43 protein-coding genes and 1 tRNA gene (1 of these 44 cut by a window edge) are annotated in these 46447 nt (G+C 63.7%); 14 read left to right on the top strand and 30 right to left on the bottom strand.

The features are described from left to right. Nucleotides 1-468: the 3' portion of a Stk1 family PASTA domain-containing Ser/Thr kinase gene (gene pknB / locus PQ627_RS03105; protein WP_274258340.1), read on the top strand. It extends 1572 nt beyond the left edge of the window; 468 of the gene's 2040 nt are visible here — the last part of the coding sequence; the start codon falls outside the window, past its left edge; its stop codon occupies nt 466-468. 84 nt (nt 469-552) lie between these two features. Here the strand turns inward: pknB and PQ627_RS03110 are convergent, their stop codons facing one another. Further along, entirely contained in the window at nt 553-1956 is a 1404-nt protein-coding gene (locus tag PQ627_RS03110) for a class II 3-deoxy-7-phosphoheptulonate synthase (RefSeq protein ID WP_144662588.1), read from the bottom strand. A gap of 83 nt (nt 1957-2039) precedes the next feature. Further along, nucleotides 2040-2813, bottom strand: a complete 774-nt coding sequence (locus PQ627_RS03115) for a lysophospholipid acyltransferase family protein (RefSeq protein ID WP_274258342.1) — start codon at nt 2811-2813, stop codon at nt 2040-2042. 110 nt (nt 2814-2923) lie between these two features. Between PQ627_RS03115 and PQ627_RS03120 the strand changes: the two genes are divergently transcribed. Genes PQ627_RS03120 through PQ627_RS03130 form a run of 3 tightly spaced genes read left to right on the top strand, consistent with a single transcriptional unit; the run spans nt 2924 to nt 5008 of the window. Continuing rightward, complete coding sequence (locus PQ627_RS03120; protein WP_274258287.1) at nt 2924-3709, top strand: alpha/beta hydrolase; 786 nt, start codon at nt 2924-2926, stop codon at nt 3707-3709. Beyond that, a complete protein-coding gene (locus tag PQ627_RS03125; RefSeq protein WP_274258288.1) occupies nt 3706-4509 on the top strand; it encodes an alpha/beta hydrolase in 804 nt (267 codons plus the stop codon). Before PQ627_RS03120 ends, PQ627_RS03125 begins: the two co-directional genes overlap by 4 nt. Next, a complete protein-coding gene (locus PQ627_RS03130) occupies nt 4496-5008 on the top strand; it encodes a hypothetical protein (RefSeq protein ID WP_274258289.1) in 513 nt (170 codons plus the stop codon). The genes PQ627_RS03125 and PQ627_RS03130 overlap by 14 nt, the downstream gene beginning before the upstream one ends. Before the next feature lie 30 nt (nt 5009-5038). Here PQ627_RS03130 and PQ627_RS03135 read toward each other — a convergent pair whose 3' ends face one another. Beyond that, complete coding sequence (locus tag PQ627_RS03135; protein WP_274258290.1) at nt 5039-6097, bottom strand: ROK family protein; 1059 nt, start codon at nt 6095-6097, stop codon at nt 5039-5041. A gap of 187 nt (nt 6098-6284) precedes the next feature. Between PQ627_RS03135 and PQ627_RS03140 the strand changes: the two genes are divergently transcribed. Continuing rightward, nucleotides 6285-8099 carry an AMP-dependent synthetase/ligase gene (locus PQ627_RS03140; protein ID WP_274258291.1) on the top strand — a complete coding sequence of 605 codons (1815 nt, stop codon included), beginning with the start codon at nt 6285-6287 and terminating at the stop codon, nt 8097-8099. An 87-nt stretch (nt 8100-8186) separates the two neighbouring features. On the opposite strand, the gene PQ627_RS03145 is transcribed toward PQ627_RS03140, so the two are convergent. Next, nucleotides 8187-11582 (bottom strand): pyruvate carboxylase, encoded by a 3396-nt coding sequence (locus PQ627_RS03145; RefSeq protein ID WP_274258292.1) that lies wholly within the window; start codon nt 11580-11582, stop codon nt 8187-8189. A gap of 301 nt (nt 11583-11883) precedes the next feature. Between PQ627_RS03145 and PQ627_RS03150 the strand changes: the two genes are divergently transcribed. After that, nucleotides 11884-12693, top strand: a complete 810-nt coding sequence (locus PQ627_RS03150; RefSeq protein WP_144662595.1) for a ParA family protein — start codon at nt 11884-11886, stop codon at nt 12691-12693. An 85-nt stretch (nt 12694-12778) separates the two neighbouring features. On the opposite strand, the gene PQ627_RS03155 is transcribed toward PQ627_RS03150, so the two are convergent. From PQ627_RS03155 to PQ627_RS03180, 6 genes are all read right to left on the bottom strand, one after another. Next, nucleotides 12779-13372 (bottom strand): MerR family transcriptional regulator, encoded by a 594-nt coding sequence (locus tag PQ627_RS03155; RefSeq protein WP_011774391.1) that lies wholly within the window; start codon nt 13370-13372, stop codon nt 12779-12781. A gap of 234 nt (nt 13373-13606) precedes the next feature. Next, nucleotides 13607-14110 carry a bifunctional nuclease family protein gene (locus tag PQ627_RS03160; protein ID WP_144662596.1) on the bottom strand — a complete coding sequence of 168 codons (504 nt, stop codon included), beginning with the start codon at nt 14108-14110 and terminating at the stop codon, nt 13607-13609. Further along, the gene (ftsR, locus tag PQ627_RS03165) at nt 14110-14826 is read right to left on the bottom strand and encodes a transcriptional regulator FtsR (protein WP_274258344.1); all 717 of its coding nucleotides are present in this window, start codon (nt 14824-14826) and stop codon (nt 14110-14112) included. The genes PQ627_RS03160 and ftsR overlap by 1 nt, the downstream gene beginning before the upstream one ends. Before the next feature lie 20 nt (nt 14827-14846). Further along, the gene (locus PQ627_RS03170) at nt 14847-15323 is read right to left on the bottom strand and encodes an FHA domain-containing protein (protein ID WP_144662597.1); all 477 of its coding nucleotides are present in this window, start codon (nt 15321-15323) and stop codon (nt 14847-14849) included. Nucleotides 15324-15461: 138 nt separating this feature from the next. After that, the gene (gene gcvH, locus PQ627_RS03175) at nt 15462-15848 is read right to left on the bottom strand and encodes a glycine cleavage system protein GcvH (protein WP_144662598.1); all 387 of its coding nucleotides are present in this window, start codon (nt 15846-15848) and stop codon (nt 15462-15464) included. A 207-nt stretch (nt 15849-16055) separates the two neighbouring features. Then, nucleotides 16056-17264, bottom strand: a complete 1209-nt coding sequence (locus tag PQ627_RS03180) for an MFS transporter (RefSeq protein WP_144662599.1) — start codon at nt 17262-17264, stop codon at nt 16056-16058. Nucleotides 17265-17436: 172 nt separating this feature from the next. On the opposite strand from PQ627_RS03180, the gene PQ627_RS03185 reads away from it, so the two are divergent. Continuing rightward, nucleotides 17437-17883: a MarR family winged helix-turn-helix transcriptional regulator gene (locus tag PQ627_RS03185; protein WP_274258293.1), complete on the top strand. Its 447-nt coding sequence runs from the start codon at nt 17437-17439 to the stop codon at nt 17881-17883. A gap of 113 nt (nt 17884-17996) precedes the next feature. Here the strand turns inward: PQ627_RS03185 and PQ627_RS03190 are convergent. The 10 genes from PQ627_RS03190 to PQ627_RS03235 all read right to left on the bottom strand — a co-directional run bounded on the left by PQ627_RS03190 (nt 17997) and on the right by PQ627_RS03235 (nt 27718). Continuing rightward, nucleotides 17997-18073, bottom strand: a tRNA-Pro gene (locus tag PQ627_RS03190). Nucleotides 18074-18214: 141 nt separating this feature from the next. Beyond that, nucleotides 18215-19765 (bottom strand): ribosome biogenesis GTPase Der, encoded by a 1551-nt coding sequence (der, locus tag PQ627_RS03195; protein ID WP_144662600.1) that lies wholly within the window; start codon nt 19763-19765, stop codon nt 18215-18217. Nucleotides 19766-19775: 10 nt separating this feature from the next. Next, nucleotides 19776-20510, bottom strand: a complete 735-nt coding sequence (locus PQ627_RS03200; protein WP_274258294.1) for a lysophospholipid acyltransferase family protein — start codon at nt 20508-20510, stop codon at nt 19776-19778. Beyond that, the gene (gene cmk / locus PQ627_RS03205) at nt 20500-21213 is read right to left on the bottom strand and encodes a (d)CMP kinase (RefSeq protein ID WP_144662601.1); all 714 of its coding nucleotides are present in this window, start codon (nt 21211-21213) and stop codon (nt 20500-20502) included. The genes PQ627_RS03200 and cmk overlap by 11 nt, the downstream gene beginning before the upstream one ends. Beyond that, nucleotides 21213-22319, bottom strand: a complete 1107-nt coding sequence (locus PQ627_RS03210) for a prephenate dehydrogenase (protein ID WP_274258295.1) — start codon at nt 22317-22319, stop codon at nt 21213-21215. The genes cmk and PQ627_RS03210 overlap by 1 nt, the downstream gene beginning before the upstream one ends. Nucleotides 22320-22322: 3 nt before the next feature. After that, entirely contained in the window at nt 22323-23528 is a 1206-nt protein-coding gene (locus PQ627_RS03215) for a pseudouridine synthase (protein WP_274258296.1), read from the bottom strand. Between the two features lie 150 nt (nt 23529-23678). Beyond that, complete coding sequence (scpB, locus tag PQ627_RS03220; RefSeq protein ID WP_274258297.1) at nt 23679-24335, bottom strand: SMC-Scp complex subunit ScpB; 657 nt, start codon at nt 24333-24335, stop codon at nt 23679-23681. Further along, nucleotides 24328-25212, bottom strand: coding sequence for a segregation and condensation protein A (locus tag PQ627_RS03225; protein ID WP_274258298.1), 885 nt, complete (start codon nt 25210-25212; stop codon nt 24328-24330). Before PQ627_RS03225 ends, scpB begins: the two co-directional genes overlap by 8 nt. A gap of 6 nt (nt 25213-25218) precedes the next feature. Next, nucleotides 25219-26118 (bottom strand): ParA family protein, encoded by a 900-nt coding sequence (locus tag PQ627_RS03230; RefSeq protein WP_144662635.1) that lies wholly within the window; start codon nt 26116-26118, stop codon nt 25219-25221. 253 nt (nt 26119-26371) lie between these two features. Then, nucleotides 26372-27718 carry a cation:dicarboxylate symporter family transporter gene (locus PQ627_RS03235; protein WP_144662606.1) on the bottom strand — a complete coding sequence of 449 codons (1347 nt, stop codon included), beginning with the start codon at nt 27716-27718 and terminating at the stop codon, nt 26372-26374. A 138-nt stretch (nt 27719-27856) separates the two neighbouring features. Here PQ627_RS03235 and PQ627_RS03240 point away from each other — a divergent pair, with 138 nt between their 5' ends. The 6 genes from PQ627_RS03240 to PQ627_RS03265 all read left to right on the top strand — a co-directional run bounded on the left by PQ627_RS03240 (nt 27857) and on the right by PQ627_RS03265 (nt 34581). Beyond that, the gene (locus PQ627_RS03240) at nt 27857-29503 is read left to right on the top strand and encodes a sensor histidine kinase (RefSeq protein ID WP_274258348.1); all 1647 of its coding nucleotides are present in this window, start codon (nt 27857-27859) and stop codon (nt 29501-29503) included. Then, a complete protein-coding gene (locus PQ627_RS03245; RefSeq protein ID WP_274258299.1) occupies nt 29500-30213 on the top strand; it encodes a response regulator in 714 nt (237 codons plus the stop codon). The genes PQ627_RS03240 and PQ627_RS03245 overlap by 4 nt, the downstream gene beginning before the upstream one ends. 75 nt (nt 30214-30288) lie before the next feature. After that, complete coding sequence (locus tag PQ627_RS03250) at nt 30289-30927, top strand: GntR family transcriptional regulator (RefSeq protein WP_274258300.1); 639 nt, start codon at nt 30289-30291, stop codon at nt 30925-30927. A 10-nt stretch (nt 30928-30937) separates the two neighbouring features. Beyond that, nucleotides 30938-32458 carry an MmgE/PrpD family protein gene (locus PQ627_RS03255; protein WP_274258301.1) on the top strand — a complete coding sequence of 507 codons (1521 nt, stop codon included), beginning with the start codon at nt 30938-30940 and terminating at the stop codon, nt 32456-32458. Next, nucleotides 32459-33364 (top strand): methylisocitrate lyase, encoded by a 906-nt coding sequence (gene prpB, locus PQ627_RS03260; RefSeq protein WP_274258302.1) that lies wholly within the window; start codon nt 32459-32461, stop codon nt 33362-33364. Between the two features lie 77 nt (nt 33365-33441). Beyond that, the gene (locus PQ627_RS03265; RefSeq protein ID WP_274258303.1) at nt 33442-34581 is read left to right on the top strand and encodes a bifunctional 2-methylcitrate synthase/citrate synthase; all 1140 of its coding nucleotides are present in this window, start codon (nt 33442-33444) and stop codon (nt 34579-34581) included. A 69-nt stretch (nt 34582-34650) separates the two neighbouring features. On the opposite strand, the gene PQ627_RS03270 is transcribed toward PQ627_RS03265, so the two are convergent. Next, entirely contained in the window at nt 34651-35148 is a 498-nt protein-coding gene (locus PQ627_RS03270; RefSeq protein ID WP_274258304.1) for an 8-oxo-dGTP diphosphatase, read from the bottom strand. A 57-nt stretch (nt 35149-35205) separates the two neighbouring features. Here PQ627_RS03270 and PQ627_RS03275 point away from each other — a divergent pair, with 57 nt between their 5' ends. Then, complete coding sequence (locus PQ627_RS03275; protein WP_274258305.1) at nt 35206-35910, top strand: hypothetical protein; 705 nt, start codon at nt 35206-35208, stop codon at nt 35908-35910. Between the two features lie 16 nt (nt 35911-35926). On the opposite strand, the gene xerD is transcribed toward PQ627_RS03275, so the two are convergent. The 9 genes from xerD to PQ627_RS03320 all read right to left on the bottom strand — a co-directional run bounded on the left by xerD (nt 35927) and on the right by PQ627_RS03320 (nt 46126). Next, on the bottom strand, nt 35927-36916 hold the full coding sequence (xerD, locus tag PQ627_RS03280; protein ID WP_274258306.1) for a site-specific tyrosine recombinase XerD: 990 nt from the start codon (nt 36914-36916) through the stop codon (nt 35927-35929). Continuing rightward, nucleotides 36889-37551 carry an NUDIX domain-containing protein gene (locus PQ627_RS03285; RefSeq protein ID WP_274258307.1) on the bottom strand — a complete coding sequence of 221 codons (663 nt, stop codon included), beginning with the start codon at nt 37549-37551 and terminating at the stop codon, nt 36889-36891. The genes xerD and PQ627_RS03285 overlap by 28 nt, the downstream gene beginning before the upstream one ends. Before the next feature lie 29 nt (nt 37552-37580). Then, the gene (locus PQ627_RS03290) at nt 37581-39326 is read right to left on the bottom strand and encodes a CTP synthase (protein WP_144662616.1); all 1746 of its coding nucleotides are present in this window, start codon (nt 39324-39326) and stop codon (nt 37581-37583) included. 144 nt (nt 39327-39470) lie between these two features. Further along, a complete protein-coding gene (gene recN, locus PQ627_RS03295) occupies nt 39471-41210 on the bottom strand; it encodes a DNA repair protein RecN (protein WP_274258308.1) in 1740 nt (579 codons plus the stop codon). Between the two features lie 3 nt (nt 41211-41213). Beyond that, nucleotides 41214-42245 (bottom strand): NAD kinase, encoded by a 1032-nt coding sequence (locus tag PQ627_RS03300; RefSeq protein ID WP_144662618.1) that lies wholly within the window; start codon nt 42243-42245, stop codon nt 41214-41216. 13 nt (nt 42246-42258) lie between these two features. Continuing rightward, a complete protein-coding gene (locus PQ627_RS03305) occupies nt 42259-43071 on the bottom strand; it encodes a TlyA family RNA methyltransferase (protein WP_274258309.1) in 813 nt (270 codons plus the stop codon). Nucleotides 43072-43074: 3 nt separating this feature from the next. Next, nucleotides 43075-43320 (bottom strand): hypothetical protein, encoded by a 246-nt coding sequence (locus PQ627_RS03310; RefSeq protein WP_274258310.1) that lies wholly within the window; start codon nt 43318-43320, stop codon nt 43075-43077. Nucleotides 43321-43329: 9 nt separating this feature from the next. Next, the gene (locus tag PQ627_RS03315) at nt 43330-44316 is read right to left on the bottom strand and encodes an HAD-IIA family hydrolase (RefSeq protein WP_274258311.1); all 987 of its coding nucleotides are present in this window, start codon (nt 44314-44316) and stop codon (nt 43330-43332) included. Beyond that, nucleotides 44309-46126, bottom strand: coding sequence for a hypothetical protein (locus PQ627_RS03320; protein ID WP_274258312.1), 1818 nt, complete (start codon nt 46124-46126; stop codon nt 44309-44311). Before PQ627_RS03320 ends, PQ627_RS03315 begins: the two co-directional genes overlap by 8 nt. Nucleotides 46127-46447 lie beyond the last annotated feature (321 nt).

Here is a 46447-nt window from a genome sequence, read left to right on the forward strand (position 1 = left end):
GTCATCGCCCAGGACCCCGCCAAAGGCAAGGAAGTCCGCCACGGAACACCCGTTGCCTTGGTGGTTTCCAAGGGGCCCCAGCCCATACCGGTCCCTGATGTGCGTGGGCTGGCGCAGGACGCGGCCGTCAAGGCCATCCAGGATGCCGGGCTGAAGGCTGTCATCGCTCCCGAGACTGTCAACGACAAGAGCGTCCCGAAGGGATCGGTGGTCTCTCAGGCCCCGGCCAACGGCACGCTCATCAAGGGTGAGACGGTGACGTTGACGGTCTCGAAGGGACCAAAGATGGTCAAGGTCCCAAGCTTCATAGGCAAGCAGGCAACGGAAGCCAAGAGAGAGCTTGAGAAGCTGGGGTTCAAGGTAGAGGTCAACAACATTCTTGGAGGGTTCTTCGGCAGCGTCCGGGACCAAAACCCCGCCAACACCGAAGCTCCGGAAGGCTCGGTAGTTACGCTCACCGTGGTGTAGGTCACGAAACACGCAGCAACCATAAGGGCGCGGCCCGGGGAAACCCGGACCGCGCCCTTCATGCTGTGTGTTCGGGCCGAGCACCTACCGCTTGGAAAGGGCTCCGGCTACCAGGAAGGCCATCTCCAGCGACTGCATGTGGTTCAGGCGCGGATCGCACACGGACTCGTAGCGGTCCAGGAATGCGTCCTGGTCGATCGGGTCGGCACCGCCGAGGCATTCCGCGACGTCGTCGCCTGTCATCTCCACGTGCAGGCCGCCCGGGACTGTACCCAGCGAGTGGTGTACTTCGAAGAAGCCACGGACTTCATCAATGACGTCATCGAAGTTACGGGTCTTGTAGCCGTTCGGCGAGGTCACCGTGTTCCCGTGCATGGGGTCCGTCACCCAGAGGACCTGGGCGCCGGAGGCCGTGACGCGCTCGACGACGGCGGGCAGCTTCTCGCGGATGTTCTTCGCGCCCATACGGGTAATGAAGGTCAGGCGGCCGGGTTCGCGGTTCGGATCCAGCTTGTCGATGAGGCGCAAGGCGTCGTCGCCGCTGGTAGTCGGGCCCAGCTTGACGCCGATGGGGTTGCGCACACGGGAGAGGAAGTCGACGTGGGCGTGATCCAACTCGCGCGTCCGCTCGCCGATCCACAGGAAGTGGGCCGAAGTGTCGTAGGGCAAGCCGGTGCGGGAGTCGATACGTGTCAAGGCGCGCTCGTAATCCAGCAGCAACGCTTCGTGGCTGGCAAAGAATTCGACGCGCTTGAGCGCCTCGAAGTCGGCGCCGCAAGAGTCCATGAACTTGATGGCGCGGTCGATGTCCCGGGCCAGGGACTCGTAACGTGCGTGGGCCGGGTTCTCGGTGAAGCCCTTGTTCCACTGGTGGACCAGGCGGAGATCGGCGAAACCACCCTGCGTGAAGGCGCGGATCAGGTTCAAGGTGGAGGCAGAGGTGTGGTACGCCTGCAACATCCGGCCGGCGTCGTGGGCGCGGGATTCAGGGGTGAAGTCGTATCCGTTGACGATGTCGCCGCGGTACGCCGGCAGGGTCACGCCGTCGCGGGTCTCATCATTGGACGAACGCGGCTTGGCGAACTGTCCGGCCATGCGGCCCATCTTGATCACAGGCATGGCGGCGCCGTACGTCAGCACGACTGCCATCTGCAGGATGGTCTTGACGCGGGCACTGATCTTGTCGGCCGTGGCGGCCTCGAAGGTTTCCGCGCAGTCACCACCTTGGAGCAGGAATGCCTTGCCCTGGGCCGCAGCAGCCAGGCGCTCCCTGAGGACATCAACCTCTCCGGCAAAAACCAGCGGCGGAACGATCGAAAGTTCCTTGACCGAGGCCTTGAAAACCTCGGCATCCGACCACGTCGGCTGCTGCGAAATCGGCAGGTCACGCCATGCGTCGAGCCCGGGATAGTTCGCAGCTCCGCTTTGGGCGGTGCTGGCGAGTGGATCTGCGGTGGGAAGTGCGGTGTTTGCGGTAAGCTCAGTCACCCTTCAAGAGTAGTGGCCCGGGGCAGGGTTGAGGCACTGGCGGCGTAACTGATGCTGCCGTTTGCGTCACAGTATCCGTGCACTTACTGGCCGTCGGCGCGGGGCTCGTCCCTGTCCTCCGCGATGTCGTTCGCAGCGTCTTCTTTCCCCTCAAGCTTGTGGAGGGGCTCCGGACCCTTGCCGGCCAACCTGGCCTTGACCACGGCGGCATATTCGTCAACGTATTCCTGGCCGGAGAGACGCATCAGTTCATACATGATTTCGTCCGTAACCGCCCTCTGGACGGCACGGTCCTCTTCCATTCCGTAATAGCGGCTGAAGTCCAGCGGCTGTCCGAAGATGATGCCGATCCGGCGGATGTTAGGGAGCCTTTTGCCGATGGGTTGGACTTTTTCGGTTCCGATCATGGCAACGGGGACCACTGGGACGCGGGTCTGCAGTGCCAGCCTGGCAACGCCCACTTTGCCACGGTAGAGCTTGGCATCCGGGCTCCGCGTGCCCTCGGGGTAGATTCCCAGGAGACCACCGGAGGTGAGCACGTCCTTGCCCGCCTGCAGCGACATCTCTGAGGCCGCCCCTCCGGAACGGTCCATGGGGAGCTGATTGCTCAGCCTGAAGAACAGCGCTGTGAGCCGGCCTTTCAGCCCTTTGCCGGTGAAGTATTCCGACTTGGCCAGGAAAATCACCGGACGACGGACCATCAAGGGAAGAAAAATGGAGTCCGAGAAGGACAGATGATTCGATGCCAGGATTGCCGCCCCATTCTCGGGAACATTGTCCAGGCCTTTGACCCAGGGACGGAACAGGAGCTTGAGGATTGGACCCAGAAAGATCCTCTTCATGACCCAATAGAACACGCTTGTCCTCTCACGGCCGTTGGCTGGCATGCTTCCGGCACCACCGGCCGGCACTCAACTGCAACCCTACTCCAGTGAGAAATATCCGGAACAGTGACACGATGGAACGCATGACGGAACGCAAACCTCCAGCAGCGACCGCTTTCCACTACGCCGGACACGGACCGAACGCCTCAACAGGGGTGGCGATCTGTCACGGCTTCACGGGCAGCCCTTTGAGCATGCTTCCGTGGGCTGAGTATCTGGCCGCGCAGGGTTTTGCTGTGACACTTCCCCTCTTGCCAGGTCACGGCACCAGCTGGCAGGATCTGGCCACAACCCGGTGGCAGGACTGGTACAACGCGTTCGAAGACAGCTACCTGGAACTCGCGGGCACCACGGAAACCTGCTTCGTTGCCGGACTGTCGATGGGCGGAGCCGTGGTCCTCCGGCTGGCGTCCCTTCACGACGTACCCGGTGTGGTGCTGGTCAATCCGGGCCTGAGTTTCTACGACCGGCGCGTGAAGTACGTCGGTGCTTTGAAATACGTCATGCGGACCACCGAGCCCATCGTTGAAGACTCCGCAGCACCGGTGCTGACCGAAGACGGCGACTACTCCAAGACACCCCTCAAAGCCGTGCATGAGCTCAAGAAACTGTTCCGCTCGGCCACCCGGGGACTGCCGCATGTGAAGGCACCGACCCTGGTTTTCAAGTCGACGGTGGATGGCGTAATTCCCCCCAGCTCGGTCGATACCATTCGCAAGCACATTGACTCGACGCGCCTGAAAGTTGTGACGCTTCCGCACAGCGGGCATGTGGCCACCCTGGATGTTGACGCGCCGACCATTTTCGAAGAATCCGCGGCATTTTTCCGCCAACATGCCCATCACAGAGTAGCCTCGGAGTCATCATGAAAATGCTCCCGGATTTCTCACCGTTCCTTAGCAACTGGAGCGGAACTGGTCCCCGCGTTGGTGTGGTCATGTCGCATGGCTTCACCGGAAGCCCCCACAGCGTGAGGCCCTGGGCTGAGCACCTGGCCGCTGCCGGTTACGCCGTGAGGCTTCCGCTGCTGCCCGGGCACGGCACTACTTGGCAGGATATGGCCAAGCGCTCGTGGCAGGAATGGCACCGCGCGGTCGATGACGCCTACCTTGAATTGGCGGCCGAATGCGAGTACGTCTTCGCTGCGGGACTGTCCATGGGCGGCACCTTGGCCTTGCGGATAGCAGCCACGCGGCCGGTTGCGGGAACAATAGTGGTCAATCCCGGACTTGTGCTGGACGATCCACGGGCCGTCATTGTTGCCGCGCTCAAGTACGTGGTGAAGACGACTCCGGCCATCGCAAACGACATCCTCAAACCGGACCAGGACGAAGGCGCCTATGCTCGAACTCCCGTCGCCGCGGCCCACGAGCTCAAGAAGATGTACAAGAACACCGCCATGATCCTGCCGCGCATCACGGCACCAGTGCGGGTCTACAAGTCGACAGTAGACAACGTCATTTCCAACGCCAGCCTGGAATTCCTGCGCTCCCGCGTGCAGGCCCCGGTGGAGATCAACTACCTCCACAACAGCCATCACGTCGCTACGCTGGACAATGACGCGCCTGAAATCTTCTCCGGTACTGTCGACTTCATCCACCAGACCGTAGCGGCATTGGCCGGGCACGGGTCCTCCCCCGATAAGGATGCAGCCCATGAACAGGCCTGATCCCAACTCAGCCGACCAGAGCGCCAACAAGGACGACGACGCCGTGTGGCAGGATCTGGTAGCCCGGCTGGAAGCGACGCAATCCGCTCCCGACAAACCGGAACCGGAATCCGGCCAGCCGAATGCCGGGGTCAGGAAGAGCTTCAGCGACTTCGACCCACTGGGCCTGTCGGCGCCTGCTGCCGCGCCTTCGCCCGATGCCGCCGGTGACGAACAGGGCCGCGCGCTGGGCCCGCGTGACTTTGAGGTGGACGAAGACGAAGAACCGTTCGTCCCCGAGGAGCCGCCGAGCCTTGCCGGTACCGAACCCTTGACGATGTTGGCATGGGTTGGTGCTGTGGGTGGTCCCATAGCCCTGCTCTTCACCGCCATGTTCTGGCGTTCAGCTCCGCTGGCAGCCATCCTCGGGATCGTTGCCGCCTTTGTGGCGTCGGTAGTCTTCCTCATCATGAGGCTTCCGCAGGAGAAGAATGAGGACGACGACGGCGCCCGCATCTAAGCGCCGGCGTCCAGGACGCCTTGGCTGGCCTTAGCTGTGCGTCCTCCCGCTGACACGCGACAGGTCCGCGGCACCAATCATGCCGGCCCGAGGGCCCAAGGCAGCCAGTTCAATCCTTGCCATGGGCCGGAATCCTCGCCCTGTGAGGTTTTTGGCAAAGGAGTCGCGGGCAGGTCCTGCCAACAGTTCTCCTGCATCGCATAGCCCGCCGCCGATCACGAACATGCCCGGGTCCAGGGCAGCGGCGAGGTTGGCAAGGCCCAGGCCCAGCCATTCACCTTGGTCCGCCAGCAGCTCCCGGGACGTGACATCGCCGGCAAGGGCGAGCGCTGTGACAGCAGCCCCCGTAATGCTCTCCGCGGCCCCTCCGGCACGTTCGAGCAAAGCCCGGCCCTCGGGTGAATTGGTCCTGACGAGCTGCCGGGCTTCGCGGCCCAGCGCATTTCCGGAAGCGTACTGTTCCCAGCATCCACGGTTGCCGCATTCACAGCGGTGACCGCCAGGGAAGATGATCTGGTGACCGAATTCGCCGGCCACACCGTAGCGGCCCCGCTCCACCCGGCCATCCATCACCATGGCGCCACCAATGCCGGTACCCAAGGTGATGCACACGAGGCGGCTCTCGCCGTGTCCTGCACCGAAGCGCCACTCCGCCCATGCTGCGGCATCGGCGTCGTTCGTCAGAAGGACCGGACGCCTGAGCAGTTTCTGCAGGCTGGCCCTCAGGGGCTCATTGCGCCAGGCGAGGTGCGGGCTGAACAGCACCGTACCGCCGTCGAGGTCCATCCAACCGGCGGCGCCAATGCCCACCGAAGCGACGCGGTGACCGGCGCTCAGTTCGTCCACAAGCTCCACGATGGTCTGTTCCACGGCCCGCGGATCGGCCCCGGGAGTGGACCTCCGGGCTTCGGCAAGGACCCTGCCCTCGGCATCGACCACGCCGGCCGCCACTTTGGTGCCCCCGATGTCGATCCCTATGGCCAGTCCCCTGCGGCCGAGGTGGCTTCGCCGGGCAGCCCATGGAACGTCCTTCCATGCGGCGGCCGGGGGCCTGGAGTTTACGCGGGTGCTGGAGGGGAATGCGGGCATCCCCTCATCCTATTCCGCCAGCCGCTGCGCCCCGGCATCGAGGGCGCCGGAAGTCCCCGAGTTGCTTGAAATGATGCTGAATCCGTAAAGTTACTCGCGAGTAGGTGAAATAGAACACACCTCTGCGAGCGGGCATACTAGAGTGAAAAGAAGCCCCTCGCGGCCCGTGGATATCAAAGGAGCTACCGTGCGTGAAATCAGTGTTCCTCCCCTCGTGAACATCTCCCCTGAAACCAACATCACGGACTTCGTGCTTCGGGAGGCGGAAAAGGCTTCCAACCCGCCGCTGTTCTCCAAGCTGGACGGCAGCGGCCAGTGGAAGGACATCCGCGCCACCGAGTTTCTCGAGGACGTCAGGGCGCTGGCCAAGGGCCTCATCGCCAGCGGTGTCGGCCAGGGCGACCGGGTGGGCATCATGTCCAGGACCCGCTACGAATGGTCCCTGGTGGACTTCGCGATCTGGTTTGCCGGAGCCGTCTCTGTCCCCATCTACGAAACGTCATCGCCGTCGCAGGTTGCCTGGAACCTTGGAGACTCGGGGGCTGTAGCCGCGTTCGGCGAGTCCGCCCACCATGAGGACATCATCCGCCAGGCCGTGGTCGCCGAAGACATCGCCTCCGTCGCCAACGTGTGGCAGCTCGAAGGCGCCGGCCTCGACGCCCTGCGCGCCGCCGGTGCGGGAGTTCCCGACGACGAACTTGAGTCCCGCCGCTCCGCTGCCGGCCTGCGGGATGTGGCCACCATCATCTACACCTCCGGCACCACGGGCAGGCCGAAGGGTTGCGAGCTGACGCACGGCAACTTCGTGGAGCTGTCCGAGAATGCGCGGGCCTCCCTGCCGGAGATCATCAACGAGTCCGGCAAGACCATCATGTTCCTGCCGCTGGCCCACGTTTTTGCCCGCTTCATCTCCGTCCTGGCTGTGGCCGGGGGTGTCCAGGTGGCCCACACCCCGGATATCAAGAACCTGCTGGGCGACCTCCAGAGCTTCCAGCCCACGTTCATCCTCGCTGTCCCGCGTGTCTTCGAGAAGGTGTACAACTCCGCATTGACGAAGGCCGAAGATGGCGGCAAGGGCGCCATCTTCCACCGGGCCGTGGACACCGCGATCGCGTACTCCAAGGCACGCCAGGACGGACGCCTCGGCCTCGGGTTGAAGATCAAGCACGCTGTGTTCGACAAACTGGTGTACGGAAAGCTTCGGGCGGCCATGGGTGGACATGTCGCCCATGCGGTATCCGGTGGCGGTCCCCTGGGCGAACGCCTGGGCCACTTCTTCCAAGGCATCGGGCTGCAGATCCTTGAGGGCTACGGACTGACCGAAACCACGGCTCCCATTTCCGTCAACACCCCCTCCATGATCAGGATCGGAACCGTAGGGGCTCCCCTGCCGGGGAACTCGGTCAAGATTGCAGACGACGGCGAAATCCTCGCCAAGGGCGTCTGCGTCATGCGCGGCTACTACAAGCGCCCGGACCTCACCGAAGAGACGTTCACGGAGGATGGCTGGTTCCGCACCGGTGACATCGGCGAACTGGACAGCAACGGCTTCCTGAAGATCACCGGCCGCAAGAAGGAAATCATCGTTACGGCCGGCGGCAAGAATGTGGTGCCCGCCCTGCTGGAGGACCAGATCCGCTCCGATGCCCTGGTCTCACAGGTCCTGGTGGTAGGCGACAACCGTCCGTTCATCGGCGCGCTGGTCACCCTGGATGAAGAAGCTTTGCCCGGCTGGCTGGAACGACACGGGCTGCCTTCGAGCACCACCCTGGAAGAAGCCAGCGGGCACGCTGTCGTGAAGGCCGCCGTGCAGGAGCTGATCAGCAAGGCAAACCAGTCGGTGTCCCAGGCCGAGGCCATCAAGTCCTTCCGTGTTGTTCCGGCGGACTTCACCGAGGCCTCCGGACACCTCACACCGTCCCTGAAGGTCAAGCGGGCCCAGGTCATGAAGGACTTTGACGCAGTCATCGAGGAAATGTACTCCGCTCCCCGGGCGTCGTAGCCGGCATCGCCGGAACGAAGGCAGGAAACTAAAAAGGAACCCCTCCCGGACTCAGTCCGGGAGGGGTTCCTTTTGCGGTGCTTGTTGCTAGCTGACGACCAGCAACAAGTCCCCGCCCTGCACCTGCTCCACCGCCGAGATGGCCAGGCGCGAAACCGTCCCGGCCACCGGCGTCGTAATGGAAGCTTCCATCTTCATCGCCTCAATGGTGGCCACGGTGTCGCCGGCCTTGACGGTGTCACCTGCCTTGACGGTGACGGTCACGGCGCCGGCGAACGGTGCGGCGACCTGCCCAGGCTGGGCGGGGTCGGCCTTCTCTGCCGCCTTGACGTTGCTCACGACAGAACGGTCACGGACAACTACCGGGCGTGACTGGCCGTTGAGCGTACACATGACCGTGCGCATGCCCTTCTCGTCGGCTTCTGACACGGCCTCGAGCTGGGCAATGAGGCGAACGCCCTTTTCCAGCTCAATGACGTGCTCTTCACCGTGCTGGAAACCGTAAAGGTAGTCGCGGGTGTCAAGCACCGAGACGTTCCCGTAGGTTTCAACGCTCTTCAGGTAGTCCTTGGTGGGACCGGCAAAGAGGAGGCGGTTCAGCGTCTGCTGCCGCGTCTTCGAATCGCCCTTGAGGGCTTCGCTGTCCTCGGGGCTGATCTCCACATCGCGGACCTTCACACTGCGGCCTTGCAGGGCCTTGGTACGGAAGGGCTCAGGCCAACCACCGGGAGGATCGCCGAGCTCACCGGAAAGGAAGCCGATGACGGAGTCCGGAATGTCATAGTTCTGCGGGTTCTCATTGAAGTCCGCAGGATCCGCGTTGAGGCCTACAAGGTGCAGGGCCAGATCGCCCACCACCTTGGAGGACGGTGTGACCTTCACGAGGCGGCCGAGGATGCGGTCGGCTGCCGTGTACATATCCTCGATGGCCTCGAACTGCTCGCCAAGCCCCAGCGCAATTGCCTGCTGGCGGAGGTTGGACAGCTGGCCACCGGGGATCTCGTGCTGGTAGACGCGGCCCGTGGGACCCGGAAGACCGGATTCAAACGGTGCATAGACGCGTCGGACGGCTTCCCAGTAGGGCTCCATGGCACCGACATTTTCCAGGCTGAGGCCCGTGTCCCGCGGAGTGTTCGCGAGGGCTGCCACCAAAGCGGAAGCCGCAGGCTGACTGGTTGTTCCAGCAAGGGAAGCAGCAGCCACGTCCACGGCGTCAACGCCTGCGTCGACGGCCGCCAAGAGCGTGGCGAGCTGGCCACCGGCGGTGTCGTGCGTGTGGAGGTGCACGGGCAGGTCGAAGCGCTCACGCAGCGCGGTGACCAGTTTGGCCGCAGCGGCCGGGCGCAGGAGGCCGGCCATGTCCTTGATCGCGAGGATGTGTGCACCGGCGTCGACGATCTTCTGGGCCAGGTCCAGGTAGTAGTCCAGCGTGTAGAGGTCCTCGTTGGGATCCAGGAGGTTGCCGGTGTAGCAGAGGGCCACCTCGGCCACGGCCGTTCCCGTTGCCCGCACGGCCCGGATGGCGGGGGCCATCTGGTTGACGTCGTTGAGGGCGTCGAAGATACGGAAGATGTCGATGCCGGTAGCCGCGGCCTCGTTCACGAAGGCTTCGGTCACCTCTTCCGGGTAGGGCGTGTACCCGACGGTGTTCCGGCCGCGCAGGAGCATCTGGATACAGGTGTTCGGCAGGGCCTTGCGCAGCGCTGCCAAACGGTCCCAAGGATCTTCGCCCAGGAAGCGGAGGGCGACGTCGTACGTGGCACCGCCCCAGGCCTCGACGGAAAGCAGCTCGGGAAGCAGCGCCGTCACGGCCGGTCCTGCCGCCACGAGGTCGCGGGTGCGGACACGGGTGGCCAGGAGTGACTGGTGGGCATCGCGGAACGTGGTGTCCGTGACTGCCAGGGCGTTCTGCTCACGCAAGGCCTTGGCAAAGCCCTCCGGACCGAGCTCCTGCAAACGCTGGCGCGAGCCCGAGGTGGGGACGGGCCCGTCGATTACCGGCAGCTTGCTGGCGGGATCCGTGTGGACGGGCAGCTCACCGTTGGGCTTGTTTACCGTCACATCGGCGAGCCAGGTCAGGAGCTTGGTGCCACGGTCTGCGGAGATGTGGGATTTGAGCAGCTCGGGGCGCTTGTCGATGAAGTCCGTGGCGACATTGCCGGCGTTGAAGTCCGGATCTGCAAGAACAGCCTGCAGGAACGGGATGTTGGTGGAGACGCCGCGGATACGGAACTCAGCGAGGCCACGGCGGGCACGGGCAACGGCAGCGGGGTAATCACGGCCGCGGCAGGTCAGCTTCACAAGCATCGAGTCAAAGTGGGGGCTGATCTCGGCACCTGAGTAGACGGTACCGCCGTCGAGCCTTACACCGGCGCCGCCGGCAGAACGGTAACCGGTGATCTTGCCAACGTCCGGGCGGAAGCCGTTCGCGGGGTCCTCGGTGGTGATGCGGCACTGCAGCGCGGCGCCCTTGATGGACACGGTCTCCTGGCTCAATCCCAGATCTGCCAGGGTCTCCCCCGAGGCAATGCGCATCTGGGCCTGCACCAAGTCGACGTCGGTGATTTCCTCGGTCACAGTGTGCTCCACCTGGATACGGGGGTTCATTTCGATGAAGACGTGCTGGCCGGCACGCTCACCTTCAGTGTCGACGAGGAACTCGACCGTTCCGGCATTGACGTAGTTCAGCGCTTTGGCAAATGCTACGGCGTCGCGGTAGAGCGCCTGGCGGATGTTCTCGTCCAGGTTCGGCGCCGGGGCAATTTCCACGACTTTCTGGTGGCGGCGCTGCAGCGAACAGTCACGTTCGAACAGATGCATGACGTTGCCTTCGGCATCGGCAAGGATCTGCACTTCGATGTGGCGGGGGCGAAGCACGGCTTGCTCAAGGAACATCGTGGGGTCGCCAAAGGCGGCGTCCGCTTCGCGCATGGCCGACTGCAGGGCTTCGGGCAGCGCTTCGCGCGTCTCCACGCGGCGCATTCCGCGTCCGCCACCACCGGCTACTGCCTTGGCGAAGATGGGGAAGCCGATTTCTTCCGCCGCCGCGATGAGTTCGTCCAGGTCCTTGGACGGCTTGCTGGACTTCAGGACGGGAACGCCGGCCTTCCGGGCAGCCTCCAGGGCGGCAACCTTGTTACCTGCCAGTTCCAGCACTTCCGCAGGAGGACCCACGAAGGTGATGCCCTCCGCTTTCGCGGCGCGTGCGAGGTCCGGGTTCTCGGACAGGAACCCGTAGCCGGGGTAAATGGCGTCTGCGCCGGCTTCCTTGGCGACGCGGACAACCTCCTCGACGTCCAGGTAGGCACGGACGGGGTGGCCCACCTCGCCGATCAGGTAAGCTTCGTCGGCTTTCTGCCGGTGGATCGAGTTACGGTCCTCATGCGGGAAGACGGCTACGGTCTTGGCGCCCAGTTCATAACCAGCGCGAAACGCCCTGATCGCGATTTCTCCGCGATTGGCCACCAGAATTTTCGAAAACATACTTCTCCTGCATCATTGCGGGTGGATCGGTCGGTGGTCACAGTGTGTAGTGCCGCCAGCATCAAACACAAATCTTTGTGGCAACCATCACAATGGATTCGTCATCTGGACGGTATATGCGTGCGCGCGAAGCGACGCCGTGCTATTACCTCCTCTATTCCCCGGGCCGGGCGCGTAGAAAGCGGGATTCCGCGCCGAAGCACCATATGATGTTGTGGGGGCTTCGGCAAGCCCCGGCTCCTGGGATTCCGGAGCCGAAGGAGCGCGATACGGCAACCGGCGTTAGGTTTTGGGTTTTCAAGTGCAAGTAGTCAGCATCAGCAGCCTCAAAGGTGGAGTGGGAAAGACGTCCGTGACCACCGGTCTGGCGTCCGCGGCCCTCGCAGCCGGCATCCCTACTTTGGTGGTGGACCTTGATCCCCATGCCGACGCCACGACGGCGCTTGGAGTTCAGCCGGGCGGACAGCAGGACATCGGCCGAATGCTGAAAAGCCCCCGGCGCGCCAAGCTCCAGGACAACGTGGCCGGCAGCAGCTGGGTTTCCAACGGCTCCAGCGACGGCACGTTGGATGTCGCCGTAGGATCTGCCTTCACCGGGATCTACGACCGGCCGGACCTTGGCCGCCGCGACCTCCGCAGGCTGTCAGCCGTTCTGGCCGGCGCCACCAACTACGACTTGGTTCTGGTGGACTGCCCTCCTTCGTTGAATGGACTGACGCGCATGGCCTGGAGTGCCAGTGACCGCGTGGTCCTCGTGGCCGAACCGGGTCTTTTCTCCGTGGCGGGTACGGAACGGACAATGAGGGCAATTCAATTGTTCCGCCAGGAATTCGCTCCCAACCTGGCCCCGGCAGGCATCGTCGCCAACCGCGTCCGCAGCGGATCGGCCGAGCACACCTTCCGCTTGGCCGAAATGGAATCCATGTTCGGAGAGCTGTTGTTGAGTCCGCACATCCCCGAACAAGCCAACTGGCAGCAGATCCAGGGTGCGGCCCACTCGGTCCACCACTGGCCCGGAGACTCAGCCAAGAACGCCGCCAAACTTTTCGACGCCCTCCTTGAGAGCCTCCTTGAGGGACAAGGCTCCGTCAGGGACCGCCGCCAACGCTGACCGGCACCGGAATTTCATGCCGCTACAAAAGAAAGCCTCGTCCCGGCAGGGACGAGGCTTTCTTCACGTTTGAGGGGGCGGATGCCTAACCGATACGGCGTGCGACGCGGCGCTTGCTCAACTCGTCGTCGGGAAAGGACTGCTCCGCAGCGTGCTCACTCGGCAGGGCGGCCAGGCTGCCCTCGACTTCGCGCCATACGCGCCCCACGGCTATGCCGAAGACGCCTTGCCCGCCTTGTACGAGGTCAATGACCTCGTCCGCGGACGTACATTCGTAGACGCTGGCGCCATCGCTCATCAAAGTGATCTGCGCAAGGTCTTCGACTCCACGCTCGCGGAGGTGTTCAACCGCGGTTCGAATCTGCTGGAGGGAGACACCGGTATCAAGGAGGCGCTTGACCACTTTCAGGACCAGGATGTCCCGGAATCCGTAAAGCCGTTGCGACCCTGAGCCCGCCGCTCCGCGGACTGCCGGCTCGACGAGACCCGTTCGTGCCCAGTAGTCGAGTTGGCGGTACGTGATACCTGCCGCCTTGCAGGCGGTCGGGCCGCGGTAGCCCGCGTCCTCGTCCAACACGGGAAGATCTTCTGTGAAGAGTAGACCTTGGGCGCCGGATGCGGGCGCAGCAATGCCGGCAGAGGACTGCTTCAGCTCGCCTGCTTCGCCTTTCGGACTCACGTGACCTCCTTGTTGTCAGCTCCCTTGGGGACGGTGCATACCCTGATACAACGACGAAATGCAGCAGTGTAATTCCCGCAAGTCGGCACCTTCCAGTGTGACTTGCGCGGGCAGTGTATGCAACGGGAACTTGATACTTCGACGTTAGGCCCGGGAAGGGCCGAGGTCAAAGACCCCGGCCCCAAAATCCTGTCGTGTCGAAAGTTTCACCCTCAACTTTAGGTTGAGGGTGTCTCAACCTTCAAAATCTTCAGGCTCAACGTCGTCCAGGAACTCGCGGAACCGGCGCATTTCACGCTCTTCCTCCACGGTGGGATCAGGCTCGGAGTCTTCGCCCTCATCATGTTCGGTGATCCGGACGCCTGCCTCTTCCATGACCGCATCCGCGCACCAAATACGGCACTTTGCCCGCAAAGCCAGGGCAAGGGCGTCCGACGCCCTCGAACTGACCACCGTGCCGTCGTCGAACTGGAGCTGCCCGTAAAAGATGTTGTCCTCTACGGCCACAATGTTCACGCTGATGATCGTGTGGCCCAGGGATTCCACGACATCGATCAGGAGATCATGCGTCATGGGCCTCGGCGGGACCACACCCTGCTGGGCAAGGGCGATGGCACTGGCTTCGGGTGTGCCGATCCAGATCGGCACGTGCCGTTCACCGTTGAGCTCCCGCAGAAGCACCAAGGGTTGGTTCGACGGCAGTTCAATCCGTACTCCGACGATTTCGACTTCTATCATCAGCTGTCCATCCGCGAGATTCGGTCGTGGACCAGGGCCCTGTGCAGGGTAAGGCAGAGATCGCTGATCTCGCGCGCAGCCTCGGCAGCCCGGGCCTGCGATGCCGCATCACGCCGGGACGTCAAAGGCGCGACCGCTCTTTCCACCAAGCCGAACTCCCGTTCAGCCGCAGCCTGGAAAGGACGAAGATGCCGGGGCTCCAGGCCGTGCCCTTCCAATTGGACACAGGCCCTGGCCACTTGCAGCGCGTGCTCATCGAACTTGCCACCGACATGGGAGATCAAGCCGAAGCTCAGGAGTGATTCCAGCAGGGGCACGCTGGCGCCGGACTCTGCGCGCAGTTGCTCCTCCGTGAGGGCACGGGCGCGGCCCTGCACTTCTGCCGCCATCTCCGCAGAGACCACCCTCGGCGAGACCGTAACACCCGGCGGGAGGTTTTCCGGCCGTTCGCCACGGTCAATCGCGTCAAGGTAGTCCTTGATCACTTTGAGGGGCAGGTACTGGTCACGCTGGAGGGCAAGCACAAATCGGAGGCGCTCGACATCGCTGTCCGCGTACTGCCTGTAGCCGGCAGGGGTCCTCTTTGGATTGATGAGTCCTTTTTCCTCAAGGAAACGGATTTTGGACGCGGTCATCTCGGGGAAATCATCGCTGAGCTGCGCCAGGACTTCCCCGATGTTCAGGACCTGCGGTCCGCGACGGTCAGGCTGGGCAATAGCCACAGGCAGGTTCCCCGTCAGACTTGGCCTGCAGGGCGGACAGGGCTGATGTAGTAGGTCAACCGGAACTTGCCGATCTGGACCTCGTTGCCGCTCTTGAGCTGCACGCGGTCAACGCGGTCGTGGTTGACGTAGGTGCCGTTGAGGCTGCCCATGTCCACCAGCTCGAAACCGGACGCCGTGCGGATGAACTGCACGTGCTTGCGGGAGACCGTGACATCGTCAAGGAAAATGTCCGCGTCAGGATGCCGGCCAGCAGTGGTGGTGTCGGCATCGAGCAGGAAGCGGGCTCCGGCATTGGGACCGCTGTGGGCAATGAGCAAAGCCGAGTTCGGCGGGAGGGCGTCCACGGATGCACGCTCTTCAGGAGCCAACTTGGGGGCAATGCTTGGCTCGTCCCATGTTGGCGTGATGCTGATCGAGGTGGTCTCCGACGTCGGCTGTTCCTCCGCGCCGTTCCCGACATTGGCTTGGTTCTTGTCGCCGCCAACCATGGAATTTCCTCCTCATCCGCTGGCAGTCCCAGACCCTGCCAGCCACTTCCGCATCCCGGTACCGCCGGGCAAATCGGTTGCTGGCCCGTCCGCCCTCTTTCCCTGAGATGGGAAAACAGCCGGGCGGGCCAGATAACTTTAGCCTACCTGTTGTTCGTACTCCGATGCACTGAGCAGGGAATCCACTGCGTCAGGTTCTGCAAGCTTTACTTCAATAAGCCAGCCTTCGCCGTACGGGTCCGAGTTGATCAGTGCGGGATCCGTGTCCAGGGCATCATTGCGATTGATGACCTCACCGGTAACCGGAGCGTAGATATCACTGACGCTCTTGGTGGATTCGACCTCCCCGACAACCTCGTTGCCGGTGACTTTGGTGCCCGGTTCCGGCATCTGTGCGTACACCACATCACCCAACGCGTCCTGCGCGAAATCGGTAATGCCAATCCGCACAACGCCATCGGCATCCGGAGCGGTGACCCACTCGTGCTCTGCGGTGTAGGAAAGTTCTTCTGGAATATTGCTCACGGGTGGCCTTTCATCGGGACAATGACGAACCTCGACGGCGGCCTGCACAGCTGACCACCGCTGAAAGTATATGCATATTTCCCCCGCGTCCGATGGGGATTTTCCATGATTGCGCCGAACACAAAGTGCAGAGCCCGGCCCCGGCGCCAGAACGCCGAGAAGCCCGTCGCGGGTGATCCGAGACGGGCTTCTTATGTAATCCGCGCGTTAGGCGACCGTGGCCCCGCGGGGTTCGCGTTCGACGTCGGACGATGACTTGGGTGCCGCCGCTCCCCCGCGCTTGGCTGCTGCAGCTGCTGCCAGCATGACCAGAAGGGCGGCAACGGTGATCGCGGCACCGGCCCAAATGGGCGAGGTGTAGCCGAGACCGGCGGAGATTGTGACACCGCCAAGCCAGGCACCCAGCGCATTGCCAAGGTTGAATGCGCCGATGTTCGCACCCGATGCCAGCGTGGGCGCAGTGGCAGCAAAATGCATGACACGCATTTGGAGACCCGGAACGGTCGCGAACCCGAAGCCGCCCATCAGCGCCAGGGAGACCAACGTGGCAATGCTGCTGGAGGCTGTCAGGGCGAAGAAGACCAGGACCACAGCCAGTCCGGCAAGGATGAGGATGAGCGACTTGTCCAAGGCCTTGTCAGCGGCCTTGCCACCCAGGAAGTTGCCTGCGAACAGACCACCACCGAAGAGCACCAACAGCCACGGCACCGCACTGGATTCGAATCCGGAGACCTCTGTGAGCGTGAAGGCGATGTAGGTGAACGCTCCAAACATGCCACCGAATCCAAGAATGGTCACAATGATGGAAAGCCACACCTGACCGGAGGTGAAGGCGCCAAGTTCGCTGCGAAGACCCTTCGCGGGCCCGGCGCTGTCCCTGGGAACCATGAGTGCGATTCCCAGCAGCGCTACGACGCCAATGGCGGTGATGGCCCAGAACGTCGAACGCCAGCCGAAGTTCTGCCCCAGCAGGGTCCCGAAGGGAACGCCCAGGACGTTGGCAGCAGTCAGTCCGGTGAACATGATCGCGATGGCGCCAGCCTTTTTGTGGGCAGGTACGAGGCTTGCGGCCACCACTGAGCCGATGCCGAAGAAGGCGCCGTGGCACAGGGCCGCCACGATCCGTCCGATCAGCATGGCCGGGTAGGAATCGGCTATTGCTGAGAGGAAGTTGCCTGCAATGAACAATACGAGCAAGCCCATGAGTACGGGCTTGCGTGGAAGCCGGGTCACGGCGGCCGTCACCAAAAGGGCGCCAACCGTGACGCTGAGGGCGTAGCCGGAGATGAACCAGCCAGCCGAAGCCTCACTGACCTGGAAGTCGGCGGCAACTTCCGGCAAGAGGCCCATGATCACGAATTCGGTCAGTCCGATGCCGAATCCGCCGAGGGCAAGGGCAATCAACCCTGCGGGCATGTGGAACTCCTTCATAAGGTGGTTCCCCTGGGGAAGTGGAAGTGCGCCGCCGGGAACCGTAGAATAATAGTTGCAGACGCTCTATATATAGTTGCACACGCTAGGTACTTGCGCAAGCAACTACTTTTGGATGCGTCGCGACCGACTCAACCAAGGCAGGAGCACAGCAGACATGGGCATCAAGGATGACGCCGTAGAAGTACGGGCACAGGGCTGGCGTACCCTTGCCGCCCTGCACGGGAGCATCGAGGCGGAACTGGAGAAGGCACTCCAATCCTCCAACGAACTCTCGGTAGTGGAGTACACCGTCCTGGATGCCCTGAGCCGCCAGGACGGTTGGCACATGCGGATGCAGCAACTCGCCCGCGCCACCGCCCTCTCCAGCAGCGCCACGACCCGCCTGGTCAACAGGCTGGAAGATCGCGGGCTGCTGACCCGCATTCTGTGCGCCGATGACCGGCGCGGGATCTACACGGAGCTGACATCGGCCGGGCAAAAGCTCCTGGAAGCCGCCAAGCCCGTCCATGACGAAACCCTGGCCACAGCCCTGGAGGCCGCTGAGGCTGTACCCGAACTTGAGCCACTGGTGAGGGCGCTCGGGGCGCTCCAAAAGGTTTAGCCGCCCCGGGCTTGTTCGTGCGGGTCCGCCTGCAGGGCGGGCCTGCCGAACAGGCCCGGGACTTTAACGACCAAAGGCCGGAATCACGTGTTTCCACGTAATTCCGGCCTTTTTGGTCGGGCTGACAGGATTTGAACCTGCGACCCCTTGACCCCCAGTCAAGTGCGCTACCAAGCTGCGCTACAGCCCGCTGGTTCCACCGTTCTCCGCCCAGGTTTTTCTCCGAAGAGTCCCACCTAAGCAGTCCGGCCGAACCACCTCCAAAAGCTTACACGAAGTTGGAGGTCGAAGACGCCATCACAGCCAAAGTAGGCTGTGATGCGCGTCTCACTTAGCGCTTCTTGCCCCGCTTCTCGCGTACGCGCATGCTGACTTCGATGGGCGTGCCCTCGAAGCCAAACGTTTCGCGGAGGCGGCGGGTGATGAAGCGACGGTATCCCGGGTCCAGGAAGCCGGTGGTGAACAGCACGAACTTCGGCGGACGGCTGGAAGCCTGGGTGCCGAAGAGAATACGCGGCTGCTTTCCACCACGGACGGGGTGCGGGTGGGCTGCCACCAGTTCACCCAGGAATGCGTTGAGGCGTCCTGTGGGGATGCGGCGGTCCCAGCTCTCCAAGGCTGTGTCCAGCGCGGGAACAAGCCGGTCCTTGTGCCAGCCGGTCTTGGCCGAGATGTTCACGCGGGGAGCCCACTCGACGTGCGCCAGGTCCTGCTCGATTTCGCGCTCGAGGTACCGGCGGCGTTCGTCGTCCAGCAGGTCCCACTTGTTGAACGCCAGCACCAACGCGCGGCCGGACTCAATGGCCAACTGTAGGATGCGGACATCCTGCTCGCTGAGGACTTCGTCGACAGCAAGAAGAACGACGGCGACCTCCGCCTTTTCGAGCGCGGCCTGCGTGCGCAAGGAAGCGTAGAAGTCCGCACCCTGGGCCATGTGCTGGCGGCGGCGGATACCGGCGGTGTCCACGAAGCGCCAGGTGCGCCCGCCGAGCTCGATGAACTCGTCTACGGGATCGCGTGTGGTGCCGGCCAGCGGGTCCACGACAACGCGTTCGGATCCGGCGAGCTTGTTCAGCAACGAGGACTTGCCCACGTTCGGTCGTCCGATCAAGGCGATCCTGCGCGGACCGCCTGAGCGCTCCACGCCTTCCACCAGCGAGTACTCGGGAAGGGTATCCATGACGTGGTCGAGGAGATCGGCAACGCCACGGCCGTGAAGGGCAGATACCGGGTACGGTTCACCGAAACCCAGACCCCACAGGGCGGCGGAATCTGCTTCCTGTGCGAAGTCGTCCACCTTGTTGGCGACCATGATGACCGGCTTCTTGCTCTTGCGGAGCATCTTCATGACGCCTTCATCGGTGGCAGTAGCACCAACAGCGGAGTCCACCACGAAGAGAACGGCGTCAGCGAGCTCAACGGCCATCTCGGCCTGTTCTGCTACCCGGGCATGGATTCCCTTGGCGTCGTGTTCCCATCCCCCGGTGTCCACGAGGGTGAAGTTACGGCCGTTCCAGCGGGCCGAGTACATCACGCGGTCGCGGGTCACGCCGGGGGTGTCCTCGACCACGGCTTCGCGGCGGCCAAGGATTCGGTTAACCAAGGTGGACTTGCCCACGTTCGGACGCCCGATAATGGCCAGGACGGGGTCCAGCTTGAGGGGACCTTCCTCGCCTTCGTCGCCGTACTCACCGCTGAGCAGCGCGGCGTCTTCGTCGTCGAGTTCGTAGTCGTCCAGGCCAGCCCGGAGAGTGGCGGCACGCAGCTCCGCCTCGTCGTCGTCCAGGGCAGCCAGGTTTTCAGCCACCTGGTCGGTGCCGGTGGGCGTGTATTCGTCGTCGCCGGCTCCGTGAAGTCCGGATTTTTGAGTCGTATCGCTCATTGCACTTTCCTTAGTGGTGGTCTGCCGGCGTCCCGGCTACTTCTGATGGGCGGTGCTGCCGGGTGGGCGTCGCGGGCACAGGCTCCGCGGGTAGGGCCTGGCCCGTGGCCCGGATGGCGTCCTGGACGTGTCCGGCCAGGGCTTCGCGGATTTCCGCGGCCGCCCTGTCCATTGAAACACGCCCCGGTTCGCCCTTCCGGCGCTTCACCGTGATGGGTTCGCCGAAGCTGACATGGAGCTTGCGGCGTAGTTTGGGGATATGGTCGCGGTGCTCGTCCCCCTGCCGGGTTCCGAGGATCGCGACCGGAATGACTGTGGCTCCGGAGTTGATGGCGAGCCAGGCAACACCGTTGCTGATGCTTTCCGCGGCACCGCTCCCCCGGGTTCCTTCAGGAAGAATCCCGACGCAACGGCCGTCGTCGAGCAATTGCTTGCCGATGTGCAGGGCAGTGCGGTCACCGGTCCGGTCCACTGGAATCTGTCCCGAGCCCGTGAGGACCTTGCCCAGGAAGCCCGTAAACATCTCTTTCTTGACCAGGATGTGCATGGGCCGCGGCGCGGCCCCGAACATCACGGGACCGTCCAGGAAACTGATGTGGTTCGCGGCGAAAACCACCGGACCCGCTGCGGGTACGTTGCTCTTGCCCGACACCACGGTCCGGTAGAGGACGTGGTCCAGGATCCACCCCACCGGGCGGCTCCACAGGCGCGTCCATGCGGCCGGCAGCTGGGTTTCAGTCGCCATAGATGACCTTGCTGACGATCGCCAGGGCGGTGTCCACCGTTTCCTCGAAATCGAGGTCCGAGGAATCGAGGGTTACCACGCCATCGGCGGCCTGGGTGAAGTTCACCACCGTGGAGTCCTTGGCGTCGCGCTGGATCACCTGGGCAGCAAGCTGTTCCTTGCTCTGGGTGCCGCCCAACTGGATACCACGACGCCGGAGCCTGGCTTCCTCGCTGGCGGTCAGGAGCATGCGGACCTCGGCATTGGGCGCGACGACGGTGGTGATGTCGCGTCCTTCGACCACCATGCGGTGGTGGTGCTGGTCAATCAGCTCGCGCTGGCGGCGGATCAGTTCGGTACGTGCCCCGAGCGTGGTGGCCACGGCACTGACGGACGAGGAAATCAGGGGTTCCCGGATCTCGTCGGTGATGTCCGTTCCATCCACGGCCACGTATTCCTTGGCAGCGCTGGTGCTGACCTCCAAGGGTATGGTCTTGGACGCGTGCTCCACAGCAGCGCCGTCGTGGAGGTCCACTCCGGTCTTCAGGCAGTACCACGTCAAGGCCCGGTACATTGCTCCCGTGTCCAAGTAGGCCAGCTTCAAGCGCCGGGCAACTTCCTTGCTGACACTCGATTTTCCAGAGCCTGAAGGGCCGTCGATCGCGATCACCAAGGGCTTGCCGGGGCGTGCGACCGTCTCGGGGCCGAAGAATTCACGTGTCATTACTGGAGTACCCGCCATCCACGGTCAGTCAAAGCTTCAACAAGGAGGTCATGCTTGCTGGGAAGCACGGAAAGCTCCACCATGCCCACGTTCTGTCCCGACGAATGGTCGAGCCGCAGGTCTTCGAGGTTCACACCGATCTCGCCGATCTCCGTGAGCAGCTGCGCGATTTGCCCGGGCTTGTCGTCCACCAGGATAGTGAGCCACGAGTAAGCCTGCGGCGGACCGCCGTGTTTGCCCGGGATTCTGGCCTGGCCGGCATTGCCTTCACTGATCAGCTGGGCAAGGTCCAGCCTTGCACCCGGTGCCGACGGCGCTTCCAGCGTGCCGATGAGGCGGTTCAGGTCCTCACGGACACCGTGCAGGATGGACACTACTTTGTCTGCGTTGCCGCCGAGGATCTGCACCCAAAGGGTGGGATCACTGGCGGCGATGCGGGTAGTGTCCCGGAGGCCGTTGCCTGCCAGCGAAAGAGCATGCAACGGCGTACCCTGCAGCCGGCTGGCCAACAGCGATGACATGATTTGGGGCAAGTGCGAGACCAAGGCAACAGCTTCATCGTGCTCGTCCGCGGTGAACTGGGAAACCATCGCCCCGAGGTCTCCGGCCAGCGAACGGGCCACCTGGGCGGCAGCATCCGAGGTCTCCTCCGCAGGGCAAATGACCCACGGCATGGACGTGAAGAGTTCACCCCTGGCCGCGACCGGCCCGGACTTCTCCCGCCCTGCCATGGGGTGAGTCCCCACGTACCGGGCGAGGTCCACTCCACGCTCGCGCAATTGGGCCAGGATTGTCGCTTTGACGCTGGCAATGTCGACCACGACGGCGGCCGGGTAGTCGGACAAGGCCTTCTGCACGACGTCGGCCGTTACGTCCGGCGGGGCAGCAACGACTACCAGCTGGGGTTCTTCGCCCAACTCCGCCAACGGGCGGCCCGCACCAATGTCCACTGCGACGGCTTGGTTGGTGGGCGAGGGGTCGAACAGAAAGACCGGAACCCCGCGGCCGCGCAGTCCGAGGCCGATGCTGGCACCCAGCAGGCCTGTGCCGAGAACGACGACCGGGCCATCAAGGTGGCCCCGGCCGTGCGTACCGAATGCAGACATGCCCTAGAGCCCCACAGATGCCAAGAGGTGCCCGACTTCCTGCCTGCCGAGGTTGCGGATGCTTCCCTGGCGCTGGTCACCCAGGCCAATGGGGCCAACCTTGACGCGGACAAGCCGTTCAACCGGGAACCCGACGGCGTCGAACATGCGGCGCACGATCCTGTTTTTACCCGAGTGCAGGACAACCTCGATCAGGACGTGGCCAGGGGTGGAATCGACCAGGCGGAAGGAGTCAACGGCTGCCACGCCGTCTTCCAGCTCGACGCCGCTCTTCAGCTTGGCGCCTACGCCCTGCGGGAACGGGCCACGGACCTGGACCAGGTACGTCTTGGGTACCTCGTAGGACGGATGCGTCAAACGGTTGGCGAGTTCGCCGTCGTTCGTCAGCAGCAGCAGTCCCTCGGTGGCGACGTCAAGGCGTCCGACGTGGAACAGGCGTTCGCCCTTGTTTTTGTTGTTCTTGAGGAAGTCGCTGATGCACGGGCGGCCTTCGGGGTCCTCCATGGTGGAAACGACGCCCTTGGGCTTGTTGAACACCATGTAGACCAGGGTCTCGTCCAGCTGGATCCGGATGCCATCAACGTGGATCACGGCAGCGGTTGGATCCACCCGCATTCCGAGCTCCGTGGTGACAACACCGTCCACCTCAACGCGGCCTTCGAGGATCATTTCTTCGCACACACGGCGGGAAGCAACGCCGGCCTGGGCCATGACCTTCTGCAGGCGCACGCCGTCGGCGTCGTGAAGTTCGGACTGCGGAACGTCCTGGCGCGGCCCGCGGCTGCGTGACGGCTTCCGGACAGGGCCGAGGTTCTGGCCGAAACGCTCGCTGCCGAAGGCCTTTGATCCGAACTGCTTGGCTTGCTTCGGCTTGGGCTTCAGGGCGCCGGGCGTACCCGGAGCCTTGCCGAAGCCTGGCTTGTTGGAACCCGGCTTGCGGAACGGCTTGGCAGAACGTGCCGCCTGGCCGCGGTTGTAGTCGTCGGCCGTTGTGGGGTTGTCGGGATCGAAGGGCGCGGCTTCGCGGGGCTTCGACGCTTTGAAGGGGCGCCCCTCCCCCTGGGTGAAGTTACGCTTGCCGGCGCCGGCGCTGCGGCCGGAAAAACCGCCGCCGCTGGAGCGGCCTGTACCGCCCTGGCCTGCATTGCGTCCGGAGCTGTTGCGTCCCGAACCGTTACGTGGTGAACTCTGGCGTCCCGCCTGTGTCATGACCCGTCCTTGTGTAGTGATGGCCGGCATTCCGTGCTTCAATCAACACTAGCCAGCCGGGCAGACATCGTCTGCCCCTTGTCGCTGTGCACCTTGAAGGTGCCCTTAATCAGTATGAAGTTGTATCGAACAGCCTGCTGGAGCACGCGGCTACATCCGGCTGGCGTCGTAATACTCGTCAATTCCTTCCAGGCCTGGAAGGTGCGGCGAGAGCTGTGGCAGTTCAGCCACCGATCCAATGCCCATGCGTTCGAGGAAATACGAGGTGGTCCGGTACAGGACAGCCCCGGATTCGGGGTCCGTTCCGGAGTCCTCGATCAAACCCCTCTGGGTGAGGGTCCTGACCACAGAATCGACATTGACACCGCGAATGGCGGAAACCCGGGCCCTGGAGACCGGTTGCCGGTAAGCAATGACCGCCAGGGTTTCAAGCGCCGCCTGGGTAAGCCTGGTGGTTTGCCCTTCGAGGACGAACCTTCCCACGATGTCGGCGAAATCCGACCGTGAATAGATCCGCCACCCGCCGGCGACGTTCCGCAATTCAAAACCCCGGGGTGCAGTGCTGGAACCGGCAAAGCCGACAGCATCCACGTCCGGGGCTTTAACAGTATAGCCGCTATACTCCCGCTGCAGCTCATGCAGCAAATCCTCGACGACGGCGACGGTAACGTTAAGCCCGGCGGCCAGCTCTTCGGACGTGGCGGGCTGGTCAATGACCATGAGGACTGCTTCCAAGGCAGCCCGGGCACCGCCAGGCAGCTCTTCCAGCTCCGCAAGCCCGTCCCGGGCTCCTGGTTCTTCATTCATTAATGCCAGCCTCGTATTCTTCGCTCAGGCTTGAGCTGTCCCACCCAGCGTCTTCGCCCGTCCAACGCACCATCAACTCACCCAGTGGCTCGGGCTGTTCGAACGCCACTACCCGGTCCCGGAACATTTCCAGCAGGGCCAGGAACCGTGCCACCACCACCAACGTGGTTCCGGCATCTGCGGTCAATGCCTGGAAGGACAGGGGCGCTCCGAGCCTCAGCCGGTGTCCCATGATTCCTGCCTGCTCCTTGACGCTGACAGGTGGGGCGTGAAGGTGGCCCAGGCCCACTTCGGCAGGAGGCTCGTCTTTGGGCTTGAGCGCTTTCGCCGCCAGCTCACCGAATTGCTCGGGCGTGTGCCGCCACACGAGCTCGGGAAGCATCGCTGCGAAGTGTGCTTCAAGGGCCACTTGCCTCGGGTATCTCCGGCCTTCCTGTTCCAGGGTTTCGCCCATGATTGCGGCGACTTGCTTGAACGCTTTGTACTGCAGGAGGCGGGCGAACAGGAGGTCCCTTGCCTCCAGGAGCGCTATGTCCTCGGCGTCCTCCACCTCTCCAGCGGGCAAGAGGCGGGCAGCCTTCAGGTCAAGCAACGTCGCGGCAATCACCAGGAATTCGCTGGCCTCATCGAGGGCCCAATCCTCCCCCAGTTCCTGGAGGCGGCGGATGTATTTGATGAACTCATCGGTGACGGTGGCCAACGCCACTTCGGTGATGTCCAGCTTGTGCTTGGAAATCAGGCCAAGAAGGAGGTCGAACGGGCCGGTGAAGTTGGCCAGCCGGACCTCAAAGCCCGCTTTGGGCGCCTCGGAGGTTCCGGCGTCGGGCGTTTCCGCCCCGGCTGCCGCGTCACGAGCCGGGGCAACAGACAGTCCCACGGTCCGCTAGGGCGCGCCGCCGCGCGAGATGAGTTCCTTGGCCAGACGGCGGTAGGCATCGGCACCGATGTGGTTGCCCGCGTAGCTGGTGATCGGCTCCGCGGCGACCGTGGCGTCCGCGAACTTGATGGAGCGCTTGATCACTGTCTCGAATACCTTGTCACCGAAAGCTTCCACCAGGCGGGAGATGACTTCGCGGCTGTGGAGGGTCCGGGCGTCGTACATGGTGGCCAGGACGCCATCGACCTGCAGGCGCGGGTTCAGTCGGTCCTGGACTTTCTCGATGGTTTCCACCAGCAGGGCCACGGCACGCAGGGCGAAGAACTCGCAGATCAACGGGATGATGACGCCATGGGCTGCCGTGAGCGCATTGACGGTCAACAGGCCCAACGACGGCTGGCAGTCAATGAGGACGACGTCGTAATCGTCTTCGACGTTCTTGAGCGCGCGATCCAGGACCTGCTCCCGGGCGACCTCGTTGACGAGCTGCACTTCGGCCGCCGAGAGGTCGATGTTGGCAGGAAGGAGATCCACGCCTTCGACTCCGGTTTGCTGGATGGCATCGCGGATGTTCACCTTGCGGTCCATCAGGACGTTGTAGACGGTGAGGTCGAGTTCGTGCGGGTTGGCCCCAAGCCCTGCCGACAAAGCACCCTGCGGATCGAAGTCCACCAGCAGGACACGGCGGCCATACTCTGCGAGCGCAGCCGCGAGGTTGATGGTGGACGTTGTCTTACCGACACCACCTTTTTGGTTGACCATGGCGATGACCCGCGCCGGACCATGGGAGGCGAGCGGGGCAGGTTCCGGGAATTCGCGGTGGGGGCGGCCCGTGGGCCCCATGACGGCGTCTTCCAGATCGAGCCCAGCGCCTTCCAGCGTAGCTGTTCCCCGTTCGATGCTCACGTATCTAACCACTCTTTCGACGACGATCTTCCCTGCCACTGCGCCCCCGGGCTGCAGCATTACTACTCCTTCAGGCTACAGGTCCCGACACGGTTATTCGGGGAACTTGACATTGTCCCTTGTTTGAGCCTTGACCCTCTAGTTGAGGTCGAAGGTTCCGCCACGTTCTTGTGCCTGAAAATAAAACGGCGAAGGCCGGCACCCTGGGAGGTGCCGGCCTTCGCCGCGGAAGGAGACTGTGATGCAGGCGTCGCTAGACGGTCGCCTTCGCACGGGTTTCAGTCTCGACGTCGGCCTCCGGCTCGCTGCCGTGGGCGATCATCGTCTGCTCGTCGAACGGCTCGCTTCCGGACAGGACGCGCTCGACCTGGCCGTTGTCGATTTCCTTGACCCAGGTACCGATGAGCACCGTGGCCACGGCGTTGCCGGTGAAGTTGGTCAGGGCCCGGGCTTCGGACATGAAGCGGTCGATTCCCACGATCATGCCCACGCCACCGAGGAGTTCGGGCTTGTGTGCCTGGAGGCCGGCGGCGAGGGTGGCCAGTCCGGCACCTGTGACGCCTGCGGCACCCTTGGAGGCGATGATCATGAAGACCAGCAGGGAGATCTGCGCACCCAGGTCCAGCGGAGTGCCCATGGCGTTGGCGACGAACAGGGAAGCCATGGTCAGGTAGATGGCTGTGCCGTCCAGGTTGAAGGAGTAGCCCGTGGGGACGGTGACGCCTACTACCGGCTTGGAGACACCCAGGTGTTCCATCTTGGCGATCAGGCGCGGAAGTGCTGCCTCAGAGGAGGACGTGGAGAAGATCAGGAGGTACTCGCGGGCCAGGTACTTCATGAGGCGGAAGATGTTGACGCCGGCCACCGCGCGGAGCAGGGTTCCGAGGATCACCACGATGAAGAGTGCACATGTGATGTAGAAGGCCACCATCAGGGTGAACATGCTCAGGATTGCCTGGGCGCCCGTTGCACCCACGACGGCGGCGATGGCACCGAAGGCACCGACAGGGGCGAGCCACATGATCATGATCAGAATGCGGAAGACCAGGCGCTGGCCATGGCCGATGGCGTTGAGGATGGGCTGGCCCTGCTTGCCCATCTTCTGCAGGGCGAATCCGACCAGGATGGCTGCGAGCAGCGTGGGCAGGACGGGGATGTCGCCCGGGATGATGCCGAGGAGGAAGTCAACGGTGCTGTCCGTGGCCGCCTTCTTGTTGGGATCGTAAGGGGTCAGCTTCAGGCCTTCACCGGGGTGGATGAGGTTGCCGACCACCAGGCCGATGGCGAGCGCGAAGGTTGACATGGCCACGAAGTAGCCGAGGGCCAGGCCGCCGACCTTGCCGACGGTCGCGGCCTTTGCGATGGAACCGATGCCCAGCACGATCGTGCAGAAGATCACCGGGGCGATCATCATCTTGATGAGCTTGATGAAACCGTCCCCCAACGGTTTGAGCGACTTTCCGACCTCCGGGAACAAGAGTCCGACGACAGCGCCGAGTACTACGGCCAGGATGACCGCGATGTACAGGTAGTGCGACTTGTCGAGTCCCTTGCGTCCACTTTTTGCAGCTACTGCCGACTCTCCTCTTTGAGAGGTCATGGGATTCTCCTTCTGGATACTGTGTAAGGCGCTGCGGTCCTGCACTGATGTCCACTCCGCTGCCCTTGTGTGATATCCATCATTGAGCCGTGGGTGACATACATCACCGTTGCGGTCATATTGGTCATGGAGGTCCTTGTGTTTCACAGCTGGAGCATTGCCCGCCGATTGTTTGTGGCAAACCTGCTGTTCGTCCTGGTGATGACGGCGGTCTTCGGGACCTTTTCCGTCGTGGAGGCCAGGAACAGGGCTTACGACAATGCGGGCGGGCGAATGCAGGCCCTTGCCGCCTCGATCGCCAACAACCCGCTGGTGCCTGACGCTGCCGCCACCGCCAACCCCTCGGAAGTCCTGCAGCCCTACGCCCTGAAGGTCATGCACGATGCTGACGCGGACTTCATTACGATCATGGCCCCGGACCGCACACGGTGGACGCATCCCAGGACTGAGGAACTGGGCAAGCCCTACATCGGCACCATCGAGCCTGCGCTGCGGGGAGAGACCTTTACGGAAGTCACGGCCGGAACATTGGGCCCGTCCGTCCGAACCATCGCCCCGGTCAGGGCGGCAGATGGTTCAATTAAGGCTTTGGTCGCCGCCGGAGTCACGGTCCGTACGGTGGATACCGATGTGGCTGACCGGCTGGGCGTCATTGGGAGCATCGCCTTGGTGGTGTTGGCTTTTGGGTCTTTCGCTGCGTGGTTGCTGGGACGCTACCTGCGTTCGGTGACCCGCGGCTGGGGACCGGAGCAACTGGCGCAATTGTTCGCCTACTACGAATCCGTTCTGCACTCGGTGCGCGAAGGAGTGATTCTCATCGACACCCGGGGCAAGGCCGTGATGTACAACGACCAGGCGGCCGAGCTGCTGGGGTTGGAGCCCTCCGACGCCGACAGGTCGCCGGAGGCCGCCCCGAAGCTGGCGGAGCTTCCGTTCGATGGCAGCCTTCGGACGCTCTTCGAATCAGGCCGGCCCGCGCATGACGAGATCCACCTCACGGGTTCCCGGATTTTGGTGGTCAACCAGGCCCCGGCCATCGGCCCGGTTCCCGCCCGCGGCCGGCAGAAACCGGCGGTCTACGGCACCGTGGCGACCATCAGGGACCGGACGGAAATCGAGTCCCTGGGGACCGAACTGCAGACGATGAAAACGCTCTCGGACGCCCTCCGCGCCCAGACCCATGAGCACGCCAACCGCCTGCATATGATCGTTTCCTTGTTGGAGTTGGGCCGAACCCCGCAGGCCCTGGACTTCGCCACCAAGGACCTGGAACTGAGCCAGCAACTCACTGATGACATGGTGGCGTCCGTGGACGAACCGGTCATGAGCGCGTTGGTCATGGGCAAGGCGGCCGAAGCGCACGAGCGTGGTGTGGAACTGGTAGTCCGGACCGCCGGCAGCGGCGGTGTCCGGGGACTTGAGATCCAGGATCTCGTCACCATCCTGGGCAACCTGCTGGACAACGCGATCGACGCCGCGGCTGCCGGTGATTTCCCGCGGCAAGTGGAGTTGGAGGTCGACGCCGGTGCTGCCGCCGTCGAATTCACGGTCCGCGATTCGGGCGGCGGCATCGATCCGGCGTCGATCGATGACGTACTGCAGTACGGATTCAGCACGAAGTCCTCGGAAGGGACAGCGGGCGGCGCCCATGGTCGAGGTGTGGGTTTGGCCCTGGTGCGGCAGGCCGTCCAGCGACTCAACGGTACGATGACCATCAGCAATCCCGGAGGCGCACAGTTCCATGTTGTGCTGCCCGCGCCCGTTCCCGAGGAAGAGAAAGCATGACAGACATCCGCGTCCTGGTTGTTGAGGACGAGCCGATAGCATCGGATGCACACTCCATTTACGTTGGCCGCCTGGACGGATTCACCTTGGTGGGAACAGCACCGGACGGACAATCTGCACTACGAATTCTGGGCGAGTTCGCGGCCTCCGGCTCCCCGGTCGACCTGGTCCTTTTGGACATGAACCTTCCTGACCTGCACGGACTCGACGTCGCACGCCGGATGCGCTCTGCAGGTGTCTTTGCCGACATCATCGCAATCACTGCTGTCCGGGAACTGAACATCGTCCGCAGCGCTGTATCCATCGGCGTCGTGCAGTACCTCATCAAGCCCTTCACCTACGCAACGTTTGCCGACAAACTGCGCAGCTACAGGACTTTCCGGGAACAATTGGCCGGTTCCATGTCCGGGATCTCCAAAGCCGGAGCGTCGCAAAGCGATGTGGACCAAGCGTTCGCGAGCCTCCGCGCTCCGACGGAACTGCCCTTGCCCAAAGGCCTTTCCGGCTCGACGCTCGAAGCGGTGAAGGACCTGGTGCGCGCACGGCAGGAACCGGTGTCAGCCAGCGAAGTCATGGACGCCCTGGGCATGTCCAGGGTGACTGCCCGACGGTACCTGGAGTACCTTGCCGACGCCGGCACCGTCACCCGCGCGCCGCGCTACGGCACTCCCGGGCGGCCGGAGAACGAGTACGGCTGGAACCGTAACTGATTCCGTATGTATACATTCATCGGTCGCCTCTGAAAAAAGGTGGCCTTTGACGGGCTGGGTGTATACACTGAGGGCATGCGCGCCAGTGATCGGGCTTACACTGCCCTTCGTGAGGACATCCTGGAATGGCGCCTGCCGCCGGGTACGGTCCTCGCTGAAGTGGAACAGTCCGAACGGCTTGGAGTCTCGCGGACCCCGGTCCGGGAGGCACTGGGCCGGCTCACCGCTGAAGGCCTGACGGCGGCGGGCGGCCGAGGGGTCGTCGTCACCGATATCTCACTCGACAGCATCGACGAACTGTTCGAGCTTCGTGAAACCCTGGAAGTCCGGGCCGCGTCCTTGGCAGCACAACGCGGCGAGCCCGGGATTTTTGCGGACTTACAGGCGCAACTGTTGCAGGCGCCCGGACTGATCAGCGACGACGATCCTGCGCGCCATGAGTACTACGACCTCGTGGGCCGCCTCGACGAGGCCATCGACGCCGCAGTTTCCAACTCCTACCTCGCCAATGCCATGCGCGGCCTGCGGGTCCATCTGGTCCGCGTCCGCCGTATGGCCGCCGACGATTCAGCAAGGCTCCACGCGGCGGCCTCTGAGCATGCCGCCATCGCTGAGGCCATCGCTGCGGGCAATCCACGCCTGGCCGAAGCCGCCACAATGGTCCACCTGCACCGCAGCCTCACCCACCTCAAAGCCGCCCATACCCCTGCCTAGAAGGAGCACCATGGTCAAGAACAACCACGTCCGCGTCTACAAGAGCGAAGAAAACCTCCCCCGCGAGGAGCAGTTGGCCCACAAGATCGCCGAGGTCGCCGCCGACCCCGTCGCCGTGACGGCCGAGGTCACGGATATGGTGATCAACCGGATCATCGACAACGCCTCCGTGGCCATCGCCTCGTTGAACAGGGCGCCGATCGTTGCGGCCCGGGCCCAGGCCCTCACCCACGCCCCGAGCGCCAACGGCAAGGGCGCCTCGGTGTTCGGTATCAGCGAGCAGGTTTCCCCGGAATGGGCCGCGTGGGCGAACGGCGTGGCCGTGCGCGAACTGGACTACCACGACACCTTCCTGGCTGCGGACTACTCCCACCCGGGCGACAACATCCCGCCGATCCTGGCCGTCGCCCAGCACGTTGGCTCCAATGGTGCCGACCTGGTCCGGGCCATCGCTACCGGCTACGAGATCCAGGTAAACCTGGTCAAGGCGATCTGCCTGCACAAGCACAAGATCGACCACGTGGCCCACCTTGGTCCCTCGGCCGCCGCCGGCATCGGCACTCTTCTTGGCCTGGACGTCGAAACGATCTTCCAGTCCGTGGGCCAGGCCCTGCACACCACCACCGCCACCCGTCAGTCCCGCAAGGGCGAGATTTCCACCTGGAAGGCCCACGCCCCGGCGTTCGCAGGCAAGATGGCGGTCGAAGCCGTGGACCGGGCCATGCGCGGACAGACCTCCCCCGTGCCGATCTACGAAGGCGAAGACGGCGTCATCGCCTGGATGCTGGACGGTCCGGACGCCTCCTACGAAGTCCCGCTGCCCCTTCCGGGTGAAGCCAAGCGTGCGATCCTGGACACCTACACCAAGGAGCACTCAGCCGAGTACCAGGCACAGGCCTGGATCGACCTGGCGCGCAAACTCCACCGCGAACACCCCGAAACCACCGACCCGGCCAACGTGGCCTCAGTCCTGATCAAAACCAGCCACCACACCCACTACGTCATCGGTTCCGGCGCCAACGATCCCCAGAAGTACTCCCCCACCGCGTCCCGGGAAACCCTGGACCACTCCATCCCGTACATCTTCACCGTCGCCTTGCAGGACGGCGCCTGGCACCACGTGGACTCCTACGCTCCCGAACGCGCTGCCCGCCCGGACACCGTGGCACTCTGGCACAAGGTCACTACTGTGGAAGACCCGGAATGGACCCGCCGGTACCACTCACTGGACATCGCGGAGAAGGCCTTCGGCGGTTCCGTGGAAATCACGCTCACGGACGGCACCGTCATCAGCGACGAGATCGCCGTAGCCGACGCGCACCCCCTCGGTGCCCGCCCCTTCGCCCGCGAGCAGTACATCAACAAATTCCGTACGCTGGCCGCCGGCCTGGTTGAGGAAGCCGAAATCGAAAGGTTCCTCGCCGCCGTCGAACGCGTCACCGAACTTGGCGCCGGCGAACTGGACCAACTCAACATCACCGCCGCACCCGGCGTGATCGACCTCGCCGCGGCTCCGAAGGGACTGTTCTAGATGCTGTACTCCGCAGTCACTCCCGAACAGAAGAGGCTGAAGCTACGCGAATTGCTCAGTTCCGGGACCGTGCAGCAGTTCCCCGGCGCGTTCAATCCGCTCTCGGCACGGCTCATCGAGGAAAAGGGCTTCGCCGGGGTGTACATCTCGGGCGCAGTCCTGGCCAACGATCTTGGCTTGCCCGACATCGGCCTGACCACGCTCACTGAGGTGGCCACCCGCGCCGGGCAGATCGCCCGGATGACGGACCTGCCCTCCCTGGTGGACGCGGATACGGGTTTCGGCGAACCCATGAACGTCGCCCGCACCATCCAGGAACTCGAAAACGCGGGCCTGGCCGGCTGCCACATCGAGGACCAGTTCAACCCCAAGCGCTGCGGGCATCTGGACGGCAAGAACGTGGTCGACGTCGACACGGCAGCCAAGCGCATTCGTGCCGCGGCCGACGCCCGACGGGATCCGAACTTCCTCATCATGGCCCGGACCGACATCCGCGCCGTCGATGGAATCGAAGCCGCCCAGGACCGCGCGAGGGCGCTGGTCGACGCCGGGGCAGACGCCATCTTCCCGGAAGCCATGCGTGACTTGAGTGAGTTCCAGGCCATCCGCGACGCCGTGGATGTGCCGATCCTGGCCAACATGACAGAGTTCGGCAAAAGCGATCTCTTCACCGTGGACCAGCTCCAAGGTGTCGGAGTGAACATGGTCATCTACCCTGTCACGCTTCTCCGCATTGCCATGGGCGCTGCAGAGCGTACTCTGGAATCGATCAAGGCTGAGGGGACCCAGGAAGCGCACGTGGCCAAGATGCTCACGCGTGCGCGCCTCTACGAACTCGTGGACTACGAGGCATACAACCAATTCGATACCGGCGTTTTCAACTTCCAGGTTCCTGGCGTCCGCTAGGTTCCGCATTCATCAAGGGGAACGCGGGTCCGCCGGATATTCCAGGCGCTCCCGCACTACGAACGAAGGAGTTCAACATGGCAGATGTTGACATCAAAAAGGGCCTTGCCGGAGTCGTGGTGGACTACACCGCCGTCTCGAAGGTCAATCCGGACACCAACTCCCTGCTGTACCGCGGATACCCGGTCCAGGAACTGGCCGCCAAATGCAGTTTCGAAGAAGTTGCCTACCTGCTGTGGAATGGGGAACTGCCCGACGGGAACCAGCTGGCCGAGTTCACGGCCCGCGAGCGCGCCGGCCGTGCCCTGGACCCGGTGGTCAAGCAAGTAATTGATGCCTTGCCCACCACCGCCCACCCCATGGACGTCTGCCGCACCGCAGCGTCCGTGCATGGTGCCCGGCACGAACTGGCCGAGGATTCCTCGCCTGAGGCGAACATGAAGAAGGCCATCGACCTATGGGCAGCCATGCCCGCCGTGGTGGCATACGACCAGCGGCGCCGCCGGGACCAGGAGCCTGTGGAACCGCGCGACGACCTGGGCTACTCTGCGAATTTCCTGTGGATGACATTCGGCGAAGAACCGGTGGACGAGGTGGTGGAGGCCTTCAACGTCTCGATGATCCTGTACGCCGAGCACTCGTTCAACGCCTCGACCTTCACAGCCCGGGTCGTCACGTCCACGCTTGCAGACCTGCACTCCGCAGTCACAGCCGCCATCGGCGCCCTCAAGGGTCCGTTGCACGGTGGCGCCAACGAGGCCGTCATGCACACCTTCGACGAGATCGGTATCCGCACCGAAGAGTCACTCGAAGACGCGGCCTCGCGGGCGAAGACCTGGATGGAAGACGCACTGGCCCAGAAGAAGAAAGTCATGGGCTTCGGGCACCGCGTCTACAAGCATGGCGATTCCCGGGTTCCCACCATGAAGGCGGCCCTGGACAAGATGATTGCCCACTACGGGCGACCGGAACTCCTTGGCCTCTACAACGGCTTGGAGCAGGCCATGGACGAGGCCAAGGCCATCAAGCCGAACCTTGACTACCCTGCAGGGCCCACGTACCACCTCATGGGCTTCGACACGCAGACCTTCACCCCGCTGTTCGTCGCCAGCCGCATCACCGGTTGGACGGCCCACATCATGGAGCAAGTGGCCTCGAACTCACTGATCCGGCCGTTGAGCGAATACAACGGCCCGGAGGAGCGGCACGTGCCCTAAGGCCTCGTCCACCGAAAACCACGACGACGGTCCGGTCACCGAACAGGCGACCGGACCGTCGTCGTTTCCTTACCGCCCGGGTTCCACCCACTCCACCGTATGGACGTCCGCCACGCTCTCGTTGTCCGCGGCCAGGTCCACCCGTACGGCAATTCGCCGGCCGGAGATCATGGCCGGCAACCAGTGCTCGGCATCGGCCCACATCCGGTCCACGGGCAGCTGGTGAACGGGGAACCACGCAGGCGCGATTTCCTCGCTTTCGGACGGTTCCCCGATCCACGAACGCGTCAGGAAGACCGTAGTGGCCATATTCCATTCGGGCCTGGCCGGAAACACGAAGTCGACGGTGCCCGCGGGGACCAGGTCAGCTTCCTGCACAACCACGTTGATTTCCTCCATCACCTCGCGGCACGCCGCTTCAAGGGCGGTCTCCCCCGCCTCCAGATGTCCGCCCACGCCCACCACCTTGCCCCGCCCGAACCCGGTCTTCTTGGTTCCGAGAAGGACGTCTTCGCCGTCGGAGCCGTCACGGAGGAGGAAGCACAAGGTCACGTGGGCTGCTGTCATGCTGCTTACCTTAACCCGATCTCCCCTGCCGCGCCCCGCCATTGCTACAGTGACCCCATGAGCGAAGCCGGGGGTGACGCGGGCGCCAGTGTGGCAGCTCCCGCCAAGAGCACTAAAGATCAGGACAGTTGGCTGCCGCGATGGCTTGTATCGCATCCGCTCTACGCGGGATGGGCCTGGACCCTGCTGTGGGCGGGCCTCATCGTCCTTGACGAAGTGGTCGATGTGGCCGGATGGACCTGGTACTTGCTGGTCCTGATGGCGGCGCTGCCCACCCTGATTTCCACCCTGTTGGTGTTGCACGCGACGCCACGAAGCCACCTCCGTGCGGTTGACGCGACGGTGTTGGGCCACTTCTTTGTTCGTTTCCTGGCCCTGGTGGCCGCATTCATGGTGTGGGCGGCTTCGGTTGTGATGAGCGCGTCCATCTCCACCACGGTCCAGTCGGTGGTCGGTGATTCCGAAAAGGAAGTCACCGCCCTGGGCTTCAACCTCATGGTGGCGGCCGTACCCTTGGTGCTCTCCGTTTTGTGGATGGCTTTCATTGTGCGTTGTGCGTGGTTCCTGCGGCGTTTGCGCGGCTGGCGCCAAGTGCCGGTCAAAACACGCGTCCCGAAAAAGTTCCTGCGTGCCCGGCCACGGCTCAAACGCGTGGTGGTGGGCCTGGCGCACCCTGGACTCTTGCTGGTGGCCGGCTTGGGAACGTCGCTGCTGGCGGTGTCCGTGGACGCGGTCGAATTGACCTTGAACGTTCTGGACTAGCTCTGAGAAGCGGCGACTAGCCCAACGCCCGGGGATGGGCTGCCGCATAAACCTCACGCAGGGTGTCGGCGGTTACCAGCGTGTACACCTGGGTGGTGGTCACAGAGGCGTGACCAAGCAGTTCCTGCACTACCCTGACGTCCGCTCCACCTTCGAGCAAGTGGGTGGCGAAGGAATGCCTCAGGGTGTGTGGTGAGACATCCTTGGTGATATTCGCCCGCTCCGCGGCCGTCTTCAGAATGGTCCAGGCGCTCTGCCTGCTGATGCGGCCGCCGCGGGCGTTGAGGAACAGCGCAGGCGTTCCCTTCCCTTTGGACGCCAACAGGGGGCGGCCCCGCACCACATAAGACCCGACGGCGCGTGCACCATAGGAGCCCAGCGGCACCAACCGTTCCTTGGACCCTTTTCCGAACAGCCTGACGATCGCCGGTCCGGCTCCCGTATCAGCCAAGGAAACGTCGTCCACATCCAAGCCCACGGCCTCGCTGATGCGGGCGCCGGTGGAGTAGAGGAACTCAAGCAGGGCCCGGTCCCGCAGTCCCGTGGCAGTATCCGAACCCGCAGCTTCCAGGATGCGTGTCACTTCACCTACGCTGATGGCTTTCGGAAGCCGCTTGCCCGGCATGGGCGGGTGGACATCGCTGGCGGGGTCCGCCGTCGTCGTCCCTTCCAACGCCCAAAACTTGTGGAGTCCGCGGACGGCAACAACAGTGCGCGCCGCCGAGCGGACGCCCAGGGCCGCACCGCCGTCGGACCCATCGGACAAGGCTTGGACAAAGTCCGTCACATGGTGCCGTGTAATGTCCCCGGGCTGCTCGGCACCCTGGGCCGCCAGGAAGGTGGCATAGCGTGCCAGGTCGCGGCGGTACGCTGCCAAGGTGTTGGCCGCGAGGCCCCGTTCGACCCCTACGTGCTGCAGGTAGTCGGTTACGGCACGGTCAATTCCGTTGGGCGGCCGGGTCGCGGCCTCTGCCACGCTCAGCGCTGGCTCGGGTGAGCCGGCCACGGCGCGTTCGCAGGGCGGAGACTGGTGAAGCCATCGGCCTTGGCAGCTGCGGCCGCCAGGATGCCGAGGACTGCGGAGGGGTTGTGCAGACGGCCTTCCAGAACTGACTTGACGGCTTCTTCGAGCGGGACCCAGTGAAGTTCGATCTCCGCCTCTTCGTCCGTGCGGACATGGCGGTCAGCTTCGGGAACATCCTTGAGCCCACGGGCAAGGTAGATACGGACGGCCTCGCTGGAGGAACCGGGCGAATTGAAGAAGTCCACCAGGACATTCCACGTGGCTGCCACAAGGTCAGCTTCCTCGGCGAGCTCCCGGGCCGCGCCGACGACGAAGTCCTCGCCCTCCACGTCCAGCAGACCAGCGGGAATCTCCCACAGGTCCATGCCAACGGGGTGGCGGTACTGCTTCAGCAACAGGATTTCCCCGTCAACGTTCATGGGGAGCACGGCTACCGCGCCAGGGTGGTCAATGTAGTCACGCACCAGGGTGTCCGTGCCTTCACTGAGCTGGAACGAGTCGCTGACAACGTCCCAGATCCGGCCTTCGTACACCTTGCTGGTAGACAAAAGACGGCGCGGGCTCGGCATGTCCGAAACCTGCCTTGATGTGCGGGGGGTTTCAGAAATACCGGGCATCGCGCCGTCCTTCCTTAGTGCTTGCGTTCTTACTTCGCTGCTACCGTGCGGGCACCGGTCTTGGTAGCCACCGGGCTGCCTTCACGGCGTTCCAGGGCAGCCTTGACCAAACCTGCGAACAGCGGGTGCGGGCGCGTGGGGCGGGAGCTGAGCTCCGGGTGCGCCTGCGTTGCCACGTAGTACGGGTGGACTTCGCGCGGAAGCTCCACGAACTCCACCAGCTTGCCGTCAGGAGAGGTACCCGAGAAGACCAGGCCCTCGGCTGCGATCTGCTCGCGGTACTTGTTGTTGACCTCGTAACGGTGGCGGTGACGCTCGCTGACCGTGGTGGTGCCGTAGGTTTCGGCGATGACCGAACCCTCGTCGAGCTTGGCTTCGTAGAGGCCCAGGCGCATGGTGCCGCCCAGGTCTCCCTTGCCCTCAACGATCTCCAGCTGCTCTTCCATGGTGGCGATGACAGGGTACTTGGAGTCCGGCTCGAACTCGCTGGAGGAAGCGCCTTCCAAGCCAACGACGTTGCGGGCGTACTCGATCACCATGCACTGCAGGCCAAGGCACAGGCCAAGGACGGGGAGCTTGGATTCACGGGCAAACTTCAAAGCGCCCAGCTTGCCTTCGAGGCCACGGATACCGAAGCCACCGGGAACACAGATGGCGTCGACGCCGGACAGGGACTTCTTGGCCCCTTCCAGGGTTTCGCACTCATCCGAGGGGACCCAGCGGATCTTGACCTTGGCCTCGTTGGCGAAGCCGCCTGCACGAAGGGCCTCAGTCACGGAGAGGTATGCGTCCGGAAGGTCGATGTACTTGCCCACCAGGGCAATCTCAACATGGTGCTTCGGGTTGTGGACGGCTTCAAGCAGCTTGTCCCATTTGGTCCAGTCGACATCCTTGAACGGCAGATCCAATGCACGCACGATGTAGGAGTCCAGGCCCTGGGAATGCAGGGTCTTGGGAATGTCGTAGATGCTGGGTGCGTCGGCTGCGTTGACCACGGCGTCGATGTCGACGTCGCACATGCGGCCGATCTTCTCGCGCATGGCCTCAGGCACTTCGCGGTCCGAACGGATCACGATGGCCTCAGGCTGGATACCGATCGAGCGCAGCGCAGCCACGGAGTGCTGGGTCGGCTTGGTCTTCAGTTCCTGGGAAGGACCGATGTACGGAACCAAGGAAACGTGCAGGAAGAAGACGTTGTTGCGGCCGACGTCCTGACGGACCTGGCGAGCCGATTCGAGGAACGGCTGGGACTCGATGTCACCTACGGTGCCGCCGATTTCAGTGATGATGACGTCCGGCGCGTTCTTGCCTTCGGCGGGCAGACGCATGCGGCGCTTGATTTCATCGGTGATGTGCGGGATGACCTGCACGGTGTCACCGAGGTATTCGCCGCGGCGTTCCTTGGCGATGACGGTGGAGTACACCTGGCCCGTTGTCACGTTGGCCGAACCTTCGAGGTTCTCATCGAGGAATCGTTCGTAGTGTCCGATGTCGAGGTCGGTTTCGGCGCCGTCATCCGTCACGAATACTTCACCGTGCTGGAAGGGGTTCATCGTGCCCGGATCCACGTTCAGATATGGATCGAGCTTCTGCATAGTTACAGACAGACCGCGTGCCCGCAGGAGATGGCCGAGGCTGGAAGCCGTCAGACCCTTACCGAGCGAGGACGCCACACCACCGGTGACGAAGATGTGTTTGGTCGTCTTGGACGAGCCCGGGAACCGGGAATTTACACGGGAATTTGATCGCTGCACCACGGAATTCGAGCTTATCATCAATTACGCCTTCCAAGCGTCCTGTTCGGATTCCCCAAATGGTCAATAGTTGCCCAGGACCGCGATCCAATCAAGAGCATGGCGGCCAAAAAGCATTGATGTGATGGTGCTCCCATTTTCACCTTCCGCCTCACAGCGCCAGGTTCAGGCCCGCTGGGGCAGGAGCTTAGCGTCGTCAAGCAACTCCTGCGCGTGGGCCTGGGCGGATTCCGAGTCCTCCTGCCCTGCCAGCATGCGTGCCAGTTCCTTGACGCGTTCGTCCTCGCTGAGCAGCTGCACATCGCTGGAGGTGAAACCCGTGGCCGTCTTCCCGTCGGTACCGCGCACCGATGTCTTGGTGACACGGATGTGCTGATCGGCGAACGCAGCAACCTGGGGCAAGTGGGTGACCACCAGCACCTGGACGTGGCGTGCCAGCATGGCCAGGCGACGTCCGATTTCGACGGCGGCACGCCCGCCCACACCGGCGTCCACTTCGTCGAAGACAAACGTGGGAACCGGATCCACCGCAGCAAGGACAACTTCGATGGCAAGCATGACCCTGGACAGTTCACCTCCCGAAGCTCCCTTGCCCAGGGGGCGCGCGGGAGCGCCGGAGTGCGGCTGGAGGAGGAAGGCAATCTCGTCGGTCCCCCACGGCCCCAGGACATCGCTGCTTTCCACCTCAATCACCAAGGTGGCATCAGCCATGGCCAAGGCCTTCAGCTCGGCACTGACGCGCCCTGACAGGTCCTTGGCCGCCTTTGAACGCGCCTTGCTGATGGCCGCGGCCAGTTTGCGCAGCGTCACCTCCGTAGAGGCCACCTCGGCGTCCAAGGATTCGATCCGGCTCGAATCGTCCTGCAGTTCATCCAGCCTTTTCCGCGCCGTGGCCGCCCACTCCAGGACCTCGTCAATGCTGGGAGCGTACTTGCGGATGAGCTTGGCGAGGGCAGCCCTGCGCTCCTCGATTTCGGACAGCCGTTCCGGGCCTTCGGTGTCCAGCGCGGCCTGGTAGCTGGAGAGCTCAGCAGCAATGTCGTTGAGGAGGAACCCCACTTCAGCCAACCTGGCCGCAGCGGCTCCGAGGGTTTCATCGTGCTCGGCCACATGCTCAAGCGTCCTCTTCGCTGCGTCCACCATGGACGTGGCATCGCCGGATTCGCCGAATTCCTCGGCGATCAGGGACTCATGCGCCGACGCCGCGGCAATCCGCAGTTCCTCGACATTGGCGAGTTTGACCGCTTCCGCCTTGAGGGTCTCGTCCTCGCCCGGCTGGGGATCGATCTCATCGATCTCCGTCAAGGCGGCGTCCAGCGACTCTGCCTCACGCAGCCGCTCGCGTGCCTCAGTCCGCAGGGTCTCAAGTTCGGTTTGGATCGCCTTCCAATGCCGGTAAAGATCCTGGTACTCCCCCAGCGACTTGGCCAAGGTTCCCCCTGCGAAGCGATCCAGTGCGTGACGCTGTGCAGCGGCGCCTTTCAAACGGATCTGGTCCGTCTGTCCGTGAACCACCACGAGGCTCTCGCCCAGTTCTGCAAGGACACCTACCGGTGCGGTTCTGCCACCGACGTAAGCACGGCTGCGGCCGTCCGCGCCGACGGTACGGGCAAGCAAGAGCTCCGCTACGCCGTCGTACTCTTCGGCGTCGCCGCCTGCTTCGCGGGTGCGTTCCACTGCGCTGTGGGCGGGATCAAGCTTCAGAACCGCCTCGGCAGACGCGGACTTGGCACCGTTGCGCACGGCACCGGCGTCCGAACGGGCACCCAGGAGAAGCCCGACGGCGGTGACCACCATGGTCTTGCCGGCGCCGGTTTCGCCGGTGACGACGCTAAGGCCCGGGCCCAAGGGCAGGGCGGCGTCGGTGATGACGCCGAGGTCACGGATTCGGAGTTCTTCAAGCATGCTTCACTTCGCATTCGTGGGATCGGAGGGGTCACCGTCCCGGGGAGCATTGACATCCCGCGGGCTCGGCAAAGGCGCCGGTGACAGGGTTCTGATGACCGGGATGGGACCCGTGTGGACTTCGCCCCGGCGTGGTGCCGGGCCGCGCCATCCGTGGATGGGGAGTTCGAATTTGCGGACCAGCCTGGCTGAGAACGGGGTCTTGTGGGTCCGGGCGAGCCGCACCGGTGTTGCGGAGCGGGTCACCTCCACCCGCGCACCGGGAGGCAGATCCACTGACCGCCGGCCGTCGCACCAAAGAACGCCTTGGGCATCGGTCCGGTTCATGATTTCGACCGCAAGCTTGGAGCGCGGAGAAACCACCAAAGGCTTGGCAAAGAGCGCATGCGCGCTGATGGGGACTATCACCAGGGCCTCAACCTCAGGCCACACCACGGGTCCACCCGACGAAAAAGCGTAGGCCGTGGACCCCGTAGGCGTAGCCATCACCACGCCATCGCAGCCGAAGGAGGTCAACGGACGTTCATCGACTTCGGTGACGACCTCCAGCATCCGTTCCCGGTTGGCTTTCTCGATGGCGGCCTCGTTCAACGCCCACGTGTGCCAGATCTTCTGGCCCTTTATCCACACCTGGACGTCGATGGTCATGCGTTCTTCCACCGTGTATTGGCGGCTCGCGATCCACTCCACCGTCTGGGCGAGGTCGGCCCGCTCGCTCTCGGCCAGGAAGCCAACGTGGCCCAAATTGACTCCGAGCAGCGGTACATCGACCTCGCGGACCAGTTCCGCAGCACGCAGGATAGTGCCGTCACCGCCGAGGACCATGACCAGTTCCACGTCCTCGAGGCTGACGTGGTCGTTCAAAATCTCAATGGGAGTGTCCAAAGCACCGAAAAAACGTTCGATATCGGCAAGTTCAGACTTCTGCAGCACAGGAACCAAACCTGACGAGTGCAATTGCGTACAGGCATCCCATGCAGCGCGGAGCGATTCCTCCCGCCCAGTGTGGGCAAGGACAAGTACACGCCTGCTCATCGGGTTCTGCTTTCTAGTGGTTCGGCCAGAGGTTCTTCAACAAGGCAGCTACGTGCTGGTCCCGCTCTTCGATCTTAGGCAACGCGGCCGACATCCTGCGCGTCATCCACAGGAAGTATTCAACATTTCCGTCCTGGCCAGGCAGCGGGCTGGCAGCCAGGCCCCGAAGATCCAGCCCCGATTCAACCGCGGCATGGGCAACCTGGGCAACCGCCCGGCGTCGTTCATTCTCGGAGGAAACCACGCCGCTCCGGCTCAACCGCTCCTTGCCAACCTCGAACTGTGGCTTGACCATCAGCAGCAGATCCCCGCCGGGTTCCGTGCAGGCCGCCAGGGGTTCCAGCACCAAAGTCAGCGAGATGAAGGACAAGTCCGCCACCGTGAGCCGGGCCGGGCCGCCGATCTGTTCCGGAGTCATATACCGGACGTTGAGCCCTTCGTGGACGTCAACCCTGGGATCCTCCCGAAGCTGGGGAACCAGCTGTCCGTGACCAACATCCACGGCCACAACGCCCGCCGCGCCCTGCCGGAGCAGCACGTCGGTAAAACCGCCCGTGGAGGCACCGGCGTCGAGGCACCGCTTGCCGGAAACCACGACGGCGGGAAAGGCCTCGAGCGCGCCAGCCAGCTTATGACCGGCGCGGCTGACGTAGATATCCTCCAGGTGGGCCTGGACGGTCAGCTCAGTGCCGCCATCGACCTGGAGCGCCGCTTTCGCCAGGACCGACCCGCTGGAGGAAACCTTGCCGTCGCTGATCAGTTTCGCGGCATGGGTCCGGGACCTCGCCAACCCTCGGGTGACCAGTTCCTGATCGAGTCGTGCCATGGATCAGTTGTTGCCTTCCGGACGTTGGGGGCTGGATTGGATCGTTGGGAGTCCCGGTTCGGAATCCAGGGCTTCGAGCAACGAATCATGGATCCGCGTGTACAGCTCCCCGTGGTCCTCCAAGGGAACGTCGGGGACACTGTCCAGGACGCCCAGAGCCTTGTCCACCAGGGCATCGCCTGTGGCGTGGGCGGGCTCAGGCCACTCCACCGAGTTGTCGTCCGGCTCAGGCGCGGGAATTTCGGTCATCGCACCAGTCTAGTGAGTACGCCATTCCACCTGCGGGGCCTTCGCTTCCGCAGCATCGGGAACGGCAGCCCACCATGCGGCGCATGCCGCACGCCAGGCGTCGAGGTCATCCTCATGCCCGATCACAGTCACAGTGCCGTCCGCAGCGGAAGCCGAAGCAGCACCGCAACGGAACGTGCCGCCGTCGTCCGTGATGGCCGGATAAGGGGCGTACAGTCCCTCCAGGTCCGCGAGCAGGAAGTCGGGGCGTTCATCGGTGCGCGCAGCCAGGATGGTACTGGTGGTATCAACGCCCGTGAGCACGGCCGCCGTCGCGAATCCTGCGCGGTTGCCACCGAGAATGTCCGTGTCGAGGCGGTCACCGATTACCAGCGGCCGTTCGGCCTTAAGACGCTTGGCGGCAGCGTGGAAGAGGGGCGCCTCCGGCTTCCCGGCGACGAGGGGGGTCTTTCCGGTGGCTGCAGCCACGGCTGCCACCAGCGTCCCGTTGCCCGGCGCGATGCCACGTGCCTGCGGAATGGACATGTCAGTGTTGGTGGCAAACCACATGGCACCTCCCGCGACCACATACGAGGCTTCCGCCAGATCCTTCCAGCCGATCTCAGGATTGAATCCCTGAACGACTGCAACAGGGGTCTCAGCCGCGCTGTGGACAGGCTTGAGCCCCACAAGTTCGATCTCGTGGGCCAAGGCCGCACTGCCCGTGATCAGCACATGCGCTCCCGCAGGCAGCATGGACGCAAGGAGCTCCCCCGCGGCCTGCGACGAACTCACCACTTGATGGTCCTCTGCCGGCGCACCCAGCTCACGCAGATGCGCGGCGACCTGGGCAGGTGTCCTGGAAGCGTTGTTGGTGACGTACCCCAGGCCAACGCCTACGCTTTCGAGGCGTTGCAACGACTCCACGGCCCCCGGGATGGCGTGCGGTCCCGCGTACACCACGCCATCAAGGTCGGAGAGGACGGCATCAAAGGAAGAGATCAGGGAATCAGCCATGCTGGGAGTCAGTGCCCTCGTTACCTGCTTCTGCTTCGTCGGACTCATCGTCGTCCTCGGCAGAATCGATATCAGACTCAGCGTCATCGGACTCGAAGTAGTCCGACTCGGCGTCATCGAGTTCAACCTCGTCATGGGCCACGTCAGCCGCGGCAGCTTCCGCGATGACCGTTTCGGCTTCAGGCTGCACGACGTCGGTCTCCGGGGCCGGCTTCTGGAAGCGCGGCTTACGCGCGGCTTCTTCTTCCTGCTCGTCCCAGCCGAGGTCAAGAATTTCAGGTTCAGCGAAGTCCCCGACGCCCAGCGCGTTCTCAGCGACCACGGCCTGGCGGGCCCACTTGTCGGCCTCTTCCGTCCGCCCAACAGCGTTCAATGCCTCGGCGTAAGCGCGGAAGAGGCGGGGGCTGTAGGAGAAAGCACGGTTGATATCCAGTTGCGGGATCTCGAGCTCGCTGACAGCAGCATCGAGCTGGTCAAGGTCCGCACGGGCACCGGAAGCCACGATCGCCAGCTCCACCTTGCCCGGGGCATCGAGATCCTGGGCTTCAGGCGAACGCACCATGTCCAAAGCCCGGTCCGGGCGGCCCAGGCCACGCTCGCAGTCGGCCATGACCGGCAAGTGGACGTTGGATCCACTGATGCGGCGGTAGGTCCGGAACTCACGCAGTGCCTCGCCATAGTGGCCGGCAGCGTAGGCCGTGAGACCCACTGCCTCGCGGACCGCGGAGAGACGGCCTCCACGACGACTGGCAGCCAAAGCGTGCTGGAACGCCAGTTCGGGTTCAATGTCGATCAGGCGGCCAGCCATGACCAGGTGCTTGGCAACCCAGCCGGCGCTCTGCTCTTCAAGGGTCTTGATCTGGTGGCCCGTGGCACGGTCCAGTTCCTTACCTGTGACATCCTCGTCAATCTCGGGAGAACGTTCGCGGTCGGGACGGTTCGAGCTGCGGATGTCCTTGGCGTTGGGAACGCGGGTAGGGCGTTCTTCCCAGGAGTTGCCGCGGTCATTGCTGAACGAGCGGCGCTCACCATCACGTGCCGGACGATCACCGCGTTCACCGAAAGGCTTGCGATCGTTGTTGAAGGGCCTGCGGTCGTTGCTGTCACGGCGGGGGCCATCGAAGTTCCGCGGACCACGCTCGGGACGGTCACCGAACGGCCTACGGTCACCGCGGTCACTGCGGTCATTGCGGTCATTGCTGAACGAGCGGCGCTCACCATCACGTGCACCGCGATCGCCGAAAGGCTTACGGTCGTTGTTGAAGGGCCTGCGGTCGTTGCTGTCACGGCGGGGGCCATCGAAGTTCCGCGGACCACGCTCGGGACGGTCACCGAAAGGCCTACGGTCATTGCGGTCACCACGGTCACTGCCGAACGAGCGGCGCTCACCATCACGTGCCGGACGATCACCACGGTCACCGAAAGGCTTACGGTCGTTGTTGAAGGGCCTACGGTCATTGCGGTCACCACGGTCACTGCCGAACGAGCGGCGCTCACCATCACGTGCCGGACGATCACCACGGTCACCGAAAGGCTTGCGATCGTTGTTGTCGCGGCGAGGGCCGTCGAAGTTACGGGCGCCCCGCTCGGGACGGTCACCGAAAGGCTTGCGATCGCCGCGGTCACTGCCGAACGAGCGGCGCTCACCGTCGCGGGAGGGACGATCATTGCCATCCCGGTTTTCCCTGGAACGGAATCCCCTGGGGTCCCCTCCGGAATTGTTGTTGGCGCGGAACGAACCGCGGCCGTCCCTGTTGCCGCCAAAGTTTCCGCGATTGCCGCCGCGATTGCCGCCGTTGTGCTCAGCCATGGTGGATTCCTCCTGTTGCGAGCCGACCACTGGCGCGTGCGTAGTCGCTCATAACCCTTATTTCGTTGTCACGCCGCCGGCAGCACTGAACTACCGACTCGTATGTCTTATGCAATTCTATTCGACGCCACCAGAGCCACTGAACCCGGGAAGCTGCTTTCGGGCATCCCGTGGCAAGTCTCACAAGGACCTGGGCCCCATGCTCGTTCGCATCGAGGACTTGTTGTTAAAGACCAAAGGCCCCAACCGTCGTGGTTGGGGCCTTTTTGCTGGTGCGTTGTGGTGTTAATGTGGGAGACCCCCCAACCCGGTGTGGGTTGG

The organism is Paenarthrobacter sp. AB444, from assembly GCF_028736865.1.
Taxonomy (GTDB): Bacteria; Actinomycetota; Actinomycetes; order Actinomycetales; family Micrococcaceae; genus Arthrobacter; species Arthrobacter nicotinovorans_B.

What these genes read in the sequence shown, in the direction of transcription:
- PQ627_RS03120 (WP_274258287.1), top strand. Translation starts at nt 2,924, where the DNA reads ATGACGGAACGCAAACCTCCAGCAGCGACCGCTTTCCACTACGCCGGA.
- PQ627_RS03125 (WP_274258288.1), top strand. Translation starts at nt 3,706, where the DNA reads ATGAAAATGCTCCCGGATTTCTCACCGTTCCTTAGCAACTGGAGCGGA.
- PQ627_RS03130 (WP_274258289.1), top strand. Translation starts at nt 4,496, where the DNA reads ATGAACAGGCCTGATCCCAACTCAGCCGACCAGAGCGCCAACAAGGAC.
- PQ627_RS03135 (WP_274258290.1), bottom strand. Translation starts at nt 6,097, where the DNA reads ATGCCCGCATTCCCCTCCAGCACCCGCGTAAACTCCAGGCCCCCGGCC.
- PQ627_RS03145 (WP_274258292.1), bottom strand. Translation starts at nt 11,582, where the DNA reads ATGTTTTCGAAAATTCTGGTGGCCAATCGCGGAGAAATCGCGATCAGG.
- PQ627_RS03160 (WP_144662596.1), bottom strand. Translation starts at nt 14,110, where the DNA reads ATGATAGAAGTCGAAATCGTCGGAGTACGGATTGAACTGCCGTCGAAC.
- PQ627_RS03170 (WP_144662597.1), bottom strand. Translation starts at nt 15,323, where the DNA reads ATGGTTGGCGGCGACAAGAACCAAGCCAATGTCGGGAACGGCGCGGAG.
- PQ627_RS03180 (WP_144662599.1), bottom strand. Translation starts at nt 17,264, where the DNA reads ATGCCCGCAGGGTTGATTGCCCTTGCCCTCGGCGGATTCGGCATCGGA.
- PQ627_RS03185 (WP_274258293.1), top strand. Translation starts at nt 17,437, where the DNA reads ATGGGCATCAAGGATGACGCCGTAGAAGTACGGGCACAGGGCTGGCGT.
- der (WP_144662600.1), bottom strand. Translation starts at nt 19,765, where the DNA reads ATGAGCGATACGACTCAAAAATCCGGACTTCACGGAGCCGGCGACGAC.
- PQ627_RS03200 (WP_274258294.1), bottom strand. Translation starts at nt 20,510, where the DNA reads ATGGCGACTGAAACCCAGCTGCCGGCCGCATGGACGCGCCTGTGGAGC.
- cmk (WP_144662601.1), bottom strand. Translation starts at nt 21,213, where the DNA reads ATGACACGTGAATTCTTCGGCCCCGAGACGGTCGCACGCCCCGGCAAG.
- PQ627_RS03210 (WP_274258295.1), bottom strand. Translation starts at nt 22,319, where the DNA reads ATGTCTGCATTCGGTACGCACGGCCGGGGCCACCTTGATGGCCCGGTC.
- PQ627_RS03215 (WP_274258296.1), bottom strand. Translation starts at nt 23,528, where the DNA reads ATGACACAGGCGGGACGCCAGAGTTCACCACGTAACGGTTCGGGACGC.
- scpB (WP_274258297.1), bottom strand. Translation starts at nt 24,335, where the DNA reads ATGAATGAAGAACCAGGAGCCCGGGACGGGCTTGCGGAGCTGGAAGAG.
- PQ627_RS03235 (WP_144662606.1), bottom strand. Translation starts at nt 27,718, where the DNA reads ATGACCTCTCAAAGAGGAGAGTCGGCAGTAGCTGCAAAAAGTGGACGC.
- PQ627_RS03245 (WP_274258299.1), top strand. Translation starts at nt 29,500, where the DNA reads ATGACAGACATCCGCGTCCTGGTTGTTGAGGACGAGCCGATAGCATCG.
- PQ627_RS03250 (WP_274258300.1), top strand. Translation starts at nt 30,289, where the DNA reads ATGCGCGCCAGTGATCGGGCTTACACTGCCCTTCGTGAGGACATCCTG.
- PQ627_RS03255 (WP_274258301.1), top strand. Translation starts at nt 30,938, where the DNA reads ATGGTCAAGAACAACCACGTCCGCGTCTACAAGAGCGAAGAAAACCTC.
- prpB (WP_274258302.1), top strand. Translation starts at nt 32,459, where the DNA reads ATGCTGTACTCCGCAGTCACTCCCGAACAGAAGAGGCTGAAGCTACGC.
- PQ627_RS03265 (WP_274258303.1), top strand. Translation starts at nt 33,442, where the DNA reads ATGGCAGATGTTGACATCAAAAAGGGCCTTGCCGGAGTCGTGGTGGAC.
- PQ627_RS03270 (WP_274258304.1), bottom strand. Translation starts at nt 35,148, where the DNA reads ATGACAGCAGCCCACGTGACCTTGTGCTTCCTCCTCCGTGACGGCTCC.
- PQ627_RS03275 (WP_274258305.1), top strand. Translation starts at nt 35,206, where the DNA reads ATGAGCGAAGCCGGGGGTGACGCGGGCGCCAGTGTGGCAGCTCCCGCC.
- PQ627_RS03285 (WP_274258307.1), bottom strand. Translation starts at nt 37,551, where the DNA reads ATGCCCGGTATTTCTGAAACCCCCCGCACATCAAGGCAGGTTTCGGAC.
- PQ627_RS03290 (WP_144662616.1), bottom strand. Translation starts at nt 39,326, where the DNA reads ATGATAAGCTCGAATTCCGTGGTGCAGCGATCAAATTCCCGTGTAAAT.
- recN (WP_274258308.1), bottom strand. Translation starts at nt 41,210, where the DNA reads ATGCTTGAAGAACTCCGAATCCGTGACCTCGGCGTCATCACCGACGCC.
- PQ627_RS03300 (WP_144662618.1), bottom strand. Translation starts at nt 42,245, where the DNA reads ATGAGCAGGCGTGTACTTGTCCTTGCCCACACTGGGCGGGAGGAATCG.
- PQ627_RS03305 (WP_274258309.1), bottom strand. Translation starts at nt 43,071, where the DNA reads ATGGCACGACTCGATCAGGAACTGGTCACCCGAGGGTTGGCGAGGTCC.
- PQ627_RS03310 (WP_274258310.1), bottom strand. Translation starts at nt 43,320, where the DNA reads ATGACCGAAATTCCCGCGCCTGAGCCGGACGACAACTCGGTGGAGTGG.
- PQ627_RS03315 (WP_274258311.1), bottom strand. Translation starts at nt 44,316, where the DNA reads ATGGCTGATTCCCTGATCTCTTCCTTTGATGCCGTCCTCTCCGACCTT.
- PQ627_RS03320 (WP_274258312.1), bottom strand. Translation starts at nt 46,126, where the DNA reads ATGGCTGAGCACAACGGCGGCAATCGCGGCGGCAATCGCGGAAACTTT.